Here is a 48,716-nt window from a genome sequence, read left to right as displayed (position 1 = left end):
TAGGTAAAAAATCATGAGAATTTTTTAATAAAAAAAGCCAACTGAATTGTTGTAAGACAGTTGGCTTTAGTGTTATAACACTATAATTCTTTGATGTTATTTAACAATTAGTTTATTAGTGTATGTTTTTCCTTCAAGTGTGATTCTAACAAAATATAAGCCTGGATTAAGGTCATCTATATTTGCAGTAATATTGTTAGTTCCACCATGTGAAGTTCCATCAAAAATAGTTTGTTTTTTAGCTCCGTCTATTGAGAATAGTTCAACTACTAATTCTTTCTTTCCGGGACTTTCAAAACTAATGTTAACAGTATTATTTGCTGGATTCGGATATATGGTCATTTTGCTTAGAACAACCAAAGATTCTTCTATTCCCACATAAGGGATTGTTCTAACAAAGAAATATTGAGTTGATGCTGTTTTTGTATCAGAAACCTGAAGAATCACAATATCGTGCTTGCCAACATCTTCAGCAGCGACAGTACCTGATAGAACTGCTTTAGTGGCTTCTGTTTGTTCTAATGTTAACCAATCGGGTTTATCAACACATGTAAATATCAATTCAGTATCTTCTGCGTCTTCATCGTAGCCTTCAATAATATATTCAAAGCTTTTGGTTTCCATAACTTCAACAACTTGTCCCGGAGGTGTTGTTAAAAATATAGGAGCAACATTATTTTGGGTTGATGTTGCTGAAGATGGCAACACGATATAATCAATCCATGCTTTATCTTGTCCACTTGCAGCAGAACCATCTTTGGTGTATTTCCATGTAAATAGGCTGTCTCCAACATTTACAGGGAATTCGACATATGCCCAGTCAAGCTCTCCACTCCACGTCTCTTTTACAACATTGTTTATTGAGAAGGTCAGTTTATCATAATTTGTTTCACTTGAAACTTTTCGATAAAACGATATCATATCTCTTTTCGAAACTTTATGATTTAGTGTTATTTCTTTTGTTTGACTGTTTGCAGTTGTACCAGATGTCATACATGCATTGCCTTCGTATGCGTTATCAGCTCCGGTTAATATTTGCCATGCGTTACTGCTTGGCACTTGCCAGTTGAATGAGCTAAAGTCTTCAGTTTCGAAATCTTCGATAATTAATCCTACCGGACTTGACACAGTTAGAATATTACTTGTGTATTGATCCGATGTGGATATAGCAAAGGTAGTAATGAAATTTCCTGCAGGAATATTTCCATCTAAAATGAGAGTGTGAACAGTTGTTAGCTCCTCATTTGGCTCAATAACACCAGAATGAATAAGAGGTTCTATTATTTGGAAATTGTCACTCATAGCTGATAACTCGGTCTCTATTTCTGCCGATGTTGCCTCTCCGTTGTTTTTAGTAGTTACTATTGCTTTCCAGATCTCTCCAGCATCCATTTGATCGTTGTCATTACCATGATACTCTTCGAAAGTGATGCTTGTTACCTCAATATATGGAGCAGCAGCATTAAGTTTAATTTTCCCTGTCCAAATATTATTAAGATTGTCAGTAATGGTAATATTTATTAAAACCAGCTCCATATTAGGAATATTGTTTACAACTTCAATATCAAATGCAGCATGTTTTGTAACAATTTCGTTGGCTCCGACGTTGCCGATTTCAAAAGTACTGTTCAATAAGGTAACATTTTCGTTTTCTGTTGATATTGTTGCAATACAATTTACTGCCTCTTCCACTCCCATATTTTTAAATGAAACATCGATAGAAGAGACTTGTCCGTATGGAATTAACACATTATCAGTGCTTTCAGTGTTATATGATTCAACACTAATATAGGGTCCTTCGGCGGGTATTACTTCAATATCAGCAATATATGGAACCTTATTGTATCCTGTAACAGTAAGTTTAGCCATTGCTGGCTCATTAAAAGGTTCTGAAAACGTCAGCGTTGCAGTACCGCCTACGATATTAGCAGAGGCAATCAATTCACCATCAACAGATAGAGTTGCTCTTGTATTTTCTGATGCACATTCAACTTCAAACTCTGTTGTTCCAAGAAAAATAATATTGTTGTGTGAAACTTCGAGTGTTTGTGGAGTGTCTGTTCTTACCATAACTGTTGGGTCTCCAAAAATCACCCAAGTTTCAGTCATAGAGTATCCACCTGTCCCATATTTATCGTTCATAAACATGCAACCATTCACAACTATACCTCCAAAGGTGTATTTTTTATTGTTTTGGTATGACTTTACCAAAAGATCAACCATTTCATCTTGTCCTGCCATTGGAGGAGCCCACGATTGGTTTACAGAACTTGCACAGATAGCAAGAGAGCCTGTAGGTCCGTTGGCGTTAGAAGCACGCATAAACCCTTCGGCAAAACATGTTCGTCCAACGAATCGTCCGTTTACACATGCTACGTCAAACATAAAGGGGAACTGGGTATTATTTGACAATCCTGACATACTACTAACACTAAATCCAGAGGATCCTAAAGAAGTTTCTGAACCGTGTCCTGTATAGTTCATAAATCCACGACCTTGGTTTAGTGCATCCACTACCATTTGTGGAGTGGGGTTTCCTGGAGCGTCTTCTTGACCTTGTGTTCCATCAAATAGTTCGTCACCACTAGTGTAATTGTAACCTAGTAATTTTTGCTTTATTACTCTGGAGTGTGCTACGTCACTTTCTCCGTTATCTCCTTGACCGCCACCGCCTTCAGCAGAGGCTATTAGTGTATATTTTTTGTACCAATCGGCATTTGCGTCGGGTTGACTTTCGTACATTATTGTTTTCTGGATTTGATTTTGAAGTTGTTGAACTGTTTCAACCGAAAATCTACCTACGATAACTTCTGCATAAGCATCGTTGCCAACTATGTGTCCGTAAGAAGGATCGCAATAGGCAGGACTTGGAGAAGTTCCTGAGATGTTTTTTGTAATAGGGGGGACTTGCTCTCCATCACCTACCAATAAAAGAAATGTAAGCCCATTGGTGTTGTAATAATTTTGGACATACGCTTTCAATTGATCGTGAGTTGTTCCTATTGTTGACCATTCAACCAATTCTGTAGGTATGCCTATTTGTTTTTTCCATGCTACAAAAGGTTGTATCGCCTCCATGTAGCTGGAGTGAGAAACAATTAATAACTTGCCTACTTCGTTTACAGGAGTATATCTTTCATTATTTTCATAGTTTAAAAATCTGTTGCGATAGATTTGATCAAAAGTTGAATTAACTCGAGTTGGATTATTTCTAATCAATTCATTTTCCCCTTTAATGTCGGAGTGAACTAAAGTTACTTTTACTGTTTTATTAACTCTAAGTTGTTTAGTTACAGGATTATATTGTACAGGATAAAAAGCCACTACTTGTCCACGATAATCTCTTAATATGTATGGAGTGTCAAGGCTTGCGTTTTTTTCGGGGAAGAATTTGTCGATTTGATATGCTTCTCCATAAATATATGGAACATCTTCAGGATTTACAGTGCGTAAAATGTTTCCTTTTGATGGGGCTATCTCAATGTTGTCTATGATTCTACAATCTACGTCTATTACTGATATTTCCATTGTTCCAAGGTCGGGTATTATTATTGATTCCGCTACTCTTGGAACATCAGGCATCCCTTCTGATAGAATAGGATATGCTTTGTCTGCGGACACAACGAACGCTTTTCCGCGAGGTGTCTCGACAGATGTAAATTGTGGTTCAGAGAATTCAACTTGAAGCACAATCTTAGATTCTGTTGACTGTAATACTTTAACTTTTGTCTGGTTTGCAAAAACCTTGGGCGATACAATCAATATTAATATCGCAGCAATGAAAATTATTATTCTTTTTGGTTGCATAATTCTTTTTGGTGTAAAAAAAGAAGGGGGATAGAATCGCCCCTTCTTAAGGTTTATTTAAGTTTATTATTTAACAACTACGTATATACTATTTGTTACTTCTCCTGCCACTAATCTAACCATGTAAACACCAGAGGCTAACCCTTCAAAACTTATAGGAGTTTGATGATCGCCAGATGTCATAGGTTGATTCAATACAGTTTTTAATACTTGTCCGTTAAGACTTAAAATGTCAATTGCAACTCTACTGCCTTGCAATAAAGTGTATTCAATTGTTGAGTTTCCATCTGATGGGTTAGGATAAACACTCAAACCTGATGATAATTCATTTTCAGTAATCGAGGTACAACCATGAACTTTAATGCCCTTAACTTTAGTTGTTTTAAAAATACCGTCGTTTGCAGAGACAATAATTTGTTCATCTGGGAAAGCCGTTTCATTAGTTGGTGTGCCACTTAGCAAGGCTGTACCATCACCTAAGTCTCTAAGCGTCATCCATAATGGAAGTGATTCAGCAATAAATGATACTTGATCCCCATCAGGATCTATTGCACATAGGTCAGCACTGTACTCTTCGCCACAGTACGCGTCAGGTATAAAAGTATCTAAAAAATACGGGGCTGTATTTGGAGTGGCAGCTGCACCTGGAAATACAATAAAATCAACCCATGCGCAATCTTCTCCGCTTGATGCTGATCCGTCTTTTGCATATTCCCAAGTGAAAGTGTGGTTGCCTATAGGCACTTCGTATGAGAACTGTTCCCAACTTTGTGAGCCAGACCAAGTTCCCTTTGTTTCTCCATTAATTTTGAAAAATAATTTATCGTAGTTATTTTCACTACTTACTTTTCTATAGAAAGTAATTTCTCCTGGCGCACTAACATCTAAGGTTACACTCATTGAGGTTTTTTGACTGTGACTAATTGCACCTGATTTTGCACAGTAGGTACCTTCATAGGCACCGGTGTTTACAATTGTCCATGGCATATTTCCACCTTCTACCCAACCGTAGGCATCAAAGCTGCCACTTTCAAAATCTTCTACTGATAATCCAACACTATATGACTGTGAAGCCTCAAATGAGAATATATCAGAGTTAACGTGTATTGTTAAATCTAAAGGGGTTCCTATTGGAATATTCTCACTTGTAGTGATAGTGAATACAAAATTTCCAACTTCTTCTGGAGCAAGAGCAGCTAATTCGGCGACGTCATTTTCGATGTCAACTATTATAATGTTTGCAGATAAAATAGCTGTCATTGGGTATCCTACTGCATGTCCAATATTTTTGATAGGAACAGTAACACTTATTGTTTCTCCTGGGTCAATTCTTCCATTGCCGTTTCCTTCTATTTCCGCAATTTCATATTTTAAACTAGTTAGTTGTGGAGCATTCGCAGTTAAACTGAAAGTTGTTATCCATGGTTCTTCTTCTCCATCAGCAGTTGCAAAAATTGTAAAGTCGACTTTTGTTTGATCAGGAATGTCTTTTGCAGCTTTGATTACAAAATCATTTTCAATAAGAAATTCTGTCTCTGCATTTATGTTACCGCAATTAGCTACAGAATCAATAATTGTTATATAAGGACTATCACTTCTCAGCTTTGCAACCACATTTGTTGCATCAACAGTCCCTACGTTTTTAAGATTTACTTGCAATGTAACAGTTTCATCGAAATCAAGCATTCCGTTGTCGTTGCCTTGAGAGTCACTTATTGTTGAACCAAAATAGACCACAAATGGGCTGTCTGATGGAATAACATCTAAAGTTCCTATAAATGGACGATGGAAAGAACTCGTAATAACAATATCAGCTGTTGTTGGGACAGAGAATCCATCGAAAGTAATTTCTATTGTGCCACTTGCATCGGCAAAACCCGCAAATTTTATTTCTCCATTGTCAGTAAGTGCCACATATGCTTTTGGTGGAATGTTTGACATTGTAAATGAATTCAATCCCATTGGAAGTGTGGCCAAATAGTCAGGTGTCATCTCTGGCATTGGTCCAATATACGGGGTTAAAGTAGGATCGCCCATTAGGTGATAAATTTCCCAATAATAAAGTTTCCTTGTTGAGCTACTTTCCTCTACTGCTAGACATCCTGCAATTGGAATTTGACCTTGTGTTGTAGAATAAACATTGTCATTTGGTAAATGTTCGTGGAACAGAGCATCGTATGCGCCGGGACCAAAATCTGCAATGGCAGGGTATTGTACAACAGTTCCAAATCCTGTTGCCCACCAGTAGTCTTCGCTCCAATATGTACTATTAGTTCCTCCTATATACCCTATTGCGCCTTTATTGGCAGCTCGTGTTATTGCTTCAGCAAAGCAAACATCATTGTTAAACTGACTTGACTGGCAGCAATTGCCCACCAATATGCCATATTTTTGGTCATTGTTTAATGAAGGTATGTCAGATGTGGTAAAAGAAGGATTTCCCCATCCTGAGGGACCGCAGTGTGCGGTGTAGTTACCCCACGCAATACCCGTATTTACAGTCTGAATAATTTGCTGTGAAACACCAGATTGACTGCTTTGAGGATATGGTATTGCTGTAGTATTTATTCCATGGGCAGCATTATGATAATGTAAAGCGTAGTTCAACGCTCCGTTGCCGTATGTTGTAGCATAACCTGCATCTACACCTGCTACGAGAAGTGAGTTTGCTAAATATGAAGGATCTGCCATTTGAAATTGTTCAAAAAGCAATGTTTTTTGAATTAGAGGCTCAAGATGAGCTACTGTTTTTGCTGACATACGTCCTATATTAACATCGGGTATTCTGTCAGATGATCCGTCGTAAGTAGCAAAGTATAAATCGGAAACGTGCGAACTTGTAGTACCAGAGAAAGCTGGAAGTTGCTCATTATCTCCTACCAACATAACAAACGAAGGTGCAGGATTTTCTGGTGTTGCTGAAGTGTATAGACCTTGAAGATAGCTTTTAATAGCTGCTGATGTGTTGCCAACTTCTGCCTCGTCAGTAAAGCGAAGAATTGTATTGAATCCTTGTTTTTTCTTCCATGCAACAAAAGGTGCAAGTGTGCTTTCAAACATACGGTGTGAAATAATAACGAATTTCATTGGAACACCATTTATATTTAAATCTTTGCTTGATTCAGCAGGAGTGTAGTTTAACAGCCCTGATAATAATCCGTTGAATGCAGGTGAGTTGTATTTTGTTTTTAAAAGGTCAGTTTTTGCAAAATCTGCATCTTGGAATGTTACCTCTATTTTCATGTTATTGAACACTTTCAGGTCTCCAGTTACAGGGTTATATGCAAGTGGATTAATTTCAATACGTCCAATTCTTACTCCACGCATTATGCCCACTTCATGGTATCTAACCATAGGATTTGAAAATAGAGCGTTTGTTGAATAGACATGTTCATTTTTTTCAAAAGGAATTTTGTCGGGATCGGCACTTTTTGATACCGATTCTTGTGCTGGTGCAATAAGCTTGTTTATGTCGTAGTTAGCAAGATTCAGTAACACCTCGTCATAGCTTGTAACATTAACAGAAACAGTTGCTCCGGCAGGAACCTCAATTAGTCTGTTTAATACTGGTAAATCAGGATTACCAATATTGAACGAGTTGCCATATTTGTTCATTACTAGCTCAACATATTCACCTTGAGTTCTTTTTTCAAGTTGAACGTCAATGTATGAAACACTATTAAAAAGCGACAGTCCTGTTCTTTCACTATTAACAAGCTTGAGTTCATTTTCTCCAGCTTTTAACGAAATTCGGGTCTGTGCTTGATTTGAGCCTATCATTAGTAATGAAAGAACTCCAAAAAGTAATAATTTTCTCATGATTTTATTAGATTTAAATTCTTTTTAAATTTTAGCGGTTAAAAATGATGATTTTTTATTGAATTGCAAAATAAAAGCAGGAATTTTTGATAATTACAGTATATAGAAGTTTTTAAAATTAGAGCGCTTGATTAGAATATATAATCGCACAAAAATTATTCCAAACAAAATTTAGATAAAAGCAAATAACAATTACGAGTAACGAATTGAAACTTTTACCTTGTACCTTGCTCCTTATCCCTTTGCTACATTTGTTTGGTGCTATCTACATCAAAATCCTCGCGTTTGACGGCGCCTTTTATTTTGTCTTCCATTGACAGTCCCTCTAATATTTCTGTATTTATGCCGTCACTCAGCCCGATTTTAACATAACGCTTTTCAAATGTCTGAGGAGTTTCATCGACAAGGACTTCAACATAGACAGAGTCTCCTTTTTCGGCGAATTTCAAAAGGCTCTCTTTCACAGCCATTATACTATCTTTTTGCTCTAAGACTATCTCGGCGGTTGCACTATATCCCGAGCGTACAAAAAAATCCTCTTTAAGTTTCATCTCTGCCCTAATCTCAAACTTAATAGCTCCTGATTCTTCAACCCCCTTAGGTGCGATGTATTCGAGTTTTGCATCGAATTTGGTGTCGGTGATTGCTCCTATTGTTAAAATCAGATCCATTCCTAAATGCAGTTTCCCAACCTCAACCTCGTCAACCTTGCCCATGAAAATCATTTCAGACATATTAGCAATCACGGCTATGGTTGTTCCTGGATTAAAGTTATTGCTTTCTATAACTGAGTTGCCCACTTCAATAGGGACAGTTAATACCATACCTTCAATAGTAGATGTTACAAGAGTATTAGTTTGCTCTTTGGAACGTGAAGAGACACCCTCCCTGATTAGTTTCAGATAATCCTCGGAAGCCTGATATTCAGCTTTTGAGTTTTTTAACATTATTTCGGCTTTTTCCAATTCGGCAATTGCAATCACCTGTTGATCAAACAGTTGTTTCTGCCTGTCATAAACCCTTTGAGCATCGTCTAAAGATATTTTGGCTTTTTCAACTCTCGATTCTGCGTTGTTAAGGCTTATCATATCGGGGACAATTTTTATTCTGGCTAAAGGTGTGCCTACTCGTACTATGTCCCCTGGTTCGACAAACAGTTCGTTAACTATACCACTTACACGAGGTTTGATTTCAATCTCCTTGCGTGGAACTACTTTTCCTGTTGCGACAGTTTTATTTACAATGTTGGTTTTAAAAGGTGTTTCAATTGTATATATAACTGGCTTTTTCCTTGATTTTTGAAACAGGAAGAATATTGTATAAGCAAATATTAAGACTACTAATACTAACAGCGATCGTTTGAGTATTTTTCTCATAATAACTTTATTTAAAGGTTTTTTTATTTTTCTGTTCGTAATGCTTCTATTGGCTTCATTTTAACTGCTCGGTGGGCAGGTATCAATCCTGCGATTATTCCGCTAACTATTAATATTCCGAGCGCAAAGAGTCCCATGTTAAAACTTATCATTGGATTATACATTATGGGAAACTCAGCTCCGGAAGTTGCAGTATCTATTATTTGTATAACACCGACTCCCGCTGCTAACCCCAACCAACCGGCTGATAATGTCAATACTATCGACTCGGATATAACTTGGGTAATTATTTTAAATGGCGATGCCCCGATTGCTCGTCTTATTCCTATCTCATTAGTTCGCTCTTTCACAACTACTAACATTATATTGCTAATACCAATTGCTCCAGACAGTAAAGTTCCAATACCTACTATCCATATTAATGCGGCAACACTCAGGAAAAGTCCGTTTACTTTTTTAAACTCTTTTTCTACGTTGAAGTGTCCAATTGCTCTATCGTCTTCGGGGTGTATTTTGTGGCGTTTTTTCAATATCTTCATAACATTGTCGGCGACTGTTGCAACAGATATTTTTGGATCGGCTGTTAGGGAAAACCAAAAAACAATATCTCCGTAATTATATATTCGTTGCATTGTGGTAAATGGAAGGTGTACGTTTTTTTCTTCTCCTTGCGCTTGTCCGCCTGATTTTTTTGATTTGAATATGCCTACAACTTTATAATAAACGCCGTTTACCCTAATAAATTTATTCAATGGTTCTTCGTCATTAGCAAACAGTGTATTTTTTGCTAAGTTGCTAATTACCACAACTTTTCGATAATTAATTATATCCATTTCGTTAATATATCGCCCTTCGATTATATCAACGGGATCTATATAATTCCAATCGGGATAATCTCCGTAAACAGTGAACGAACCACTTTTTGTACCGTAAACTACATTGTTGGAAGTGTTTCTTCTTGATGCTTGTACTCGTGGTGCTAATCGTTCGAGTCCCTCAACATTATGTGTTAACGCTGCAATATCTCCATTTCTAAAATTCCAGCTACGCCCCTTATCAAACCCTGCGTACGGTTTTGTAGTAATGTTTGTCCACATAAATGCGCTGTTAGTTGCAAAATCTCCCAAGTTTTTGAATATAGCATTTTTAAAGCCATTACCCATTCCTAACATAACCACAAGCATAAAAATTCCCCAAAAAACTCCAAATGCAGTCATAATCGTCCGCATTTTGTTGCTTTTTAGCGTGTGAATTATCTCTTTAAAGTGGTCAATATCAAACATAAACAAGTTTTTTATTCATCACGGAGTGCGACTATGGGTTTTATTGCTGCTGCTCTTCGTGCAGGTACAAATCCTGCAATGGTTCCACATATTATCAACAATATTGTTGCACTTATAGCTATTTGTAAATTTGCTTGTGGGCTTCTAAAAAAATCGGTCGGAGGGACAATGGTTGAAAAGAGCTCTAACACCGCAACTCCCAAGACAAGTCCAAAATATCCTGCTACAGTGGTTATTAAGATTGCCTCCATAAGAATATCACCAATTATTGACCAAGGCGTTGCTCCGATAGCTTTTCGGATACCTATCTCTTTAGTCCGTTCTTTTACGACAATCAGCATTATATTGCTAACGCCGACAATACCTGCTATTATGGTGCCGATACCAATCAGCCAAATAAAAGCTGAAATGCCTGAAAACATCGCGTTTATTTGCTTTAAATTTACGAGGTTATTCTGGATATAGATAGCACTTTCATCAGTTGGATCAAAGTTATGCCTCGAGGCAAATTGTTTTCGTAAGGCTTTTTCAAAATCTTCTGTTTCTTCTGTGGTTAAGCCTTTGATTGTGAGGGATAAAATATTAACTCTATTTACTAAACTAAATGAACGTTGGGCTGTAGAAAATGGCACGAAAACCACGTCGTTATCTCTATCGCTATCGGAAATATAGATGCCAACAACTTTAAAAGGTATCCCTCCGATATTTATCCACTCTCCAATTGCATTTTTATCTTTAAATAATTCTAGTCGTGCTTTTTCTGAGATTACAACCGATTTTTTATTCTCATTACAGTCGAGCTTATTAATAAATCTGCCTTTAATGATATCAGTTTTTTCAATCTCTTGAGCTCCTGAATAAACCCCTGCGATATCGTAGTTCACAGATTCTTTACCATATGTTATAAGGTTATCTGACCAAACCCAAACCGTAGCATTAGAGTGTTCTATATTTTCGCTATTAATTCTTTTTGTTTCGTCGTAATCACGATTATTAAATTGAATATAACGGTTGGACTGCAACCCATCATGCTCTTTACTTGTTATCCCTGAGTATATCCACATACCGTTAGTGGCATCTGACTCAAAATTTGCCATAATTCCATTTTGCAAACCTTGTCCAGCTCCCAAAAGAATTATAAGCATAAATATACCCCAGGCAACGCTAAAAGCTGTGAGAGCCGAACGTAACTTGTTTTTACCAATAGTGATAAATATTTCATGCCATTTATCGATACTAAACATTGGCTTTAGCTTTTTCTATTGGTCTGTCTTCTAATATCATACCGTCTCGTAAGCGAATAATTCTGTTTGTCATATCAGATATTTCGCGCTCGTGGGTTACTATTATTACGGTTATGCCCTGTTTGTTTATATCTGTAAGTAGGTTCATAACTTCGTACGAAGTTTGAGAGTCTAATGCTCCAGTAGGCTCGTCAGCAAGAATTAATTTAGGTTTAGTAACTAATGCTCGGGCAATAGCAATACGTTGTTTCTGACCTCCACTCAACTCACTTGGTAAATGGTGTGCCCAATCACGTAATCCAACTTTGTCTAAATACTCCATTGCCATTGTGTTGCGTTTTTTTCGCGAAATGCCTTGATAGTACAAGGGTAGAGCAATATTCTCCTGCGCATTTTTATACGCAATAAGATTAAACGACTGGAAAACAAATCCAAAATATTTATTTCTGTAGTATGCTGCTTTAGTTTCTGAAAGGTTTTCCATTAACAAATCGTTGAGATAATAAGAACCATTGTCATACGAGTCAAGTAGTCCTATAATATTTAACAAAGTAGATTTGCCCGAACCGGAGCTACCCATAATTGAAACCAATTCTCCGTCGTCAATATCAAAACTGATTCCTTTCAAAACATGTAAGCTGCTCTGACCTATTGGATATGATTTGTGAAGATTTTTAATAGATATCATACGGTCATAAAGGTTATTTTAACAAAGGAACAAATTTATTTAAAAAACTGAACTTGGGACGTTTATTTCGTTCAAAAGTTACAAAACGGATAATTTTGTAACAATATTGTTGTTAATGCGTCATAAGGTTTTTGTTTTATTTATAAATTTGTGTTATTAAAAATCTAAAATTACAAACAATGCGAAATGTTTTATTTTTGCTTTTAGTTATTTATACCATAAATGCTGAAGCTCAAGAAAATACGCAAACATTAGACTTGCCAACGTGCATAAATTATGCTATAGAACACAACCTTAATCTGAAAAAACAGGAGCTGTCGCAGCAAGTTTTGCAAAACAACTACAAGCAATCGAAATACGATTTATTACCGGACTTGAACGCTATGTCGAGGTTTGGTCAAAGTTTCGGACAGACATTTAGTTACGAGCAGTCGCAATTTATAAATCAGCAGGTTACATCTTTCAATGTAGGATTGTCGTCGAATGTGTATCTGTTTGAGGGATTTAGAAAAATGCACACAACTAACCGAAGATTGCTTGAATTAGAGACAGGAAAAATAAGTTACGAAATTCTCAAAAATCAACTGATTTTAGAGATCGTAAATGCCTATTTGGTTTCTTTGTATAATCAGGAACAGTTGGAGATATTGGTGGAACAACTTTCAACAACCGACCAGCAAATAGAGAGAACGCAAAAGTTAATAGAATCGGGAACTGTGGCGAAAGGAGATTTATTAGCTCTGACCAGTCAGAGAGCAGAAGAGGAGTCGCAATTGGTTGGATATGAGAATCAAATTAAAGTTTCGCTACTCAATTTATCTCAACTAATGAACTATGATGAGGGTGTTTTTGAAATAGAAAAGCCTGATATTGAGAACTATATATTGACGTTTTCGGACACTCTCTCTATGGAAGGACTTTATTCTGAGGCAATTGTTTTTTTGCCTGAAATCAAACTTGTTGAAGTGCAATTGGATATTTCAAAAACAGGAGAAAAAATAGCTAAATCGGGTTACTATCCAACATTAGCACTTAGTGCTGCCTTATCTTCTCCTTACAATAATTTTGCAATAAATCCACAAAATGGAAGTACCGACTATATGCTACTTGACCAATTGAGAGATCGTCGTCAGGCCGAGTTTGGTGTGTCTCTTTCAATACCAATATTCAACAAATTTAGAAATCGCACAAACGTTGCTAATGCTCAAGTAGAGACATTAACAACTGAAAATGAGATAGAAAAAGTAAAGCAAGATATTTATAAAATTATTCAATCAGCGTACAATGATGTATTAGCTTCACGCGAAAACTATAATGCACGCAAACAGGCAGTTGAAGCAAGCGAAGAATCTTATCGTTTTGCTGAACAACGATTTAATGCTGGGGCAATTAGCGCAACAGATTATAATATAGAGAAAAACAAGTTGAATCAGGTAAAATCAAGACTACTGCAAAGTAAATATGATTTCATAGTAAAAACTAAGATACTTGATTTTTACCGTGGTGCTGATATACAGCTTTAAGGTAAAAGTTTGTTTTGTAAAGATCGCTAATTTCATATTCAACCAAAATGGAATTTATTATCTTTGTGCGTAAAATTAATAACAATGGTTAATATTTTGTGCATAGAGACAGCTACCAACATATGTTCAGTAGCTATTTTTTGCGGTCAAGAGATGTTGGCTTATGCTGAGTCTGATTTAGAAAATGCACATTCAAAAGTTTTAACAGTTTTTATTAAGAAATTGTTGACTGACAATAGTTTACTGCCAAATGATATTGGCTATATTGCTGTTAGCTGTGGTCCAGGGTCGTATACTGGCCTTCGTATAGGTGTATCTGTAGCTAAGGGATTTTGTTACGGGTTAAATAAACCTTTGATAATGATCCCCTCAACTGAAATAATTGCCCAGGCATGTATTTCAAACATCAATATTAATGAAGGAGAATTAATATGTCCAATGATCGACGCACGCAGAATGGAGGTATATCATAACATATATGACAAGCATTTGAATGAAGTTGGGGAGTTAGAGCCTCATATTATTACAGAATCGTCATACGCAGAGATGTTGGAGTCAAGTGTTATTCACTTTTGCGGTAATGGAGCATTTAAAATTTTAGACGTGATAAATCACAATAATGCAAGAATACACACAGATATTTTTATTTCAGCTAAATATATGTATCCTTTGGCAAGTAAAAGAATTGCTTCAAAACAATTCGCCGACTTGGCTTATGACGAACCAATATATTTAAAGGAATTTATGGCAAAACAACCTAAGCCTTATTTTAGTAAAGGTAAAAAGTAGTTATCACACAAAAATAGAATACAATTATGGGAGACACAACAGACATTAAAAATGGATTAACAATTCAGTTTCGTGATGGATTGTATCAAGTAGTTCAATTTCAACACGTAAAGCCAGGGAAAGGTCCAGCTTTTATTCGAACTAAACTTAAAAATCTAGAAAACGGACGTGTAATAGATAATACTTTCCCTTCAGGAGCTAAGATAGATATCGTAAGAATAGAGAGAAGACCTTACCAATATCTTTATAAAGAAGAGACAGGATTTGTTTTTATGCATAAAGAGACATTTGAACAGGTTTTAATTGATGAAAAACTGATCTCTTCGCCAGATCTTATGAAAGAGGGAGAAGACGTGGAAATAGTTTTTCATGCCGAAACTGAGACCCCATTAACTGCAGAGTTGCCAATTACAGTAGAGCTTGAGGTAACATATACTGAGCCCGGATTGAAAGGTGATACAGCTTCGTCAACAGCTTTGAAAGATGCAACTGTAGAAACGGGTGCAAATGTTAAAGTACCTCTTTTTGTCAATATAGGCGACGTTATACGGGTAAATACAGCTGACTACTCTTATGCTGAACGCGTTAGGTAAATGTTGTATAACAAAAGTCATATCTAAACTAGAGCGTAACATAGTTAAGTAAGATATTTACAACTGTTTAGATAGAATTATAATTTCCTTAAAACAAGAAAGATAGAAATTTTGAATTGTTTAGGCAGTAAATTTTGCAATTGCAATCAATATGAGTTACTTTTACAGTTTAGTCATGTCTAGAAATTAATGTAACCTATAAATAACGGCAAATGCGATATGGAATCAAATAAAAAGGCGTCATTAAGGAGATTACAGTTTTGCAATTTCAAACTAGATTTTTTGCTTAAGTTGACAATAGCAATCAATGAGAATTTACCTGTTGAAGAGGTATTGGATAGGTATCTTGGCATTTTAAAAGATGAGCTTAATATAGGCAAAGTTCTTTTATATCATTATAATGAAAAGTGGGAACGTATTTTGTCAAGCGGAGTTGATCGCAAAGTCGTTGATGAAATAAAGGTTCCTGATGATTTTACCTACTATACTCAAATTACCAGTCTTACCAATGCTATCAATCGTCAATTAACGGTTTTTGACGTCCTTATTCCTGTATTTCATAATGAACGACCCTTAGCTTATCTTTTAATTGGAGATATTGAAGAGGAGCGTGTTGGAATGAGTCCCACAATAAAACACCTGCATTTTATTCAGACAATGACAAACATTGTGGCGGTAGCCATCGAAAATAGGAATCTATACAATCAAAACCTTCGTCAGGAGATTATTAAGAAGGAGCTAGATTTGGCAAGTCGTGTACAGTCTATGCTGATTCCAAGCCACTCTTCGCTTCCAAACAATGAAGATATAGTTGCTACAGCCTGCTATTTACCACACTTTGAGGTTGGTGGTGATTATTATGATGTTGTTCAAATAAATGATCACAGATACGGATTTTGTATTGCAGATGTATCAGGAAAAGGAATCTCTGCTGCACTGCTAATGTCTAACTTTCAGGCAAATGTTCGGGCACTTTTTGCGGCAAATCTTAAATTAGATGAGATTGTTCATGAGTTGAACCAGCGTGTTATGAATAATGTAAATGGGGAGAAGTTTGTTACACTTTTTATAGGAGAATATAATTCACAAAACAAGAAGCTGACCTACGTTAATGCTGGGCATAACCCTCCTATTTTATATCAGGCAGGACTCAAGGAAATTAAGTTTTTACAAAGTGGAAGTATAGGTGTTGGTATGTTAGATTTTATTCCATCAATAACTATTGGAAGTGAGTATGTTACACAAGGCTCTAGATTAATTATGTTTACAGATGGAATCATTGAGCTTGAAAACGAAAACATGGAAGAGTTTGGGACTGCGTTTATGGAACATGAACTAATGCAAACACCTGTTATTGATGATGTTATATCAAATATAATTAATGAATTAGAGTCCTTTAAAGGGCAAGGTTCTTATATAGACGATATTACTATTCTTGCTCTGGAGTTCCCGAACTAGAAGGTGTATTAGACGTAAGTAAATTATTATTGGTCTCTCTTGTAAACTTAACATCTATTACTACAATAGCAGCTGTAAATCCCCAAAACACGAACAAAAACTTATCAATATCAAGAAAATTGTTCAGGAAGCCGTGTACGTAGTGCGTAATTAACCCCAGAAACAGGGCTATTGCTAAAAGTCTGGCTTCTCGTTCTTTTACTTTGTGGTATATTCTTAAAGTAGTTGTTCCTATGACTATTAGAATTAAGGTAAAAGTTACAGTTCCTAACAATCCCGATTCAGCCAAGGGTCCCAGAAATTCGCTATGAGCGTTTCCGACATCTCCAAAATTGGTACTTATTATAGTACGTTCGCTAGATAATTGGTAGGGAGCGTATTGGAACATGTATGTTCCAGGTCCAAAGCCAAATATAGGACGTTCTTTAAACATTCGTATTGCTGAATTCCAACGGTTAATGCGCTCAAGGTTTGAGGCATCTGTACTAATATTTGTTACGGATCTCAATTGTTCGCTCAAATCGTCCGATGAGCTTTGAGTGTTCTTTTCAAGACTCATCATTATCTCTGTTGAAAATGCTAGAACAACTGTTGTTAAAACTGCTCCTATCAACAAAATAGTTCGCGCTTTTATCTTCAAAGCCAATAAAATAAATAGGGCTGCACTTGCTACTACTCCAACCCATGCTGCACGTGTATATGAGAAAACTAATGCCAATATATATAAAACTCCTACAGCAAAAGCCAATAGTCTTTTTGGTGAACTAAACCTTTTGTTAAATGCGCAAAATAAAATAAATGGTATGAACATTGCCAATATAGCTCCATATGAAGTGTGGTCGGGAAGTAGTGGTGTTACCATGTAGTTTGCAGCTTGTCTGTCGAAAAATCCGAAACTACTTTGCCGTATTAACGTATATGCTATAACTATTATGAAAGAAGAGGCATATAACCAAAAGTACTTGTAAATAGATGATTTATTGGTAAATAAGTGTGAAGCCAATATGTAAAAAGTTGCTAAACACCACATTCTCGAGACGGTAAATTTCCAAGATACTATGGGCATTGTGCTGGTCAATGAAGTTATAGCAATCCAAATTAAGTTTATGTAGATAGCAATAGATACGGGGTGTGTTAATATTTTTTTGTTAAACGAATTTCTCTCAAACACAAGTTTATAAAGCACCAACAAAAACAGACCAATCAAAATTGGCTCAACAGGTAAACTTAAATCGTTATCTACATCAGCAAAAAAACATAACTGAATTGAAAGGGGTGTTAAAAAAGCAATAATATACATTAAGTTTTTGAGCGAAAAAATTGCTATAATTAAAATAGCTATACCAAAAGGAACAGCTGCAAAATAGTATTTTTCAATTGATACCAAAAATGCAGCCAGTGCTAAAACAATAATAGCACTTATGTAGTATATAAGTATCTTGTTTTTGAACACTACTTAATTGTTAATTTTACGAATGCGTTGGATTTCGCTCAATTATGCTTATAATTATAAAACAAACTAACAATACAGACATTCCTCCAATTAAGGTTATAGGAATTCGTTTTGGAGAGTGCTTTTTATCAGCAACGTATGGAGAAGATATCATTGCGTAGTATGCAACTTTTTTTTCTGCTTCAATTTTAAGTTGTTCTGTTTCTACTTTAAGGTCTGCCAATGCAGTAGTTTTTTCTCTGTAAATTTTAAAATAATGCAAAAATTCGGTGCCGTAACCCTTGACAATATCAATATCTAAGTCGGGATTTATTGTTTGAAAAGACAGGTTAACGTTTTGTCGTATTTTCTTTAATTCGTTAACATCGTTATCACTATCGCCTTCTATTTTGGTGACTAATTTACTTTCTCCTTTTCCAAGCTCAACTACTTTTGCAAAATCTTTATTTCCTGATTTTTTTATTATCTCTCCCAATAATGCTTCATATGTTTTGATTTTCTCTTCAATACTAGCTATCTGCTTTTCATTTAGCTCAATGTATTCCAATATCTTTTCCCTGTGTAAAAACGTTACTTTTTCATTATAATGTTTTAATATTGAGTTTACTATGTCACGTGCTAAGCTTGGATCAACGTCAAGAGCTGAAATTTCAACCGATTCAAAAGGTGTTTTTCGGATAGAGACAAAATCATAATAGTAATCAAAAACTTTTGCTTTGTATTTTACATAGTCTTTTGGGATACCCCAGTGATCATCAAGCTTAAGCTCTTTTACTACTTCTCTGGCGATATCTTTAGAGTTTAATATTTGAATCATCTGTTCGGTATATGTCTCTTCAGAAAAAGCCCCAAGATTTAAGGGATATACGTCAGCAAACGATTTGTATTTTCGTTTTACTAAAAATGTGGATGCTCCTACTACTATTGTTCCTATAACTGTTATTATAACAATGTGTTTCCACCATTTTGAAAAAATGTGCAAAATGTTTTTATTGCTGAAAATGCTTTCCATGTTTTTTTACTTTATTTTGATAATTGTTAATGTGCACCGCTATTAAAATCAATAAGTTTTATAAATTAAGTTTGCAAAAATATCAAAAATATTGATGTTTACTAAATTAATTGTAATTAAGAAAAAGATATTATGCAATTTATTTATATGGTCTGGGTTAATACAGCATTTGGACTTCTTTAAAGTAATATGATTTGGTGCAATTGTCGCTTTTCTGAATTTTTAGTGCACCATCAAAGTCTATATCTACTATTTTTCCTTCAAAAGTTGAATTGTTATCTCTGTATATTGATTTGTCTTTTTTGAATAGTAGTTCAAAATATGATTCTTTTAGTTCCCGAGATGGTTTTTTGTTTTTTTCAAACCCTGCGATTAAATAACGTTGTAACTCACTTGCAATTGTTTTGATATCTAAATCTGTTTTAAGTTTTAGTTTTAGGCTTGTTGCATTTGGCAATCCTGCAAACTCTGTTTGATTGAGATTTAATCCAACACCTATTATGCTTTTTTCAACTCTATTGCCCGATACGATGTTTTCTATCAATATGCCGGCAATTTTTTTGTTATCTACAATAATATCGTTTGGCCATTTTATTTTGGCGGTGCAATTGTACGAATTTAGCAGGCTTACTACTGCTAAAGATGTAATCATAGATATGGCAAAGCATTCCGCAGGTTTTATATCCAAACTAAATATGTAACTTGCTAAAAGGTTTTTGTTAGGTTCTGATGCCCAGCTATTACCAGCCTGACCTCTGCCCGAACTTTGAAAGCCTGTAGCTATACAAAATCCCGACTGTTTGTCAATATATTGCCATGCTGTTTTATTTGTTGATGATAACTCTTCAAACCAAAGAATTTTTTCAGAAGCCATATCCGTAGGGCAATTTAAAATCTATTTTAAACTTCAGTGGTTTAGGTCTTTGTTTTATCTTTAAATATATTTTTGTATTACAATTGGGTGGATTTTGCCAATATGTTTATGAAATCAAGTTTTTGACTTTGGCGTATTCTATTATACGTTCTATTCTTTTTAAATGTGCCTTTTCGTACAATTTGCCATCGACAACTACAATAGAAAAATCATTAAGTTGTGAAAAATCAATTTGTCTGCTGATTTTTACGGCTCTTTCAATTTCTGCTTTGCTGTAATACTCAATGTTTTTTACAACTTGTAGTTGGTTTGGGTGGACAATTATTTTTGCGGTGTATCCCATTTTAAAGCCTGTTAAAACCTCGTTTTCAAACTCTTTGATGTCGCCGATATTCATGCTGGCAAAGTCAATAGCTTCTACATTGTATGCATATGCAGCATTAAGAACGACTTTTCTTGCCCAACTTATCTCTTCATTTGTAAAACGCATATTGGTTTTTGCAGCATAGTCTTGTGCTCCAAGTGCAATGCCTTTGATCGGGAACTTGGATTCACTAAAAAAATGTGGAATATTAATTAATGATAACGGACTCTCTATCAGTAAAATCCATTGGATATCTGTTGTGTCGTAATAATCAAAAACATTGTATATGCTTTGTAGTTCTTCAGGTGTGCTTATTTTAGGCAAAAAATAATTTTTAAACCCCAAATTAAACAGTCTCTTTAGTTGTGCGTCATTAATCTCTTCATTACGGTTAAACAATCGTGGTCTAACCCAGTACTGTTCAACGCCATCAACCTTTTTTATGTTTTCAAATGCGACCTCATTTTCTGATTCGGCAATTGCATCTTCGAAATCAAAAACGAATGTATCGGCGGCAATGGTATCCATTTTTTCTATAAACCGTGGTTTAGAGGCTGGAATAAAAAAATAGGTACGTAGCATAATTAATATTTTTTTACGACATTTTTTCTAAATAGATAAGTTTCATTATTTTCAGAACAAATCGCAACACCTTTATCATTAAATTTATATCCTGCTTTGCTCATCCAGCCTGTTTGTTTTGCTGGGACCCTTACTACAAAAATGTAATCAGGGATTTTATACACAATCAATTTTAGGATACTTTATTTCGCATAGTTTACTGAACGTGTTTCTCTAATCACAGTAACTTTAATCTGTCCGGGATATGTCATACCGTCTTGAATTTTCCTTGCAATGTCGAAAGATAGTGTTTCTGCCTCTTTATCAGATACTTTATCACTTCCAACAATAACTCGTAACTCTCTTCCAGCTTGAATAGCATATGTTTTTAACACTCCGCTATGACTAAGTGCAAGATCTTCAAGTTCTTTAAGTCTTTTTATGTACGATTCGACAACCTCGCGTCGTGCGCCGGGTCTTGCACCAGAAATGGCGTCACATACTTGTACAATTGGAGCAAGCAGTGTATTCATTTCAACCTCTTCGTGGTGTGAGCCAATAGCATTGCATACTTCGGGTTTTTCTTTATACTTTTCTGCCAATTTCATTCCAAGTACTGCGTGTGGTAGTTCTGGCTCGTCATCGGGCACCTTGCCTATATCATGGAGTAAACCAGCTCTCTTTGCTAATTTGCTGTTAAGCCCAAGTTCTGAAGCCATTATAGCTGACAGGTTTGCCACCTCACGACTGTGTTGTAGAAGGTTTTGCCCGTATGAGCTTCGATATTTCATTTTGCCTATTAGTCTTACCAGCTCTGGGTGTAGCCCGTGTATTCCAAGGTCGATAGCTGTTCTTTTTCCTGTCTCAACAATCTCTTCTTCAATCTGTTTTTGAACCCTGTTAACAACCTCTTCAATACGTGCAGGATGGATTCTACCGTCAGTTACTAATTGATGAAGAGCCAAACGTGCAATTTCACGTCTGACAGGGTCGAATGCAGACAAAATAATTGCTTCGGGTGTGTCGTCAACAATTATTTCTACACCAGTAGCAGCTTCTAAGGCTCTGATATTACGTCCTTCACGACCTATTATTCGCCCTTTTATTTCGTCGTTCTCAATGTGAAAAACAGTAACCGAGTTTTCTATAGCATGTTCAGTAGCAACACGTTGAATTGTTTGTACCACAACGCGTTTTGCTTCCTTACTGGCAGTAAGTTTAGCTTCGTCCATAACCTCATTAATGTAAGCCATTGCTTCGGTTCGAGCTTCTGCTTTGAGAGATTCGACTAATTGTGATTTTGCATCTTCAACAGATAGACCGCTTATGGTTTCCAATTGTTCGATAGTTTGCCGTTGCAATTTTTCAAGTTCTTCGCTTTTTTTCTCAACCATTTCCATTTGTTGGGTGAGGTTGTCACGAATAATATCTATCTCTTTGCTTTTACGGTTAGTTTCTTCAATTTTTTGAGCAATAGCAGTTTCTCGCTGCTTTGCTTTTGTTTCCATAGCCGTTAATTTTGAATTTTTTTCGGCTACGTATTTCTCGTGTTCACTTTTTAACTGCAGAAATTTTTCCTTAGCTTGCAAAATTTTCTCTTTTCTGGTAACTTCTGCTTCTGCTTGAGCTTCAGCAATTATTCGCTCTTTCTTTCTTTTTTGTACTTTTTGCCATATTATATATGAAAGCACTGCACCTAAAGTGAATGATAGGAGCAGTAATACGATTATTAAATTTATTTCCATTGTATTATAGATAAATTAAAGTTTATAATTGAGTTTAAATGTACCGCTTATATTATATTGTATGCTTCATTTTATTTAGTATTTAAATAAAAAAAGCCCGCACCAAAGTTCTTTAGTCATTTAAGGAAAAATCCTTTCAGACATGTCTGGCGCTGCAATTTTGGTTCTGACTTCCACTGTTTCTTACGAAACTCTTGTCGAAACAAGAGTGAGGCCTGTCATTGCCAAATTTAGCTTGTCGCCAATGTTTAGTAGTGTTGATTTTTCTAAACCCCAAAGTATTGGTGCGGGCAATATTTTGTTATGTATAAGAACGTCGTTTTTTACTCTTTTTCAATGGCTATATCAAGGTCATAGTTTAATTTTTCAAGAATTTCGACAAGTTGATTGTCGGTTTTATTATCCTCGAGTTGGGTTAATTTTGATACAAATTGCAAAGTTGCCATAGCCAAAAAGTCTTGTGTATCCTTGTCTGAATACACTTTTTTATATTGAAGCACAGCATCATTAATACGCTTTGCCGCTAATCGGATACGTTCTTCATCATTACTATCAATTTTGATTGGATAGTATCTTTCGGCTATACTTACTCTTATGGTAATTTCGTCTCCCATTTATTGCAATTCTATTGAGTTAAGAGTGTTAAACATTGATCAATTTCTCGCACGATTTCGTTAATTTTTTGTTTGGCATCTAACGAACTCTCAGGCGTATCTGATAATGAACGAGCTGCTTTTAAATTGATATGTTTTTGTTCTAACTCTTTATATTGCAACTCCTTTTCGTCCAAACGAGATCGGATTTCCTGAATCTCCAAAGTTAACATTGCGTTAGCTTCTTTACAATTGTTATACAACACTATCAATCTGCTTAACTTAGACTGAATCTCCGATAACAATGTCTCTTTTGTTTTTGCCATACATTAAAATATTAACTCTACAAAATTACGAAACAATTTATAAAATAGCAAACGTATATTTTATCTAATAACATATTAAACGGATAAAAAGTTCTGCGCCTAAATAAAGTTTTTAAAATCGATACCCAGCTTTGTTTAGCTGTTCTAAGTTAGTAATTGGATTTTCGGGTTTAAGGTGTTTGGAAAGAAATTTATATATTTTTATTCTTATTTCTTTAGCTGTTTTTGTGTCCATTCTGTCAAATGAGTGACCGCCCGGGATATCTTTAAAAATTTCATATTCAAATTTTTTATTATCGGCTTTTAAAGATTTGATAAGATGTTCTACCTCAAGTACATTTACATCTTCATCATTGGTATTAGTATGAATTAGTAATGGTGTGTCTTTGAATTTGTGAGTGTTCCATGCTGGGGATCGTCTGCGGTATTCATTGACATCTTCGTGAGCCGACTTTCCGATATGATAATCTGTTTCAAATAACTTTCTGTAATCATCATGGTAATAGCCCATTCTTGCAACTATATCGCTAACAGGTACACCTGCAAATGCAACCTTATAATCGTCCGGAAAATTAAAAATATTCATAAGTGTAATTAGTCCTCCATGGCTCCAACCAACAATGCCAACACGATTTTTGTCAATAAAACCGTAGTTTTCTATCATGTAGTTCTTGCTGGCTAAAACATCATCAACTTCCAATCCGCCGTAGTCAATTTTTTCGTAATGTCCTTTACCATAACCTGTACTTCCTCTGTATTCAGGGGCTACGACTACGTATCCCTGTGAAATCATCTCCCTGATAATATGAAAATGATATGTTGTAAAATCTGCATGTACTCCTCCATGTGGCAAGACAATTAATGGGTATTTTTTCGAACGGTCAATATCTTTTGGAAAAATTGCATAAGTCCAAAATTTTATAGGATTACCAGCTCCCAAAGCAGTTGGATTTTTCTCTTTTGCCGGTGGCGGTCCTGTAATAAAAAGTTTGTCAACGTAGGCGATGTCGTTTAACCGCTGAAACCACATTACGTCATCTACTAGCTTTTCTACTCTGTCAAGACGATGTTGTAATAAGTTGTTTAGCTGTTCAACTGTTTGCTCACATGCGGTTTGTGAGATTAAATTACTAGAAATTAATAACGTTAATGTTAATGCGAAAAATTTTGATTTCATGCTATTGTAATTTTTAGGTTTTAGATAATATGGAACACGTACGCTTAATAATTATATCGTTGATTATCAATGTTTTGTTCGTATCAGCTTTATTCTGTATTATTAAATTTGTGTGTTGAATACTCAAAATTAATATAATTTTCGGCTTAATACTAAAAGGCAATGATAAAATCTTCCATAAAGTCCATAGTTACCAATCTTACAGTATTTACAATGATATGATTAAAAATTTGCTTTTATAGTGGTTCGCATGCCACAGCAAAAAACAGGAAAATACTTGGTAATCAGTGTTTTAAATGTCTGGCATTTAAATGCCAATTTTATTGATAGAAAAAAGTCATTATACTCACCTAAGACTTCGCAATGTTTATCTTAGTTATAAAGCACAATACACCTTAATTTATGTGCGTGATACGATAATATAGAATTAAGTATTCTCGGTACTGATAACAGTTTAGAAGGTAAATTTACTGACCCTAAGCCTAAGTCACGAAATTACAACGGACTATCCAAAGAACACCGAAAGGCATTTGTTGATGAGTATTATAAGAAAGGGGCTGTCCCAAAAGTTAAGACAGCCCCTTAAAATTAAAAAATATTACCAAGCATTTTCAGCATCAAGCGTGTGTTTGATAAGCCCCTTTGAATATCTGCATGCAGCTATCAAAAGTTCTTTTGTGCCCTCTATTAAAGCATCATTACCTCCATTGAGTCCAGTTGGCTTCCCTGATGCAACATAGGCATCGTAAATAGTTGTATTTCTGTAATTACTCCAAAGTGCTAAATATCTGACAGCTGCTGCCGGATTAGTAACTGAATAGTAGTATTTATCTGCATTTACTACACTTTCAAAATTATGACCAGAATCCCAGTTAGCAGACACCCAATTTTCATATCCATTATGAGTTGCTAATTGTTGATAGATATTTGCAGAGGTGTGCCATGGATTTGCAACATCTTGCAAATAATGAGCAGCATAGCCTAAGTACCAATCACCCATCCACTTGTTTGAAGGATAATAGTAAAATGCACTTCTCTTATTATAACCACTTCCGTTAATATTATTAGCACACATCGCATCAGCAACACCTATTCCTGTATAATAACCATACAGATAGATGTATCCATGTCGCCATTGCTGTGTTCCAGGGATAGTTCCTTCGTTGTCGTGTTGGTCTGGCATAGGTGCACCAGCAGCCATTCTGTTTGCTCTACTATCGGAAAGTTTCCAATATTTGGCAGCAATAAACATCAACTTGCTATGGGGAGTCCCTCCCCATTTTTCTGTTGATTCTGGCAGTTTACACTCAACGAACTCAGGGAATTCAATAGGTTCGGGAAGTTCAAATGGAATAACCTCTTCGTTTCCATTTACAACAGCTTGGGATTCTTCTTTAAAATCCTCTTTTTGACAACCTATCACAAAAGCAAGTGATACGATTGCTAAGATAAACAAATTTCTTTTCATGTTTTCTAATTTTTATGTTTATAAAATCTGCACCAAAGTAAAACTCAACTGATTTAATTTCAAATCAACTTTCGATAAAATGTAAACTTCCAAATTAGATTTGCTAACATTATATACTTTAATAATAAATATGTTACTTATCTTTGTTAGGATTAAAACTTAAATTTCCAACATATGTCAGACAAATTATTTTGTTTAATAAAATCAATGTCGAAACAAGAAAAAAGATATTTTAAAATATTTGCATCAAACAATAGAAAAAACAGTAATTATGTAAAACTTTTTGATTTCATAGCTAAGTTAGAAGAGTACAAGGATGAAATTGTGAAAGAGAAGTTTTCAAAAGAAAATTTCATCTCTCAATTGCATGTAACAAAAAATCTACTTCATAAGTTAATATTAAGAAGTCTTACTGTTTACCACGCAGAAATTTCAGAAGAATCAAAAATAAAAGAATTGCTAAGATTTGTTGAGATTTTGTATCATAAAGGTCTATACGATCAGTGTGTATATTTTCTCGAAAAAGCAGAAAAAATAGCTCAGGATAATTTATATTATATTGGTGTTATTGAAATACTAGAATGGAAAAGCAAAATAGCTTTTATTACCACAAAAACATCCGATTTGAAAAAATATCTCATAAGCGACTATAAAGATGAAATTGAAAAACTAAAAATTCTCAAAAACAAAAGTATCTACAGACAACTTTTTTATGAAATTCTTATTTTGAATAATGAAGGTACCCCGATTCGTAGTGATTCAGAATTAGAAAAATATGAGAAAATTATGAATAACTCATATATTAAAAATGAAAAAATAGCTGATTCTTTTTTTTCAAGGATGATGCTTTACCACATAAATGCATATTACTATTTGAACAAAGGCAATATTGTTAAAAGTCATAATTATTGTAAACAGGTCGTAGAGCTACTCGAAGCTAATCCAACTCAAATAATAAAATCTCCTATTCACTACATAGCTGCGCTAAATAACTACATATATACCTGCACTCAGATTGGACTTTTTGAACAATGTTATCCTGCGCTTAATAAACTCAAAAATGTAATCAGCTTTTATAATCTTCCAAATGATTTAACAATAAATCTTAAAGAAACTATTTTCGTTCGTTCCAATTATCTAGAATTAGAGTTATACAAAGAATCTTGTGAATTTGAAAAAGCAAAAACATTAATAAATGAACTTAAAAACCAACAAGATTTATTACTCTCTTTACCTACAACTAGATACAAAATTTTTCTCTTGTACACCATTTCATACACTTATTTTATTTTAGAGGAATATTCAAATGCACTTTGGTGGATAAACAATGTGCTAAATATTACCGAACAGAGAGAACCGATTGATATTTTTTGCTTCGCACGTGTCCTAAACTTGTTAATTCATTATGAACTAAATAACTACGATCAAATAGAGTATATTAATAATTCAAACTTACGTTTTTTTACAACGAGAAACAGAATGTTTAAATTTGAGTTGTTATTCTTTAGTTTTTTAAAGAATGTTATTTCGAAAGACGAACTTTTGGAGAATGATCTGAAAAAATTAAAGACCGACTTACGAACAACCATAAAAGATAATCAAGAGTTGAAAGCTTTGCAATATTTTGATTACTTTTCTTGGATTGATTGCAAAATAAAAAAGATTGGAATGAGTGAAAGTTTAAAAAATAAAAGAAAATCCAAGCTTTATAACAAAAATGTAAATCCATGTTAATCCCTGATTCTCAAAAAATCATTACTTTTGAACATTATACCTAAAATTATTAAGTTTGAATTTTTATCTCGTTAATCAACGAGTTACAGATGTATTAAATAAATAAATCAAAACGTTGTAACTGAAAATGTTTTCTGCTATTTTTGTGACCTGAAAATAAAGCATTACTTTAGCTGCAAAATCACCAATCAAATGCAAAATAGAAAAATAAAAACTGCGCTAATTTCAGTTTTCAATAAGGAGGGTCTAGAGCCTATTTTAAGATTATTAGACGAGATTGGTTGTAATTTTATTTCAACAGGAGGCACAAGTCAATTTATTAAAAGTCAGGGATATAAAGTAACGTCAGTTGAAAAGCTTACCGACTATCCTTCAATTTTAGGAGGACGTGTTAAAACGTTACACCCAAAAATCTTTGGGGGTATTTTGGGTAGAGTCGATGAAATAGAGGATCAGGAGGAGATGAAGTTTTATGAGATTGAAGCTATCGACCTTGTTATTGTCGATCTGTATCCTTTTGAAGATACCGTAAAAAATGGTGCGTCACACGCAGATATAATCGAGAAAATTGATATTGGTGGTATCTCTTTAATTCGTGCTGCGGCTAAAAACTATAAATCGGTTTTGATTGTTAGTAATAAAAATCAATATCAAAGAGCTCTAGAAGTAATTAAAAAAGGCTACACTACTGAAGAAGAGCGACAACTATTTGCCAAAGAGGCATTTATGACATCTTCACATTACGATACTCAGATATGGAACTATTTTGGTGGCGATTATCAGGAGAGCCTTAAAGTAAGCGTAATGGAGCATAAGACCTTAAGATATGGCGAAAATCCACATCAAAAAGGCTTCTTTTATGGAAAGTTGGCGGAAATGTTTGAAATCTTCGGAGGTAAAGAAATTTCATACAACAACATCCTTGATATTGATGCAGCTGTTAGTTTGATAGATGAGTTTGCTGAAACAGAGAATGTTATAGCAATTTTAAAACACAATAACGCTTGTGGCGTTGCAGTTCGCAATACACTTTTAGAAGCATGGAAAGATGCTTTGGCAGGTGACCCCGTTTCGGCATTTGGGGGCATTATAATTACAAATCAAAAAATTGATTTAGATACCGCAAAAGAGATTGACAAACTCTTTTATGAGGTACTTATAGCACCCGAATATTCTGAGGCGGCACTTGAACTTCTTATCAAGAAATCAAAGCGGATACTGATGAAACGCAAGCCATGCAAATTACCTCAATGGCAATTTAGAACAGCCCTTAACGGTGTGCTTGTTCAAGAGAAAGACAGAGTGATTACTAGTAGAAACAGTTGGAAAGTTGTATCGAACAAACAACCATCGGAAAGTGAAATTTCCGACTTACTGTTTGCCAATAAAATTGTAAAACACACAAAATCAAATACAATTGTTTTAGCTCATAATAAACAACTTATAGGAAGTGGAACAGGGCAGACATCGCGTGTTGATGCCTTAAAACAGGCTATCGATAAGGCAAAATCGTTTGGACTTGATTTACAGGGAGCAGTCATGGCTTCTGATGCCTTTTTCCCTTTTGCCGATTCGGTCGAAATTGCGTGCAAAGAGGGTATAAAAGCAGTGATTCAGCCAGGTGGTAGCATAAAAGACCAAGAATCGGTTGATTATTGCAACAACCACGATATGAGTATGATAATGACAGGAATAAGACATTTTAAGCATTAAATAACATAGAATTACATGGGATTATTTTCATTTTTAACACAAGAAATTGCAATTGATTTGGGTACTGCAAACACCATCATTGTACATAATGATAAAGTTGTTGTCGATCAGCCTTCGATTGTTGCAATAGAGAAGCTAACAGGAAAACTTGTGGCTATTGGCGAAAAAGCAATGCAAATGGAAGGAAAGACACACGAAGATATTCAGACAGTCAGACCATTGCGCGATGGAGTTATAGCCGATTTTCATGCAGCAGAACAGATGATTCGCGGCATGATAAGGATGATTGATAAACGTAAAAAACTCTTTTCGCCAGCATTAAGAATAGTTGTATGTATTCCCTCAGGAAGCACCGAGGTAGAAATGCGCGCAGTTCGCGACAGTGCCGAACATGCTGGAGGACGCGAAGCTTTTATGATTTACGAACCCATGGCTGCCATGCTCGGAATAGGTATTGATGTTGAAGCACCCGAAGGAAATATGGTTGTAGATATAGGTGGAGGAACAACTGAGATTGCGGTTACATCATTAGGTGGTATAGTTTGTAACCGTTCAATTAGAATTGCGGGTGACGACTTTACTGCTGATATTCGTGAGTATATGCGCCATCAACATAATATTAAAATTGGAGAGCGGACTGCAGAAAATATAAAAATTCAAGTTGGTAGTGCGTTGTCTGATTTAGAAGATCCACCATCGGATTATGTGGTTAGGGGTCCGCATCAAATGACAGCTCTCCCTGTTGAGATTCCGGTTTCATATCAGGAAATAGCTCATTGTCTTGATCGTAGTATTTCGAAAATCGAGGCAGCGATTTTATCAACATTGGAACACACTCCACCAGAACTTTACGCAGATATTTTTAATAAAGGTATATTTTTAACTGGAGGAGGAGCATTGCTTCGTGGGCTAGATAGAAGGCTTACTGAGAAAACAAAAATAGAGTTTCATGTAGCTGAGGATCCACTGCATGCGGTAGCACGAGGAACAGGCATAGCACTAAGAAATATTGATAAATTCCAATTTCTTATTCGGTAAAATATAGATAAATTTAAAAACTCATTGTCTGCAAATCAAAACAGTTTAGACACATTGAGCTTTAATCAAACAGGGTAAACTTTAGTAAATAAAGACAACAAAGCGATAGCACAAAATTGGAAGAGTGTTAATTATAGATTTTAACCAAGAATTAAAAAAGTATAGATGAGAAATTTACTTAGAATATTGGTCAAGTTTTATCCTCTACTGCTTTTTTTAACGCTTGAGTTTATTGCTTTTGCTATGTTGTTTAATTATAACACATACCACAGAGCGGCATACTTGAATGCTTCGTCTGCTCTTACCGGAGGCATAAATGAGAGAATTCAAAGATTCAAAGATTTTTTTATCTTAGTAAAAGCCAACGAACAGCTTGCAGATGAGAACGCTAGAATTAAAAACACATTAGTATCTTCATATAAGTCTAATCGAGTATCTTTCAGCGAAATATATGATTCTGTATATGAGCAATATTGGAAGTATATTGATTGCAAGATAGTGTATAACAGTACTGGCAGACAGCATAATATGCTGATGATCGATAAAGGAAGTAGGCACGGAATAGAGCCCGAAATGGGATTAGTTTCAGGGAAAGGAGTTGTTGGGATTATTCAACATGTTTCAAAGAATTACAGCACAGCATCAAGCATTCTGAACACAAACGTTATTATCAGCGCAAAACTTAAATCTTCAGATCATTTTGGCATTCTGAAATGGGACGGAAATGATACCAAATACTGCTATCTATCCGATATCCCAAATCATATAAAAATAAAAAACGGCGACACGATTGTAACATCTGGATATTCATCAATTTTTCCCGAGGGGATTATAATAGGGACAGCTGTTGACGTTGATAAAAGTCTTGATTTAAGTTTTTTTAATATAAAAGTTAAACTAACTGAAGATTTTGGTGCAATTACACATTTGTATGCTGTAAAAAATTTGTTCAAAAACGAAATTGATAGCCTTAAAAATTTGACAGAAAATGATTAGGATTATCCTCAGGCAATTGTTGCAGGCGGTTATTTTGCTTATTATTCAAATTTTCATTTTGAATAATATTGGACTAGGCGGTTATATTAATCCTTACATTTATGTTTTAGCAATATTATACCTTCCTATTCAAACTCCACCTTGGTTAGTTCAGATTTTATCGTTCGTACTGGGATTTGTTTTTGATGCAATAGTTGGCACTCCTGGAATGCACACTTCGGCATGCGTATTTGTAGGCTTTATACGTCCATATGTATTGAAGTATATCTCTCCTCGTGATGGATATGATACTGAAAGTAAGGCAAGTATAAAAGATATGGGACTATCTTGGTTTTTGAGATATGTAGTAATCTTAATTGTTGCACACCATACGTTTTTATTCTTTGTGGAATCATTCAATGCGGTAAATTTCTTTAGAACCATTGGCAGGATAATACTTAGCGGAATATTTACTATAACTTTAACAATATTACTTCAATACCTGAGATTTGGTAAAATCTCAAAGAGATAATTTTTAACTGTTAGTGTGAAAAAAGAGCATTCATATAGTCCTTATATTATTGGAGGAATAGTAATCGCAGTTTTTTTGGTTTATGTAATACAATTGCTGTATATCCAAACCATTCAAAAACAATATCGCGACTATGCCAGTAGTAATGTTCTGCGATTTGTAACGCAATATCCAACCCGTGGTTTAATTTTCGATAGAAAAAATCGACTACTAGTTTACAATGAGCCTGTCTATGATATTATGGTTGTACCTCGCCAGTTACAGCCATTTGATAGTGCCGGATTATGCGAAATGCTTAAAATTACTCCGGAATACCTGGAATCACAGTTAAATACGGCAAAAAAATACAGTCGTTTTAAACCGTCAATTTTTTTAAAACAGGTATCCAGGGTTGATTATGCTAATTTTTCTGAGAAGCTATACAGATTTCCGGGTTTTTATGCACAAACAAGGACGGTGCGGAAATACCCAGAACATAACTCAGCCCATTTGTTAGGATACGTTGGCGAAGTAACTGAACAACAGACTAAACAAGATCCTTTGTATAAAAGCGGGGACTATATCGGTATAAATGGACTGGAAAAATCGTACGAACATATATTGCGCGGTGAAAAAGGAGTAGAGGTTTTTATGGTCGATGTTCATAACCGCATAAAAGGACGATATAATAATGGAAGAAACGACAAACAAGCGGTTCCCGGACTTAACATAAATATCTCAATCGATACCGATTTACAGAATTATGGCGAGAGCTTAATGATAAATAAAAAAGGAGCTATAATAGCTGTAGAACCTAAGACTGGAGAGATACTCTGTATGGTCTCAGCACCAGGATTCGATCCAAACCTTCTTAGCGGAAGAGAAAGAAGCGCAAACTATAAAATATTGGAAGCCGATACACTTAAACCGCTGTTTAACCGAGCGTTACAAGCACAATATCCACCTGGTTCAACCTTTAAGATAATAAATGCTTTGGTTGGACAGCAAATGGGAACATTGAATGTAAACACAGCGTATTATTGTTATTCAGGATACCGCGTGGGAAGATTCTTCTTAGGGTGTCATACACATTATACACCCTTAAAACTTGTAGAATCAATTTCAAATAGCTGTAATGCATATTACTGTAACGTTTTTAGAACTTTGTTGGATAAAGATGGGCAAGCCGGTTTTAGAGAAAATTATATGCGTTGGTATGATATGACTACTTCATTTGGTTTAAATCAGAAACTTGGTCTTGATTTTCCTTTTGAACTTCCTGGATTAATTCCTGATACAAGTTTTTACGACAGACGGGAAGGGCACAAAAAGTGGGTATCGCTGAATATTGTTTCAAACAGTATAGGACAGGGTGAAATCTTAACCACTCCACTTCAAATTGTAAACGTGGCTTGTGTAGTTGCAAACAGAGGATACTATATAATTCCACATTTTATTAAGGAGATTGAGGGTCAAAAGAAAATTGATGAAAAATATCTTACTAAGCGATATGTAAAAATCGACTCTGTTTATTTTAAACCAGTAGTTGAAGGAATGTATTTGGCTGTGAATGGCGGAGCGGGCACAACAGCGCGCATTGCACGGATTGACGGGTTAGATATATGTGGTAAAACTGGTACTGCACAAAATCCACACGGAAAAGACCACTCAATTTTTATTGCGTTTGCTCCTAAAGACGATCCAAAAATTGCAGTTGCAGTATATGTTGAAAATGCAGGTTTTGGAGCTACGTGGTCGGCACCCATTGCAAGCCTTGTTATAGAAAAGTACTTAAGTGATTCAATTAGTAGGTCGAGACTATGGCTCGAAAACCGAATTTTAGAAGGAGATTTGATAAATGTTCAGAAGACAAATAACTAATATTTGGAACTCTCTCGATTGGTTTACGGTCGCCCTGTATGGCATATTAGTAATTATGGGGTGGTTCAACATTTATGCAGCCGTCTATAACGAAGAGTTTGGTAGCATTTTCGATATATCGCAAAAGTATGGACGACAACTATTGTGGATTTTGGCAGCAATTGTATTAATTGTTGTCATTTTGCTGATTGATAATAAGATATATGTTTATTTCTCATATCCCATTTATGCGGCAGTAATGCTGTTACTTATATCAGTTCTTCTTTTTGGAGTTGAGATTAGTGGCTCACGTTCGTGGTTTGCGATAGGAGAGATTAAGATACAGCCAGCAGAATTTTCAAAGTTTGCTACAATCTTGGCTATAGCAAATTTTTTAAGCGAACCTGGAAGACGACTAATGAAATTGCCAAATTTTTTAATCGTTTTAACAATAATTGCTGTACCTACGATTTTGATATTACTTCAAAATGACACAGGTTCGGCATTAGTTTTTACTTCGCTAGTATTTATGCTTTATCGTGAAGGTCTTCCCGGATGGATTTTATTGATCGCCTTTTTCGCTATCGTTTTGTTTATTATAGCGCTCACAAAGCCGTTTTATTGGGTTGTAAGTTTAGTTCTAATTGCATGTTGGATATATGCTTATTTAAAATACAGTATAAAACGAGATCTGGTTTATTTGGGGATTTTTATGCTAATGGTAATAGGTGCAGCAATTGCAATCACGTTTATTTTCGACATAAACATTGAAATACACTGGATTATGATAGGATTTCATCTCCTGTTAGCTCTATATTTAGTGTATTACTCGTATATAAAAAATTCAACATACTTGCTCTCTGTTTGGGTCGTATCAATAATGCTAATAGGGTTCTCATACTCAGTTGACTACATTTATGACAACGTGCTACAACCGCACCAACGCGACAGAATAGATCACGTTTTAGGTATCAACTTTGACCCTTTGGGAGCGGGTTATAACGTAAATCAATCGAAAATCGCTATAGGCTCGGGTGGTTTCTGGGGGAAAGGCTTTTTACAAGGAACACAGACAAAATACGACTTTGTACCAGAGCAGAGCACAGATTTTATTTTTTGCACAATAGGCGAGGAGTGGGGTTTTGTGGGTTCATCTATAGTTATTATTTTATTTGTTACTCTACTGTTGCGAATTATATACCTGGCTGAAAGACAGAGGAGTAAGTTCAGGCGGATATATGGATATGGGGTCTTTAGCGTTCTCTTTTTCCATGTTGCAGTAAATATAGGTATGACAATAGGAATTGCACCCGTTATAGGTATTCCGTTGCCATTTTTCAGTTACGGAGGTTCCTCCTTGTGGGTATTTACCATATTACTGTTTATTTTCTTGAAGCTTGATGCTAGTAGAGCAGAACAAATGGCATAATCAATTAGTAATTAGCAATAAACAATGTGCAATGAAATAATTGTTCATTGTTCATTGCACATTGTTCATTGGTTTAACGTACAGTTGTGCCATTTTAACTTCAACAACACGTATCTTAGTGCCAGCTTCAATAAAGCCATCTTTTGCCATAGCATCATAAAATTTCCCTTCTATCTCTATAGTTCCCGATGGTCGTAGATCAGTGTTAGCAACACCGGTTTTTCCCTGTATCTCTATAATAGAATTGTCAATTCCGATGTATCCTTCATCTGTATTCTGAACCGTATTGAGTGCGAGTTGTGAAAAACGTGACGATTTGAAAAGTTTGCCCCCAAGCCAAATACTCACAAAAAGTGATATTGCAGATGTTGTTGTAACTATAAAAAACGCTTTGCCTAAAACGCTCCACAATATCGGCATATACTCAAATTCAAGTCTGTCAACCATTGCCATTGCAAGCCCGACAATCATTAAAATTATTCCTGAAATTCCCAGAACACCAAATCCGGGGATAGCAAATATCTCTATAATTAGCAGTATTAACCCAACAGCAAAAATTATTATCTCCCAGTATGCAGCAATGCCCTCAACGTAAAGCGGAAGGAAATAGAGTATTGTTGCCATTATAGATACAAAAAGAGGGAATCCAATCCCGGGCGTTTGCAATTCAAAGTATATCCCGCCAATTATTAACATTATCAATAATCCTTGAACTACTGGATTGATAAAGAAATGAATAATGTGATCTATAGGCCTTAGTTCCTGTTTTTTTATAACGTATGGTTGTGTTGCTTGTTTGTCTAAAATTTCATTGATACTGTTAGCTTCGCCCTCACAATATTTGTGTTTAATAGCCTCTTTTGTTGTAAATGCAAGAACTTTACCCTTGGGCGAAATGCCTTCAATTTCTATGTCCGGATCGACCATAGCTTCGGCTATATGCGGGTCGCGCTTCCAAACAATGGTTGTGTCCTTTTTTACGATAATAGTGTCAGCCCCGTGCGATTCGGCTGTCGCTCGCATTAACGAGCGCATAAAACTTTGGTATTTATCGGGCAGTGGTTCACCAGTTTGATTTACAACCGTAGCCGAGCCAATGTTTCCACCGGGTTTCATAAATATCTTATCAGCCGCAATGGAAATCAGTGCCCCTGCAGATGCTGCGTTGTTGTCAATAAACACCCAAACAGGTATATCACTGTTCAGAATGGCAGTACGAATACTGTCGGCTGCATTTAAAAGTCCGCCGTAGGTATTCATGTGTATTAGAATCAGACCTGCATCCGAGTCGGCAGCCTCTTTCATTGCCTTTTTGGTTTTTCGCCACGAGCCGGCACCGATATCCTCTAAAAGCTCGAATTGATAAACACGTAGAGTATCGGTTGCAATATCGTTTCCTATACCAATTACTGTTGTTAAAACTAATAAAGTGGTTATTATCAGTGACTTCATTTGTTTATATCTGCTTATATGTTTAAATCTTTTGCCAAAGTTATATATTTTTCGATTGCCTTGTGCCTTTCGTCTGTAAGTTCATATTTTATACAATCGGTCAGATATTTTTTTATGCTTTGAAAATCGGGATTGTTTGTTTTGTTGTAAGTTTTTATGGCATCATCGAGATTATTTATGCCCCATTCTATTGCCTTTTCCAAGATTTGAATTGTATCTTCCGAAACGTTTTTGTTCGCCACCCATACCGCAAAAGCAAAAGGATGTCCAGTAAACTTGTTCCATTCGGTGGCTAAATCGGTTGAATATTGATACCTGTTTTTCAACCCAAAACATCTGTCACCGATTATTAGAACTGCGCTATCATTTGGTATTTGCTCGATATTGGTATCGGATGTTAAAAGCTTAAAGTTAACGTTTAATTTCCAAAAGTGTTTGACTAAAATCCTTGCTAGAAGTACAGAGGTTGCTGATTGATAATCGAGTATGATATTTTTTACCTTAGATAGTTCAATATTACTGAACAACATTACCGTTTGGACGTGACTGTCGGCACCGATACAAAATTTAGTAACAATTCTATAATCTTGTGTTGACAGTAAACCGCCAACAGGAAGCAATCCCATTGAAGCCTTGCCTGATATAATCTTTTTGGCACAGTTTGCAGGAAAATCGAGCACAGGATTTAATCTGTTTTTCGCATCGGGAAAATTTTCAATGCCGTAAAGCATGGGCCAAGTATTTGCATACGAAACAACAGAAATATCAATACGTTTATTTTGCATAAAAATAATAAATTAATGCTACAAAGATAGCTAAAGCAATTAACAATTATTAATTAACAATGTGCAATTGAGGTAAAAGGTGGAAGGAGAAAGTTAAAAGTACTTTTTACTTTTAACTCGATAAATAATTATCTTTGTGAAAAAAACGAAAATATGGATAACAGTTCTTTGATGTCAATTTCGCCAATAGATGGTCGATATCATTCTCAAACACAAGATTTATCACAATTTTTGTCCGAATATGCAATAATTAAATATCGTATATGGGTTGAAATTGAATACTTTATCGCTTTATGCGAACTTCCTTTGCCTCAGTTAAAAGGTTTTGATAAAAATCATTACGAAAAGTTAAGGCTTCTATATCAAGATTTTACCATAAAGGATGCACAAGAGGTTAAAGATATCGAAAAGGTTACAAACCATGATGTTAAGGCTGTTGAGTACTACATAAAAGATAGGCTCAAATATCTAAACTTAGATAAATATTTGGAGTTCATTCATTTCGGTTTAACATCGCAAGATATAAACAATACAGCTTTCCCTGCCGCATTTCGCGATGCTGTGAACGAAGTTTACTATCCACTTCTGAATAGCGTAATAACAGACCTTGAGCTAAAAGTTGCCGAATGGGAAGAGGTGCCAATGCTCGCGCGTACCCACGGACAACCCGCATCTCCAACACGTTTGGGTAAAGAGATTGCCGTATTCGTAGAACGCTTAGTAAAACAACGTGAACTATTGAAAATTACTCCAGCAAGTGGTAAATTCGGTGGAGCAACGGGAAATTTTAATGCTCATTTTGCTGCATATCCTGATATTGATTGGGTTGCGTTTGCTAACAATTTTGTTCACGATGTTTTAAAACTTGAACGTTTGCAAACAACCACACAAATATCGCATTATGATGATATGGCAACTGTTTTCGATAACTTAAGCCGTATAAACGTCATATTAATTGATTTTTGTCGCGATATGTGGACGTATATTTCAATGGATTATTTCAAACAACGAATAAAAAAGGGCGAAGTTGGCTCATCGGCTATGCCACACAAGGTTAATCCAATTGATTTTGAAAATGCCGAAGGAAATTTGGGTTGTGCTAATGCGTTTTATAATCATTTATCGGAAAAACTGCCTATCAGTCGTCTTCAGCGAGATTTAACCGATTCGACCGTTTTGAGAAATATAGGGGTACCATTAGGACATTCGGTAATTGCTCTTAAAAGCATACAAAGGGGATTGGGTAAAGTTATTTTGAATTTCGAAAAACTTAATTCTGATTTAGAGAACAACTGGAGCGTTGTTGCAGAGGGAATACAAACTATTTTGAGACGTGAGAACTATCCTAATCCATACGAAACACTGAAAGAGTTAACGAGAACAAACGAGCAAATTACGCGTGAATCAATGCGCGAATTTATTGAAACCTTAGAAGTTTCCGACAAAGTAAAAGAGGAGTTGTTAAAACTCACCCCTCAAACTTACACAGGAATTAAACTTACATAATAAAAACTTATAATGAAGAAAATCAAGTCTTTACTGAGATATGTGTTTCCAAAATATACTAAATACATAGTTTGGCACAGCATATTTATAATTTTCTCCATAATATTTAGTCTTTTTTCGTTTACAATGGCAATTCCTTTTTTGGGGATACTGTTTGATAATCAGCCATTGGTGACAGAGCCTGTCGCATGGGGGGTTTCAATGGAGTCGATATCGCACAATTTTAACTATTTTTTGAGTACCATTATTCAAAACGAGGGCAAAATACAAGCACTTTGGATTATCTCTGTGTTTGTTGTTATCGCGGTTTTATTTAAAACAGGATTTTTCTATTTAGCACGTTTCGTTATGATTCGTGTTAGAACAGGCATTATTGTTGATTTGCGAAACGCCGTATATCGCAAGCTATTAAAGCTACACATGGGATTTTTTACCAATGAACGTAAAGGCGATATTATTTCAAGAATGACAAACGATGTTAACGAAGTGGAGTTTTCTATAGTTCAGTCGATTGAAATTCTTTTTAAAGAGCCCATGACAATTATTATTTATGTGGCGGCTTTGATATATCTGAGTCCTGAACTATCGGTATTTATGCTCATATTGTTGCCACTTACAGGATTGATAATTGGGCGTGTTGGTAAAAGTTTGCGTAAAAAATCGGTAGTAGCGCAAGATAAATTAGGAGGGTTGATATCTATAATTGAAGAGACTCTCAGTGGCATGCGTGTTATTAAAGTTTTTAATGCACAAAACCGTATGAACGATAAGTTTATTAGCAATAACGAAAGCTATAACCGTGTTATAACACGCATTTGGCGCAGACGTGATTTAGCATCGCCATTAAGTGAGTTTTTGGGAACCTTGGTAGTTGTAATTATTATGTGGTATGGAGGAAGAATGGTTTTAAGCGGAACATCAGAGCTTACATCACAAGATTTTATAGGATATTTGATCGTATTTTCTCAAATTATAAATCCTGCAAAAACATTCTCAAATGCTTATTATAATATACAAAAAGGACTAGCATCAGCCGAGCGTATTGATTTTATTATTCAAGCTGAACAGAAAATCAAAAATCCAGACGATCCTAAAACGTTTTCAGATTTTAACGAGAAAATTGAATACAGAAATGTTTCGTTCAAGTATGTCGATGATTTTGTTTTAAAAAATGTCAATCTAACTATTCCCAAGGGACAAACAGTAGCTCTTGTTGGGCAAAGCGGTAGCGGAAAATCAACAATGGTTGATCTGTTGCCACGTTTACACGATGTTAACGAGGGTCAAATACTAATTGATGGCTTGGATGTTCGTTCAATTTTAACACACGATTTGCGTGAGAAAATGGGAATTGTAAATCAAGAGCCTATTTTGTTTAACGACACCATATTTAACAATATAGCCTTTGGCATTGAGGGCGCAACCCAAGAGCAAGTTGTTGAAGCGGCAAAAATTGCCAACGCCCACGAATTTATTGAAGCAACACCCGATGGTTACGATACCGTCATCGGTGACCGAGGAAGCAAGCTTAGTGGAGGTCAGCGGCAACGTATAAGCATTGCAAGAGCGATTTTGGCAAATCCTCCAATATTGATTTTAGACGAAGCTACATCAGCACTTGATACGGAATCAGAAAGGCTTGTGCAAGAGGCTATTACTCGCGTAATGAAAAACAGAACTTCAATAATAATTGCCCACAGGTTGTCAACAATCGTCCACGCAGACGTGATTTGCGTTATGCAAGAGGGAGAAATAGTTGAACAAGGCTCTCATGAGCAGTTACTTGCACTTAACGGTGTTTACAAAAAGCTATACGATTTACAAACCTTTGCAGAATAAATATAAAATTGCGAAAATGAAAGTTACAGGCTTTACCTTTATCAGAAACGCTGTAAAATATGATTACCCTGTTGTTGAGGCTATCAAATCTATACTTCCAATATGTGATGATTTTGTTGTAGCGGTCGGAAAATCCGAAGATTCTACACTTGATTTGATTCGGAACATCGACGCATCTAAAATAAAAATCATTGAAACCGTTTGGGATGACTCATTGCGCGAAGGTGGAAAAGTTTTGGCAGATGAGACAAATAAGGCTTTTGCAGCAATTGAAACCGATACAGATTGGGCTTTTTACATTCAGGGTGACGAGGTTGTACATGAAAAATATTTAGATACCATTAAATCAGCAATGTTCAAATACAAAGATAATCCGGAAGTTGACGGACTACTCTTTAAGTACAAACATTTTTACGGCTCGTATGATTATGTTGGAAGCTCATTGAAATGGTATAGAAACGAAATCAGAGTAATAAAAAACAACAAAAACATATACTCATACCGCGACGCGCAAGGTTTTCGTAAGGATAATAACCAAAAATTAATCGTAGTACCCATTGATGCTTATATGTTTCATTATGGGTGGGTTAAAGATCCTCGTGCGATGCAGAAAAAACAGGAGAACTTTCACAAAATGTGGCACGATGACCAATGGATCGAGCAAAACGTTGTAAAAGCACCCGAATATGATTATTTGTCAAATATCGACCAACTTGCTCTATTTGAAGAAACGCATCCGAAAGTTATGTTAGATAGAATAAATGCGAAAAATTGGAAATTTGAATACGATATTTCGTTTGAGCGAAAAACATTTAAACAACGTATAAAAGAGGTACTCAACAATGTTTTTGGCATTTCTACGGAGTACAAGAACTATTTGATATATAAAGGAAAAAGCAATTAACAATTAATAGTTTACAGAAATGAAAGCAAAAACTTTTTTAACAGTTATTCTTGTTGCATTTGCAATAGAATACGTATCGGCGCAAGATAGCAGAATAGTAAAGAAAAATATTAATGTAGATAACTTTACATCTATCAACGCTTCGGGTGCTTGGGATGTAATTATCAAACAGGCTAATTTGCAAAGCGTTTCAATTGAAGTAAGTGAGGAGTTTGTCGAATATGTTGTTATTGAAGTGAAAGAAGGTGTGTTAAACATCTCTAGTAAGCCAGTCGAACGGTCTGAAAATCAATTAATAATATACGGTTTTTGGGATATTTTGAGAATGTTTTATCAGGGTTTTGAGAATAGTTGGAATAACGATTCTCGAATAATCCGAAAAGCTTACATTACTATTACTGAATTAGCGGGATTGAATGCATCGGGTAGCGTAGATGTTATTTTTGAAACACCTCTTGAAACTAAGAATTTTAAGGTAAAAATGAGTGGAAGCTCCGATTTGGAGAATCTATTGCTTAAATGTAGCTCATTCGATGGTCGATTTTCAGGCAGCTGTAATTCCAAGATTCGATTCTTGTCTGCAACAGAAATATTTGTAAACGCAAGTGGTTCGAGCGATGTTGTTTTACATGATATTGATGCTGAGCAGTGCCAAATTACCCTTACCGGTTCAAGTGATGCATATTTATCGGGGAAATCTAAATGTTTGAAACTAAGCTCAAGTGGTTCAAGCGACGTAATAGCGAAAGGGTTGGTATCGCAGATTTGCGAAGCCAGTTTTTCGGGTTCTTCCGATGGCAATGTATATGTAACCGATAATCTTAACATTTCCGTTTCAGGTGCAAGCGACATAGTATGTTATGGTAATCCGCAAAATGTAAAGAAAAGCGTTAGTAAAGCAGGAAGTTTAACAATTAACGATTAGCAATTATTTGAAAAATAAAAATATACACATTGGTTTTTTCATAAATAAGGTAAGAAAGGCTATTTTAAGTGCGAGATGCATGTTAAGTGTCTTGTTAGCAATGTTTTATATACAATCTTGTCAACTTATTTATCCAGCTGAAGGCGATATTGTTATCAATGAAATATCTATTGGTGAAGTTAAGTCGTTAACAATTAACGATGTGTTTGATGTTTATGTAACACCCGATTCTACTAATCAACTTATAATAGAGTGTGGTGAAAATCAAGCCAAAACAATAAAAACTTTATATGATAGTGTTAATCTCAAGCTAACATTAGACAATACTGCTAAAGTAATAGCAACACAAGGATACAGAACTATAAAAGTTTATTTGCACACAAACTTGCTTACCGAAATTGAGATTACAGAAGCAGCGCGGGTCTATTTCACTGATACAATGCGTGTTCAGAGTTTTTTGTTTTCGCAAAAAGGCGATATGGGAGACTGCAATTTAAAACTAATCGCCGAAAACATTGAGATTAAAATAAATGATTGTAGTGGGAAGTATATGCTTAGTGGTAACACTAACTATCTATACATTTACAATCGCGGATTAGCAACTATTGATGCAACTGAACTTTTCGCCACAAAGGTTCAATGTAACCAATTGTCGAATGGACACTGCTACACAAGTGCACAAAAAGAGTTGAATTGGAAAATTTATAGAAACGGTAATATTTATCAAAATGGGGGAATAGAGCATATCAAAGGAGAAAGCTACGGAAAGGGCAAACTATATATAAATCAGTAAGCTTAGCATGAAAAATACTTCTGATATACAATTTTTTACGATGTAAATATTACAAACGGTATAAACACGATGATTATCAATAAATATCGACTTTTTGTTTTTTCATTATTATCACTGCTTTTAACTACCACTACACGTTCTCAGTCTGTCGAAGACAGTTTGCGCCCCTCAATTTATTTTCAGGCATCTACCTACACAGGATATTTGTATGCTCATCACAGGTCAATGATATATTTTATAGAGGACTATACGCGAGGAGCACAACTACGTGTTGGCTGGCGTTTCAACGGCAGTTCCGACTGGGAAAAAGCATACAGATGTCCCTCAGCAGGCGTCGGATATATGATTTCTGATTTTAGCAACCCAAGCATATTAGGATATGGTCATGCAGCCTTTGGATACCTTGATATCCCGATAATAGAAACTAACAGATTTGTATGGAACTACAATCTTGGAGCAGGTCTTGGATATGTATCCAAAAAATTTCACTCAGTTACAAATCCAAATAACACTGCAATCGGTTCGCACTTCAATGCATTTCTACTTATTACTTCTGGAATTGAATATCGTCCAACCAGCAAAACATCGTTAGGTTTAGATTTTGGGTTAAATCACTATTCAAACGGAAACACTGATATGCCCAACTGGGGGCTTAATACATTTTTTGTAATGTTCGGAGCCAAACATAAGTTAGATGATAGACAAAAACTTAGTAACACAACTGTCAGTAAAGTAACCAAAAAGTGGGAAAACTTAATACACTTTGGTCTTGGATATAAAGAAGCAACACCGATTGACGGAACAAAAAATTTTGTAGCTGACATACACTACACTATCCGTAAAAGATTTTCTCACACAAACTCGTGGGGCGGAGGAGTTGATCTCCTTTACGATGGCAGTATGCGCAAATCCGTCAAGTATCGTGCAGGACAATTTTATATCGCTCCCGACAGCATATCCAATCCAAGTTTGGCAAAAAATTTTTCTCCTGCATGTCATGCGAATTGGTCAATGCATTTCGGGAAAATAACCTTCAATATTCAAATGGGATTGTATTTCTACAATGCTTTGGATCGCATATATTTTAATCGTTGGATTTTAGAAGTAGATGTAACACAACAAGTTTGTTTAATGGTAGCATTAAAATCACATTTTGGTTCAGCCGATTATGTTGAAACTGGGTTCGTGTGGAAATTTAATGATTGTTTTAATAAATAATTTTATTAGCTTTGTGTTTGATTCAAAACCTTTTTGTAACTTAGCGTTTTTGAAAGAATAATAAGTAAACAGAACAGAATGTAACAGTCTGTTTGTCAGGCCGAGAGAGCTTTATTAAATATTTAGTATAATAAATTTGCAATCACAAAAAACCAGTATACCGAATCAAAATTGATACAGATATATTAGTTTAACATTTTATTAACATAATAAATATCAAACGTCCGAGACCAAAACAGTATTTAATGAAAAATAACAGATGATATGAGTGCAAACATTAATTTTATAAAAACAGTATTAGCGCTACACGACGAAATGGTATCAAATGGCTTTTCGCTTGTTTATGAGGGTGTGTTCAGTCATGAAATTATGAAAATGTTTACCTCCATGACTGAAAATAACATGGACAAGCAAAATGAAGACAAGTCGGTGCGCCGCAAAGTTTTTCATGTAATGGTCGAGTGTCTGCAGAATATGACAAAACACTCTGATGATTATGATGCTAACGATAGGATTGGTAACGGAATGTTTATTGTCGGTAAAAAAGATGGCTTTTGGAATATCATTACAGCTAATAAAATTTACCGAGAGAAAATTGACCCGCTAAAACGGTCAATAGATACAATTAATTCGCTTTCGCAGGAAGAATTAAAAGCTCTGTACAAAAAGCAAATTAAAGAAGGTACTCTTTCTGAAAAAGGAGGTGCAGGATTAGGATTAATTGATATTGCTAGAAAAACCGGTCGTAAGCTTGAGTATCAATTTTTGCCTTTAGATGACAAAGACAACTTTTTCTTTTTACTAAAAGTGAAAATTGCAGCAGATCCTGATTCAGGAGATGATTAATAGAATAATTTAATAGGTGTTAACAAAGTCTTTCTGAATATGAAAGACTTTGTTGTCTATACATCTTATATACGATAATTAATTTGGGTATCCGCTAGCCCACTTATTCTGAAAAAATATATAGATGAAAGTGCGAAATGTTACACTGCTTATTTGTCTTATTTGCACTAATGTAGCTATAGGGCAGCACTTGAATTATACTCGCTTTTTTTTAGACAAAGGACTATCACAATCTCAGGTTACTTGCATGGAAATTGACAAGTACGGTTATCTATGGTTAGGAACTGATGGTGGTGGGGTTGACTATTTCGACGGGAAACAGTTTACAAATATTAAAACTGAGCAAGGATTATCATATACCAGAGTTGTTTCACTTATTGTCAGGGACAATAATGAGGTAATTTGTGGAATAAAACAACATTTTTTCTCTATCATAAAACGTGATACAATTTTAAACTTCGATTCCGATACCCTTTACGGTAACACAACAGTAACGGCCTTTACACAAAAGGAGAATGGAGAAATTTGGTTCGGCAACGACGAGGGAGATATTTTTAGATTAGAGGGAGATACAACAGTAATTCACGAACTATCGTTAGGTTATTCAATTAAGTCCTTATCTTTTGTTTCAGAAGACTCACTATTTATATCAACTACAAAAGGATTATATTTAAGAAAAGATACAACTGTAAGTAATATACCTTTGTTTAAGGGTATCGAAGTAAATCAGATTAAAGTTAATACAGACGGAATTATTTGGGCAGCAACCAATAGAGGAGTGGCCTATTTCGAAAACGACACGTGGTTTTGGGATAAAAAATTTAATTCTAGAGTAAACTCAAGTATTACTCAAATACTAACGTTTTCTCCTAATGAGATTTGGTTTTCTACCTACGGATCAGGTGTAGTAAAGTGGGATAGGGAAAAACACTTTTTCTTAAATAGTGCTAACGGGCTACCGAATTTATTTTGTACAGCCATTGTACACGATTTTTCCAATAATATTTGGATAGGAACTGATGGAGGAGGACTTGTAAAATTCTCTGGAGAACAGTTTTTACACTATCTTAAAACAGACAATCCACTATTCGAAGCAGTAATGACTATAAGCCAAGATAAGTCAGGCAATAAATGGATCGGAACTTTTGGAAATGGTATTGTAATAATTGATAAAAAACAAAAAGTAAGTAAATTTGCCGGGAATAGTCAAATGCCGTCGAATGTTATATATAGTATAGAACATTTAAAAGACGGGCGTATTCTTGTAGGGAGCAAGGATTCAGATGTGATTATTATTGAAAAAGATAAAAAAACAGTAAAAACATACCATACTCCTGAGAACAAAAAAATAGTTGGAGCAATAGTTATAAAAGAAGATACAAAGGGTCGAATATGGTTTGGAACAGCAAAAGATGGAGTTTATGTGATTTCAAACCAAAAGGTTATGAATATCCAAAAAGACATCCCTGGTATAAATATCAAAACAATTTCAATTACAAATAGAGATACGGTTTGGATAGGCACAGAAGATGGCGGAGCTTTTTCACTTGAATATAATCAAATTGACGAGTATTTTGAATCTACCAATCCTTCAGATTTGAAAATAAATTATAATCAACTCCCTTTTACTAAGAAAAATCTAGTTTGTGGTATTGATTACGATATGTATGGCAATCTATGGGTTGGAACCTTTGCCTATGGATTATTTTGCATCAAACCAGACGGAACAACTTTACAATACACAACAGCAACAGGGCTTTTATCAAACAACATATATAGCGTATTGACAGCTGAAAATGGTTCAGTTTGGTTTGGAACCGACAGAGGAGTTCATCAAGTTCTATTTCGACAACCTTCGGCAGAACCGTATATAGTCGCTTACGGAGTAGAGCAAGGATTCGAAGGTCTTGAGTGTAACTTAAATGCACTTTTTGATGATTCTGATGGCTGTATTTGGATTGGAAATATTTATGGAGTATCAGTATTCAATTCAGAAGCAAAGCATACTCATAGTGCTGAAGTAAAGTTACATTTTACATGTATAACAACTACTAATACAGTATCAAACTACTATTATCCAGTATTGAATAAACCTGCTGAAGGCATTATCCTATCCCATGACAACAATAATTTAATCTTTAGCTTTAAAGCTATAGATATGAAATTGCCTTCAAATGTGATCTATTCATATTTTATGGAAAACCTCGATGCAGAATGGATAAAGCCGAGTTCAACAAATATTGCAACCTACTCATTTATTCCACCCGGAAAATATATTTTTAGAGCTAAAGCAACTAATGGCGAAGGAGAATGGAGCGAAAACGAAATATCAATCCCAATAGTTGTAAAACCACCATTTTATCAAACAGCTTGGTTTATTGCTTTACTCATTTTGATAATATTACTCGGAATGGCATTGTTTTTATGGTATAGGCAATTAGCCCTAATAAGACGAAATAGAATGTTAAAAGAACTTGTTGAAAGCCGTACCATTGAGTTACAACTTGAAACAATGCGTGTTCAACAACAGGGAGAAGAGTTAAGAGTTCAAGCAGAAAACTTATCATTAATGAACGCAGAGCTCAAAAAATTATCTGTAGTCGCAAGTAAAACCGACAATGCTGTTTTAATAGCAAACAAAAATTTGGAGTGGGAGTGGGCTAATGAAGGATTTACTAAAATGTATGGATATACACTTGACGAATATATAGATGCCCATGGGAAAAAAATTTTAGATTCAAAGTCAAATAAAAAAATCGAACACGTTATTGAAGAAATTTTAACTAATAAAAGGTCAGTAACTTACAGTAACCGAACTTCGAACAAAATGGGCGAAGAACTTTGGGTGCAATCGACGCTAACACCTGTTTATGATGACAAGGGTAATCTTCAAATGATAGCGGTAATTGAAATCAACATTACTCATATTAAACATATAAACAATGAATTAAGAAAGCTCTCTTTAGTAGCATCAAAAACAGATAATGCAGTTATTATTATGAACAAACACGGAGAAATTGAATGGGTTAACGAAG

At 35.2% G+C, this 48,716-nt stretch carries 36 protein-coding genes (1 of these 36 only partly in view); 19 read left to right on the top strand and 17 right to left on the bottom strand.

From position 1 onward, the window contains the following. Positions 1-96: 96 nt before the first annotated feature. The 6 genes from GX311_09970 to GX311_09945 form a co-directional block, all read right to left on the bottom strand. Positions 97-3,807 (bottom strand): T9SS type A sorting domain-containing protein, encoded by a 3,711-nt coding sequence (locus GX311_09970; GenBank protein ID NLK16710.1) that lies wholly within the window; start codon positions 3,805-3,807, stop codon positions 97-99. 66 nt (positions 3,808-3,873) lie between these two features. Then, positions 3,874-7,626 (bottom strand): T9SS type A sorting domain-containing protein, encoded by a 3,753-nt coding sequence (locus tag GX311_09965; GenBank protein ID NLK16709.1) that lies wholly within the window; start codon positions 7,624-7,626, stop codon positions 3,874-3,876. A gap of 245 nt (positions 7,627-7,871) precedes the next feature. After that, positions 7,872-9,002, bottom strand: coding sequence for an efflux RND transporter periplasmic adaptor subunit (locus GX311_09960; protein NLK16708.1), 1,131 nt, complete (start codon positions 9,000-9,002; stop codon positions 7,872-7,874). Between the two features lie 23 nt (positions 9,003-9,025). Beyond that, positions 9,026-10,285: an ABC transporter permease gene (locus GX311_09955; GenBank protein ID NLK16707.1), complete on the bottom strand. Its 1,260-nt coding sequence runs from the start codon at positions 10,283-10,285 to the stop codon at positions 9,026-9,028. Positions 10,286-10,296: 11 nt separating this feature from the next. Beyond that, positions 10,297-11,529 carry an ABC transporter permease gene (locus GX311_09950; protein ID NLK16706.1) on the bottom strand — a complete coding sequence of 411 codons (1,233 nt, stop codon included), beginning with the start codon at positions 11,527-11,529 and terminating at the stop codon, positions 10,297-10,299. After that, the gene (locus GX311_09945; protein ID NLK16705.1) at positions 11,522-12,217 is read right to left on the bottom strand and encodes an ABC transporter ATP-binding protein; all 696 of its coding nucleotides are present in this window, start codon (positions 12,215-12,217) and stop codon (positions 11,522-11,524) included. Before GX311_09945 ends, GX311_09950 begins: the two co-directional genes overlap by 8 nt. Before the next feature lie 179 nt (positions 12,218-12,396). Between GX311_09945 and GX311_09940 the strand changes: the two genes are divergently transcribed. From GX311_09940 to GX311_09925, 4 genes are all read left to right on the top strand, one after another. Then, positions 12,397-13,740, top strand: a complete 1,344-nt coding sequence (locus GX311_09940) for a TolC family protein (GenBank protein NLK16704.1) — start codon at positions 12,397-12,399, stop codon at positions 13,738-13,740. An 84-nt stretch (positions 13,741-13,824) separates the two neighbouring features. Then, positions 13,825-14,529, top strand: coding sequence for a tRNA (adenosine(37)-N6)-threonylcarbamoyltransferase complex dimerization subunit type 1 TsaB (gene tsaB / locus GX311_09935; GenBank protein NLK16703.1), 705 nt, complete (start codon positions 13,825-13,827; stop codon positions 14,527-14,529). A gap of 26 nt (positions 14,530-14,555) precedes the next feature. Beyond that, the gene (gene efp, locus GX311_09930; protein ID NLK16702.1) at positions 14,556-15,122 is read left to right on the top strand and encodes an elongation factor P; all 567 of its coding nucleotides are present in this window, start codon (positions 14,556-14,558) and stop codon (positions 15,120-15,122) included. Between the two features lie 282 nt (positions 15,123-15,404). Further along, positions 15,405-16,580, top strand: a complete 1,176-nt coding sequence (locus GX311_09925) for a SpoIIE family protein phosphatase (protein NLK16701.1) — start codon at positions 15,405-15,407, stop codon at positions 16,578-16,580. Here GX311_09925 and GX311_09920 read toward each other — a convergent pair. The 9 genes from GX311_09920 to GX311_09880 all read right to left on the bottom strand — a co-directional run bounded on the left by GX311_09920 (position 16,552) and on the right by GX311_09880 (position 26,153). Further along, positions 16,552-18,033 carry an O-antigen ligase family protein gene (locus tag GX311_09920; GenBank protein ID NLK16700.1) on the bottom strand — a complete coding sequence of 494 codons (1,482 nt, stop codon included), beginning with the start codon at positions 18,031-18,033 and terminating at the stop codon, positions 16,552-16,554. The two genes, GX311_09925 and GX311_09920, sit on opposite strands and share 29 nt — an antisense overlap. A 16-nt stretch (positions 18,034-18,049) precedes the next feature. Then, the gene (locus GX311_09915) at positions 18,050-19,045 is read right to left on the bottom strand and encodes a hypothetical protein (GenBank protein ID NLK16699.1); all 996 of its coding nucleotides are present in this window, start codon (positions 19,043-19,045) and stop codon (positions 18,050-18,052) included. A gap of 157 nt (positions 19,046-19,202) precedes the next feature. Beyond that, positions 19,203-19,919 (bottom strand): biotin--[acetyl-CoA-carboxylase] ligase, encoded by a 717-nt coding sequence (locus tag GX311_09910; GenBank protein ID NLK16698.1) that lies wholly within the window; start codon positions 19,917-19,919, stop codon positions 19,203-19,205. Positions 19,920-20,025: 106 nt separating this feature from the next. Next, positions 20,026-20,865, bottom strand: coding sequence for a hypothetical protein (locus GX311_09905; GenBank protein NLK16697.1), 840 nt, complete (start codon positions 20,863-20,865; stop codon positions 20,026-20,028). Positions 20,866-21,047: 182 nt separating this feature from the next. Continuing rightward, positions 21,048-22,589: a ribonuclease Y gene (rny, locus tag GX311_09900; protein ID NLK16696.1), complete on the bottom strand. Its 1,542-nt coding sequence runs from the start codon at positions 22,587-22,589 to the stop codon at positions 21,048-21,050. Between the two features lie 323 nt (positions 22,590-22,912). After that, entirely contained in the window at positions 22,913-23,203 is a 291-nt protein-coding gene (locus GX311_09895) for a cell division protein ZapA (GenBank protein NLK16695.1), read from the bottom strand. Positions 23,204-23,214: 11 nt separating this feature from the next. Then, entirely contained in the window at positions 23,215-23,508 is a 294-nt protein-coding gene (locus GX311_09890) for a hypothetical protein (GenBank protein NLK16694.1), read from the bottom strand. A gap of 112 nt (positions 23,509-23,620) precedes the next feature. Continuing rightward, complete coding sequence (locus GX311_09885) at positions 23,621-24,685, bottom strand: S9 family peptidase (GenBank protein ID NLK16693.1); 1,065 nt, start codon at positions 24,683-24,685, stop codon at positions 23,621-23,623. A gap of 598 nt (positions 24,686-25,283) precedes the next feature. Further along, complete coding sequence (locus tag GX311_09880) at positions 25,284-26,153, bottom strand: hypothetical protein (protein NLK16692.1); 870 nt, start codon at positions 26,151-26,153, stop codon at positions 25,284-25,286. A 174-nt stretch (positions 26,154-26,327) separates the two neighbouring features. Between GX311_09880 and GX311_09875 the strand changes: the two genes are divergently transcribed. The 7 genes from GX311_09875 (at position 26,328) to rodA (ending at position 35,413) form a co-directional block, all read left to right on the top strand. Next, complete coding sequence (locus tag GX311_09875; protein NLK16691.1) at positions 26,328-27,887, top strand: hypothetical protein; 1,560 nt, start codon at positions 26,328-26,330, stop codon at positions 27,885-27,887. 192 nt (positions 27,888-28,079) lie between these two features. Then, on the top strand, positions 28,080-29,600 hold the full coding sequence (gene purH, locus GX311_09870) for a bifunctional phosphoribosylaminoimidazolecarboxamide formyltransferase/IMP cyclohydrolase (GenBank protein NLK16690.1): 1,521 nt from the start codon (positions 28,080-28,082) through the stop codon (positions 29,598-29,600). A gap of 15 nt (positions 29,601-29,615) precedes the next feature. After that, positions 29,616-30,638 carry a rod shape-determining protein gene (locus tag GX311_09865; GenBank protein NLK16689.1) on the top strand — a complete coding sequence of 341 codons (1,023 nt, stop codon included), beginning with the start codon at positions 29,616-29,618 and terminating at the stop codon, positions 30,636-30,638. 165 nt (positions 30,639-30,803) lie between these two features. After that, positions 30,804-31,634 (top strand): rod shape-determining protein MreC, encoded by an 831-nt coding sequence (mreC, locus tag GX311_09860; GenBank protein NLK16688.1) that lies wholly within the window; start codon positions 30,804-30,806, stop codon positions 31,632-31,634. After that, positions 31,627-32,145 carry a rod shape-determining protein MreD gene (mreD, locus tag GX311_09855; GenBank protein ID NLK16687.1) on the top strand — a complete coding sequence of 173 codons (519 nt, stop codon included), beginning with the start codon at positions 31,627-31,629 and terminating at the stop codon, positions 32,143-32,145. The genes mreC and mreD overlap by 8 nt, the downstream gene beginning before the upstream one ends. A gap of 45 nt (positions 32,146-32,190) precedes the next feature. Then, entirely contained in the window at positions 32,191-34,005 is a 1,815-nt protein-coding gene (gene mrdA, locus GX311_09850; protein ID NLK16686.1) for a penicillin-binding protein 2, read from the top strand. Beyond that, positions 33,983-35,413, top strand: coding sequence for a rod shape-determining protein RodA (rodA, locus tag GX311_09845; protein NLK16685.1), 1,431 nt, complete (start codon positions 33,983-33,985; stop codon positions 35,411-35,413). The genes mrdA and rodA overlap by 23 nt, the downstream gene beginning before the upstream one ends. Before the next feature lie 51 nt (positions 35,414-35,464). On the opposite strand, the gene GX311_09840 is transcribed toward rodA, so the two are convergent. Together GX311_09840 and GX311_09835 are read right to left on the bottom strand one after the other, a co-directional pair. After that, the gene (locus tag GX311_09840) at positions 35,465-36,865 is read right to left on the bottom strand and encodes a nodulation protein NfeD (protein NLK16684.1); all 1,401 of its coding nucleotides are present in this window, start codon (positions 36,863-36,865) and stop codon (positions 35,465-35,467) included. Between the two features lie 14 nt (positions 36,866-36,879). Continuing rightward, a complete protein-coding gene (locus GX311_09835) occupies positions 36,880-37,650 on the bottom strand; it encodes a menaquinone biosynthesis protein (GenBank protein ID NLK16683.1) in 771 nt (256 codons plus the stop codon). Between the two features lie 153 nt (positions 37,651-37,803). On the opposite strand from GX311_09835, the gene purB reads away from it, so the two are divergent. From purB to GX311_09795, 8 genes are all read left to right on the top strand, one after another. Continuing rightward, the gene (purB, locus tag GX311_09830) at positions 37,804-39,156 is read left to right on the top strand and encodes an adenylosuccinate lyase (protein NLK16682.1); all 1,353 of its coding nucleotides are present in this window, start codon (positions 37,804-37,806) and stop codon (positions 39,154-39,156) included. Between the two features lie 12 nt (positions 39,157-39,168). Next, positions 39,169-40,995, top strand: coding sequence for an ABC transporter ATP-binding protein (locus tag GX311_09825; protein NLK16681.1), 1,827 nt, complete (start codon positions 39,169-39,171; stop codon positions 40,993-40,995). 16 nt (positions 40,996-41,011) lie between these two features. After that, on the top strand, positions 41,012-41,899 hold the full coding sequence (locus tag GX311_09820) for a glycosyltransferase family 2 protein (GenBank protein NLK16680.1): 888 nt from the start codon (positions 41,012-41,014) through the stop codon (positions 41,897-41,899). Positions 41,900-41,918: 19 nt separating this feature from the next. Next, positions 41,919-42,824 carry a DUF2807 domain-containing protein gene (locus GX311_09815; protein ID NLK16679.1) on the top strand — a complete coding sequence of 302 codons (906 nt, stop codon included), beginning with the start codon at positions 41,919-41,921 and terminating at the stop codon, positions 42,822-42,824. Between the two features lie 100 nt (positions 42,825-42,924). Next, the gene (locus GX311_09810) at positions 42,925-43,617 is read left to right on the top strand and encodes a hypothetical protein (protein ID NLK16678.1); all 693 of its coding nucleotides are present in this window, start codon (positions 42,925-42,927) and stop codon (positions 43,615-43,617) included. A gap of 69 nt (positions 43,618-43,686) precedes the next feature. Next, positions 43,687-44,835: an acyloxyacyl hydrolase gene (locus tag GX311_09805; GenBank protein ID NLK16677.1), complete on the top strand. Its 1,149-nt coding sequence runs from the start codon at positions 43,687-43,689 to the stop codon at positions 44,833-44,835. 264 nt (positions 44,836-45,099) lie between these two features. After that, entirely contained in the window at positions 45,100-45,681 is a 582-nt protein-coding gene (locus GX311_09800; protein ID NLK16676.1) for a hypothetical protein, read from the top strand. 124 nt (positions 45,682-45,805) lie between these two features. After that, a protein-coding gene (locus GX311_09795; protein NLK16675.1) for a PAS domain-containing protein crosses the window boundary here: on the top strand, positions 45,806-48,716 show its 5' portion. The gene runs 1,001 nt beyond the window's last position; 2,911 of the gene's 3,912 nt are visible here — the first part of the coding sequence; it begins with the start codon at positions 45,806-45,808; its stop codon lies off the right edge, out of view.

The organism is Bacteroidales bacterium (genome assembly GCA_012519055.1).
GTDB lineage: Bacteria > Bacteroidota > Bacteroidia > Bacteroidales > Salinivirgaceae > JAAYQU01.
The sequence above is the reverse complement of the archived record's forward strand: the minus strand, read 5'-3'. Positions and strand labels throughout refer to the sequence as shown.

Bases quoted from the DNA above. Each gene is read 5' to 3' on its own strand.
- GX311_09970 (NLK16710.1), bottom strand. From the start codon at position 3,807: ATGCAACCAAAAAGAATAATAATTTTCATTGCTGCGATATTAATATTG.
- GX311_09965 (NLK16709.1), bottom strand. From the start codon at position 7,626: ATGAGAAAATTATTACTTTTTGGAGTTCTTTCATTACTAATGATAGGC.
- GX311_09960 (NLK16708.1), bottom strand. From the start codon at position 9,002: ATGAGAAAAATACTCAAACGATCGCTGTTAGTATTAGTAGTCTTAATA.
- GX311_09955 (NLK16707.1), bottom strand. From the start codon at position 10,285: ATGTTTGATATTGACCACTTTAAAGAGATAATTCACACGCTAAAAAGC.
- GX311_09950 (NLK16706.1), bottom strand. From the start codon at position 11,529: ATGTTTAGTATCGATAAATGGCATGAAATATTTATCACTATTGGTAAA.
- GX311_09945 (NLK16705.1), bottom strand. From the start codon at position 12,217: ATGATATCTATTAAAAATCTTCACAAATCATATCCAATAGGTCAGAGC.
- GX311_09940 (NLK16704.1), top strand. From the start codon at position 12,397: ATGCGAAATGTTTTATTTTTGCTTTTAGTTATTTATACCATAAATGCT.
- tsaB (NLK16703.1), top strand. From the start codon at position 13,825: ATGGTTAATATTTTGTGCATAGAGACAGCTACCAACATATGTTCAGTA.
- efp (NLK16702.1), top strand. From the start codon at position 14,556: ATGGGAGACACAACAGACATTAAAAATGGATTAACAATTCAGTTTCGT.
- GX311_09915 (NLK16699.1), bottom strand. From the start codon at position 19,045: ATGGAAAGCATTTTCAGCAATAAAAACATTTTGCACATTTTTTCAAAA.
- GX311_09910 (NLK16698.1), bottom strand. From the start codon at position 19,919: ATGGCTTCTGAAAAAATTCTTTGGTTTGAAGAGTTATCATCAACAAAT.
- GX311_09905 (NLK16697.1), bottom strand. From the start codon at position 20,865: ATGCTACGTACCTATTTTTTTATTCCAGCCTCTAAACCACGGTTTATA.
- rny (NLK16696.1), bottom strand. From the start codon at position 22,589: ATGGAAATAAATTTAATAATCGTATTACTGCTCCTATCATTCACTTTA.
- GX311_09895 (NLK16695.1), bottom strand. From the start codon at position 23,203: ATGGGAGACGAAATTACCATAAGAGTAAGTATAGCCGAAAGATACTAT.
- GX311_09890 (NLK16694.1), bottom strand. From the start codon at position 23,508: ATGGCAAAAACAAAAGAGACATTGTTATCGGAGATTCAGTCTAAGTTA.
- GX311_09885 (NLK16693.1), bottom strand. From the start codon at position 24,685: ATGAAATCAAAATTTTTCGCATTAACATTAACGTTATTAATTTCTAGT.
- GX311_09880 (NLK16692.1), bottom strand. From the start codon at position 26,153: ATGAAAAGAAATTTGTTTATCTTAGCAATCGTATCACTTGCTTTTGTG.
- GX311_09875 (NLK16691.1), top strand. From the start codon at position 26,328: ATGTCAGACAAATTATTTTGTTTAATAAAATCAATGTCGAAACAAGAA.
- purH (NLK16690.1), top strand. From the start codon at position 28,080: ATGCAAAATAGAAAAATAAAAACTGCGCTAATTTCAGTTTTCAATAAG.
- GX311_09865 (NLK16689.1), top strand. From the start codon at position 29,616: ATGGGATTATTTTCATTTTTAACACAAGAAATTGCAATTGATTTGGGT.
- mreC (NLK16688.1), top strand. From the start codon at position 30,804: ATGAGAAATTTACTTAGAATATTGGTCAAGTTTTATCCTCTACTGCTT.
- mreD (NLK16687.1), top strand. From the start codon at position 31,627: ATGATTAGGATTATCCTCAGGCAATTGTTGCAGGCGGTTATTTTGCTT.
- rodA (NLK16685.1), top strand. From the start codon at position 33,983: ATGTTCAGAAGACAAATAACTAATATTTGGAACTCTCTCGATTGGTTT.
- GX311_09840 (NLK16684.1), bottom strand. From the start codon at position 36,865: ATGAAGTCACTGATAATAACCACTTTATTAGTTTTAACAACAGTAATT.
- GX311_09835 (NLK16683.1), bottom strand. From the start codon at position 37,650: ATGCAAAATAAACGTATTGATATTTCTGTTGTTTCGTATGCAAATACT.
- purB (NLK16682.1), top strand. From the start codon at position 37,804: ATGGATAACAGTTCTTTGATGTCAATTTCGCCAATAGATGGTCGATAT.
- GX311_09825 (NLK16681.1), top strand. From the start codon at position 39,169: ATGAAGAAAATCAAGTCTTTACTGAGATATGTGTTTCCAAAATATACT.
- GX311_09820 (NLK16680.1), top strand. From the start codon at position 41,012: ATGAAAGTTACAGGCTTTACCTTTATCAGAAACGCTGTAAAATATGAT.
- GX311_09815 (NLK16679.1), top strand. From the start codon at position 41,919: ATGAAAGCAAAAACTTTTTTAACAGTTATTCTTGTTGCATTTGCAATA.
- GX311_09810 (NLK16678.1), top strand. From the start codon at position 42,925: ATGTTTTATATACAATCTTGTCAACTTATTTATCCAGCTGAAGGCGAT.
- GX311_09805 (NLK16677.1), top strand. From the start codon at position 43,687: ATGATTATCAATAAATATCGACTTTTTGTTTTTTCATTATTATCACTG.
- GX311_09800 (NLK16676.1), top strand. From the start codon at position 45,100: ATGAGTGCAAACATTAATTTTATAAAAACAGTATTAGCGCTACACGAC.